The following is a 57,671-nucleotide window of genomic DNA, read 5'->3' as shown; positions in this document are numbered from 1 at the left end:
TTTGAATCACATAATCCACGCGTTCGATTAAAGGGGCATCGTCAGCCACTTTACGCATTTTGGCGTTAGGGGCTTTCAAGGTTAATTGTGTGCCTAATTCTTCAGTCACATAATCAATTTCGGCATCTTCCAAAAATGGCAAACTCACTTCATCCACAAAGGCAGAAAAACCGTTATATTTCATTTCACTATCACGATCTTCCACCGCGTTAGCCGGGCAATAGGAAACCCCACATTCTGCGTGCGGTGTGCCGGGATTCACCACGAAAATACGAATATTGGTGCCATCTTCTTGGCTTTCTAATAACTTACGAAAATGCGCTTGCGCGGCATCTGAAATTTTAATTTGTTCCACAACTTGACTCCATTGTTCCTAAATAAGCTGAGTTTTGCGGTCAGATAATACGCTGATATGAACGTTTATGCAAATTTTCAATGGTGATATAATCCCAAAACTGAAATCTTTTTGACCGCACTTTAAGAAAAAATGGCAAAATCCAATTACATCACACGCCAAGGCTGGAACGCCTTAGACCAAGAATTGAAATATTTATGGAAAGAAGAACGCCCCAAAGTGACTCAAGCGGTTTCTGATGCGGCTGCATTAGGGGATCGTAGCGAAAATGCGGAATATATTTACGGCAAACGCCGTTTGCGCGAAATTGACCGCCGTGTACGCTTTCTAATGAAACGATTGGAAGTCTTGCAAATTGTGGATTACCACGCGCGCCAAGAAGGCAAGGTCTTTTTTGGTGCTTGGGTCGAGTTGGAAACAGAAGAGGGGGAATTGAAACAATATCGCATTGTGGGCTGCGATGAATTTGATCCTGCCAAAAACTGGATTTCCGTGGATTCCCCCGTGGCACGTGCTCTGATTGGCAAAAGTTTGGATGACGAAGTCCGTGTTGACACGCCATCGGGGAAAGTCACGTTTTATATCAATCGAATTTGGTATGAAAAATAAAGGTGTAATAGGCAAAATAAACGGCATTATGCAGCACTTGCGCAAAACTGAAATGGCGGTTGGTGAGCTTGTCGAACCATAAGACATTTCAGTGGTGACTGCACAAGACTTACGTTTCGACAGGCTCAACGATCGTCTTGTGCAACTACCATTACAAACCATAAGGCAATGCTAACATTTCCAACGCCGTGTGCGTTTCTGTCAGTCTAAATGCTTGGTGTTCTTCAAGTTGATTACTCAAAACAACCTGTAACCATAAAACACCATCAACATTCACCGCACTTAGAATCGTACCCGTTTTACGCCAACCACTTTCCAATTGCATTTCAATTTCGCCCCCGATTTCTGGAACCGTCTCTGTTTCCGCTTTAAACGCAAACATCGCTCGTTTATTGGCACCACGATATTTTGCGCGTGCGACAGTTTCTTGCCCAATATAACAGCCCTTGGCAAAAGAAATGGCTTGTTCAATGGCTTGCAAATTTAACGCTTGCGGAATAAATTTCCCTTGAGCTTTAGCCGTCAAAATTGGGTAGCCTTGCTGAATATCGGCAACATCCCAGCACATAAAATCTTCGCTCATATTCACCGCGCTTTCAGGGTTGATCAGAATTTTCCGATTACCGAATTCAACACAAACCTGCGCTGAAATCTTGCTACTGTCGTCAATTATGCCGACAATTTGGGATTCTACCGGCGTGAAGGTGACTTTTGAAAATACCGCATATTTCTTTAACTGATCCAGTGCGGTCGGTAATAACTCCGTTCTCACCAACAAATAAAATTGCTCAGTAGAAAGGCGGATTAAGCGGAAAAGCCCCGTCATTTTACCTTTAGGATCGCAATGGGCAGTTAAGGTTGATGCACCGATTGTCAGTTTTGTCACATCCGCGGTGATTTGTCCTTGCAAATATTTTTCCGCATCAACGCCTGTAATCTCAATCAATTGATATTGGCTAAGATGAATGAGTGCCATGATCTACTCCAAGTTCTGAATTTGTTCACGCATTTGTTCAATCAATACTTTTAATTCAACCGCAGAAGCCGTGACATCAGCATTGATCGATTTTGAGGCTAAGGTATTTGATTCGCGGTTAAGTTCTTGCATCATAAAGTCCAATTTACGTCCCACTGCACCGCCTTTGTTCAAAATAGACGTGGTTTCTTTGACGTGCATTTGCAAGCGATCCAATTCTTCTGCCACATCCACACGTTGTGCCAGCAGGATCATTTCTTGTTCTAAACGTGTAGGATCAGGGGAAACTTGCACTTCTTCAAAGCGTTGCAATAAGCGATCGCGCTGCCATTGTAAAATCTCCGGCATTTTTGACCGCACTTTATTGGCTTCCACCGAAATGGCATCCAAACGTTGCTGAATAATGGCTTGCAATTTCTCGCCTTCGCGCCCACGCATAGCAATGAACTCTTGTAGCAAGGTATCAAAGGCGGCTAACAAATCTTGGCTAATGACATCCAAATCTTGCTCCGGGGTTTCTACGACACCGGGATAACGCAAAACATCCGTTAAATTAATTTCCCCTTCGCCTGCTTGCGCTTTAATCCATTTTAGCGATTGAATCACTTGATTGGCTAGGTCTTGATTCAGATGTAACTCTGTCGCGGCAACTTTTTTGCTATCAATGCGCAAGCTACATTCAATTTTACCGCGCGTTAGATTTTGGCGCAGTTTTTCGCGCAAGCTATTTTCTAACCCACGGAATTGTTCGGGTAAACGGAAAAAATTTTCTAAATAACGTTGGTTAACAGAACGAATTTCCCATACGGCATCGCCCCAATCTTTTTTGATTTCGTGGCGTGCAAAAGCGGTCATACTGTAAATCATATCTTTCTCCTGGATTTATATATCAATTTACCGCGGTTATTGTACTGGGAAATTTCACGGATGTCATTTTGCGTGTTAGAATAGCGCGATTTTTACAGAGAATAAGGAATTAACCATGCGCCCAAATGAACGAGCTAATCACCAACCCCGTCCCATTAAAATTACCCGAAATTACACCAAACATGCCGAAGGATCTGTCTTAGTAGAGTTTGGTGATACGAAAGTGCTTTGTACTGCGTCTGTGGATGAAACCGTTCCGCGCTTTTTAAAAGGACAGGGGCAAGGTTGGGTCACGGCAGAATACGGTATGTTGCCGCGTTCAACTCATAGTCGTATGCAACGTGAAGCGGCAAAAGGTAAACAAGGCGGGCGTACCATGGAAATCCAACGTTTAATCGCGCGTTCATTACGTGCTATGGTGGACTTAGAAGCCTTGGGCGAACGTTCAATTACCTTAGACTGCGATGTTATCCAAGCTGACGGCGGTACGCGCACCGCGTCTATCACTGGGGCTTGCGTAGCATTAATCGATGCGATTAATGGTTTAAGGGCAAATGGCACATTAAAAACGAACCCTATTAAAGGCTTAGTGGCGGCCATTTCTGTGGGTATCGTAGAGGGTACCCCTGTATGCGATTTAGAATATGTGGAAGACAGCGCGGCGGAAACCGATATGAACGTGGTGATGATGGAAGACGGTCGTATGATTGAAGTACAAGGTACGGCGGAAGGCGAACCCTTTTCTCATGAAGAATTATTACAATTACTCGATTTAGCTAAACAAGGTTGCGAACAAATTTTTGTGGCACAACGTGCCGCATTAGCACATTAATCATCATAGGGCAGAGCTATTTCTGTCCTTTTTTCTATTTGTTAAAAATAAAAGGATCATTGCAATATGCAAAACTACAAATCGGAATTTATCAAATTTGCTTTAAGTCGAAATGTATTACGCTTTGGGGAATTCACCTTAAAATCCGGTCGCATTAGCCCTTATTTTTTTAATGCCGGATTATTTAACACCGGGGCAGATTTAGCCCGTTTAGGCGAATTTTACGCCGCTGCGATTCAAGCCAGCGGTTTAACTTACGATGTTATTTTTGGCCCGGCTTACAAAGGCATTCCGATTGGAACAACGGTTTCGGTGGCGTTATTCAATCAATTTGGTTTAGACAAACCGGTATGCTTCAACCGTAAAGAAGCCAAAGATCATGGGGAAGGTGGCAATCTTATTGGTTCGCCATTACAAGGCAAGGTGTTATTGGTGGATGATGTGATTACCGCAGGAACGGCAATTCGTGAAGCGATGGATATTATTGCGGCAAACGGCGCTACATTAAGTGCGGTGGTTATTGCCTTAAATCGTAAAGAACGCGGCAAAGGCGATTTATCTGCCATTCAAGAAGTAGAACGCGATTATCAATGTAACGTGTTATCTATTGTAGATTTAGATGACTTAATGCAATTCATTGAAAATGACAGTCAATACAGCCAATATCTTCCTGCCATGAAAGCCTATCGTGCAGAATTTGGCGTTTAAGCCTAGAAAAGGCTGAACCCGGTTCAGCCTTTCATTCTCTTTAAAGCACGCTATTCCCGCATTTTCCTGTCTGTTCAATTTCTAAAATGTTAGAAAGTGTCACATCGGAGATATTATTTAACGCTTCTTCGGTCAAAAATGCTTGGTGTCCGGTAAAAAGCACATTATGGCAAGAAGATAAACGGCGGAAAACATCATCGGTAATCACATCGTTCGATTTATCTTCAAAGAACAGTTCACGTTCATTTTCATACACATCCATACCTAAGGCACCGATTTTTTGGCGTTTCAATGCTTCAATGGCGGCTTGGCTGTCAATTAACGCACCACGGCTGGTGTTGATGATCATCACGCCATCACGCATTTTATTAAATGCGGTTTCGTTGAGTAAGTGATAATTCTCAGGCGTAGCCGGGCAATGAAGGCTGATAATGTGCGAACGCGCGTAAAGTTCATCTAAGCTCACATACTGACCGCCTAATTCCTCCACTTGTGGATTTTTAAACGGGTCGTATGCCAATAATTCCATGCCAAAGCCCTTTAAAATACGCATCGTGGCGATACCGATTTTACCCGTCCCGATAATCCCGGCGGTTTTACCGTGCATATTAAAGCCGGTTAAACCTTCGAGCGAGAAATTGGCATCACGCGTACGTTGGTAGGCTTTATGAATACGGCGGTTAAGCGTGAGCATTAAACCCACGGCGTGTTCTGCTACCGCTTCAGGCGAATAAGCCGGCACACGAACGACATTTAACCCCAATTCTTTAGCAGCGTCTAAATCCACATTATTGAACCCGGCGCAACGTAAAGCGATAGTTTTTACGCCAATTTTTGCCAGTTTTTCTAAGACTGCTCGGCTACCGTCATCATTAACAAAAATACAAACCGCCTCGGCACCTTCTGCCATTTTGACGGTTTTTTCACTTAATAAGAAATCGAAGAATTCGAGTTCGAAACCAAATTTTTGGTTCGCGATTTCAAGGTGTTTGCGGTCGTAGTTTTTCGTGCTATATACAGCGACTTTCATAGTACAGCTCCATTTCCTAGTAAAATAATAAGGCATATTGTACGCCTTTAAGCTAAAAAATATAGCAGGCTTTGGCTATCGTATTGATACCAATAACAATAAGATCTGTTAGAAAAAAGACAAAAAAATAACCGCACTTTATTGCGTGAATAAAGTGCGGTTAAATTTTACTGAGTTTTAGTGATTATTGATTTTCACCATAATAAGCTTTACGCATGATTTCTTCCATATCTTCAACCATTGCCAAACGTGGGTTTGCAGGCGTGCATTGGTCTTCAAATGAAAGTAATGCGACTTCGTGAAGTGAGCCGATAAATTCTTGTTCATCTAACCCTTGTTCACGGAAGCTCATTTTCACGCCACAGCGTACTGCTAAATCGTGGAATGCTTTTGCAAATGATTCAACGCCTTCTGCTGGTGTTGATGCAGGCAAACCAAGAGCGCGAGCAATATCTTGATAGCGTTTATCTGCCACATAGCTATTATATTTCGGCCATGTTGCCAATTTCGTTGGGCGAGTACCGTTGTAACGAATAACATGCGGCATAAGAATGGCGTTTGCGCGACCATGTACCACGTGGAATTTACCACCGATTTTGTGTGCCATTGAGTGACAAATCCCCAAGAATGCATTGGCAAATGCCATACCCGCCATGGTTGAGGCGTTATGCATTTTTTCACGTGATTCCGGTGTAGCTTTTTTCACGGATTCTTCAAGGTTCTCAAACACTAATTTAATCGCTTGTAGTGCAAGACCATCGGTAAAGTCATTTGCCAATACAGACACATAAGCTTCTGTGGCGTGAGTTAATACGTCTAAACCGGTATCCGCTGCGATATGGCTTGGTACTGACATGACTAATGCCGGGTCAACAATGGCGATTGTTGGGGTTAATGAATAGTCTGCCAATGGGTATTTTTTGTCACCGTCAGTGATTACCGCAAATGGGGTTACTTCAGAACCTGTACCTGATGTGGTTGGGATACCGATAAATTTCGCTTTACGACCTAATTGTGGGAATTTGAACGCACGTTTACGGATATCCATGAATTTTTGGACTAAGTCACGGAAATCTACTTCAGGTTGTTCATAGAATAACCACATAACTTTTGCCGCATCCATTGGCGAACCACCACCTAATGCAATAATCGTATCAGGTTGGAAGCTACGCATTAATGCTGTACCACGTTGAACCGTTTGGATACTTGGATTTGGCTCAACATCCGCAAATAATTGGTAAGTAATACCTTGGTGATTTAAACGCAATTGTTCTGCGATTTTTTCCACAAAACCTAAATCTACCATAGAACGGTCAGTCACGATCATTACGCGATTAACACCTTTCATGGTTTGTAAATACTGAATTGAATCGCGTTCAAAGTAGATTTTTGAAGGCACTTTAAACCATTGCATATTATTTCTCCGTCTTCCCAAGCGTTTGATATTGATTAAGTTCAAGGCACTTACGTTGTTGCCTACGGAGTTTTTACCGTATGAACCACAACCCAGTGTTAACGATGGTAAGAAAGAGTTATACACATCACCAATACCGCCAAAGGTTGAAGGTGAATTCCAAATAACACGAATGGCTTTCACACGTTCACCAAATGAACGAGCTAATTCAGCATCTTTGGTATGAATGGCTGCAGAGTGACCTAAACCGTGGAATTCCACCATCGCTTCAGCCATATCCAAACCTTGTTCACGAGAATGTGATTTTAATAAGGCAAGTACCGGGGAAAGTTTTTCACGAGTTAACGGCTCTTTTTCACCCACTTCTTCACATTCTGCCACTAAAATATTGGTTTTAGCAGGGACAGTAAAGCCCGCTTGTTCTGCGATCCAAGCCGCCGGTTTACCTACCACATTGGCATTTAATTTTGCACCTGCACAGTTTTTACTGTTCGCTTTGACACCAAACATAAATTCTTCAAGCAAGGCTTTCTCTTTTTTGTTCACGAAATATACACCATAAGATTTAATTTCGTTCACAAATTCATCATAGATTTCTTCATCCACAATCGCCGCTTGTTCTGACGCGCACACCATACCGTTATCAAATGATTTCGACATCACAATATCATGTACAGCTTGTTTTACATTGGCAGATTTTTCCACGTAAGCCGGCACGTTACCTGCCCCAACGCCTAATGCAGGTTTACCGCAAGAATAAGCGGCTTCCACCATCGCGTTACCGCCTGTTGCTAAAATAGTCGCAATACCCGGGTGTTTCATTAATGCAGAAGTCCCTTCCATTGATGGTGTTTCGATCCATTGGATACAATTTTCAGGCGCACCGGCTGCAATCGCGGCATCACGAACAATTTGCGCGGCATGTGCAGAAGATTTTTGTGCCGAAGGATGGAAAGCGAAAACAATTGGGTTACGTGTTTTTAACGCAATTAATGATTTAAAAATCGCGGTTGAAGTTGGGTTAGTGGTTGGTGTTACCCCGCAAATCACCCCTACAGGATCCGCGATTTCAGTAATACCGGTAACATCATCATGACTGATTACCCCTGCAGTTTTTAAGTGGCGCATATTATTCACCACATATTCACAGGCAAAAAGATTTTTAGTGGCTTTATCTTCAAACACACCACGACCTGTTTCTTCCACTGCGTGTAACGCTAATGTACCATGCTGATCCAAAGCCGCTACCGATGCTTTTGCCACAATATAATCCACTTGCTCTTGATTAAGCTGACGGAATTGTTCTAAAGCAACCAAGCCCTTTTCAACCAGTGCATTCACTTCTGCCTGAGCCGGACTTACCGCGTTGTTTACTTCATTACTCATAATGAATCTCCTAAAGTTGTTAAAAATTGAAAAATTTAGCTACGCGCAATTATACGCCTTTAGGGTTATACCAAAAGCAAAATCTAACTGAATAAAACTAAAGTGTGATCTAGATCATAAAATCTGATTAATGACAGAAAAACATCGCTGAAACCTTTCGCTAAATCGATTGCAATTTTGTTTTTCTAACGCAAAATTTTTCTTTATTTCGGTGCCAAAATCCGCCATACTAGCGCCCTTTTTTACACCCTTATCAATTTCATTTTAAAAGGAAAATTTATGTCAGCAGCAAAAGACGGTTTGGCAAATCCGGCACCACTGGGTTTATGTGGCTTCGCATTAACCACGTGGTTATTAAGTTTAATTAACAACGGCACCTACACGGGCGAAAACGTAGGTTTAGTGCTTGCAATGGGAATCGCATTTGGCGGTACCGCACAAATGATCGCGGGCATGTTTGAATACAAAAAAGGGAATACCTTTGGCTTCACCGCGTTTACGAGCTACGGTGCATTCTGGTGGTCATTTGTTTTACTCAAAGTATTCTTCGCCGAAGGCGTAACAGCCCCATTTGTAGGTTGGTATTTAGTAGCTTGGGGCACATTCACGTTAATGATGTTCTTCGGCACATTGGCGAAAGCACGTGCGTTACAAGCGATTTTCTTAAGCTTAACCATCACGTTCTATTTGTTAGCCGCAGGTGACTTCGCAGGCGATCATTCAATCACCCATATCGGTGGTAATTTCGGTTTATTAACGGCATTATTAGCTTTCTACTTAGCAGCCGCAGATATTATCAACGAAAGCTTCGGACGCACCATTTTACCAATCGGTGAACCAAAATAAGAACGCATTTCCTATAACAAAAAAGCGCGGTGAGAAAACCACTTGTTTTTCCACCGCACTTTTTTACCAAGACTACCGTCATCACGGCACATTTAACCAAAAGGTCACCGGCCCGTCATTGACTAACGAAACTTGCATATCTGCCGCAAAACGCCCAGTCGAAACACCAATTTTTTCACCGCACTTTTGCACAAAATAGTCATAAAGCGCATTGGCAAGTTCTGGTGCAGCCCCCTTAGAAAAGCTCGGGCGCAAGCCTTTTTGCGTATCCGCTGCCAGCGTAAATTGAGAAACAATTAATAGTTCACCACCGGCTTGTTGTACGTTCAAATTCATTTTGTCATTTTCATCACTAAAAACGCGATAATTCAGCACTTTCTCTGCCAATTTATCTGCTTTTTCCCGCGTATCCTCTTTTTCAACGCCAAGTAAAACTAACAATCCTTTATCAATTTTGCCTACCCGTTCCCCATGTACATCCACATGAGCCTGCGACACACGTTGAATTAATGCGATCATTCTTGATACTCCTTAACTTGTTGTAAATCCAATTTGCCTTGTTTGAACAGGCGCATATCATCCAATACCGCGGTCAGTTGCGCCCCCAATAAAATAAAGAGCCAACTTAATTGCAACCACAATAACATTAATGGCAAGGTTGCCATCGCGCCATAAATCACTTGATAAGACGGAAAGGTTAAAATATACCAAGCAAAGGCTTTTTTGCCGAGCGTAAAGAAAGTTGCCGCAATTAAAGCACCGCAAGCCGCATACCCTATATTCACCTTTTGATTAGGCACAACGGTATAAATAAAGGTAAAGCTCAACCAAGTGAGTAAAAAAGGGACAAAACTCAGTAGCTTCACCCCAAATGGCAATGCCAATTCATGATTGAATACGCTGATTTTTGCCACATAACTACTCACCGCAAAACTTGCCCCCATTAAAATAGGACCAAGGGTTAAAATTGCCCAATAAATGGTAAATGAAAAAATCTTACTGCGTGCCGGCGCCTTCCAAATGGCGTTTAATGTGGTATCAATAGAATGAATAAGCAAAAGTGCCACAGCGATTAAACTCACAATCCCAACCGCGCTCATTTGCTTTGAGTTATGCACAAATTCATCAATATATTGCCCCACCACATCACTTGCCGAAGGTGCAAAGTTAGTAAAAATAAATTCTTTCAGCATCCCCGTCACTTCATTAAACATAGGAAAAGCCGTAAAAATCGAAAATACCACCATCACCAACGGAACAATGGCAAGCATGGTGCTATAGGTCAGCGACCCCGCAGCTTGGGTCAGTTTATTTTGATTAAACCGCCACCAAAATACTTGGCTGAAACGCCAAAGTGCGGTTAAATGTGGATGTGTTTTGTTGTTCATAAGCCAGCCCTATGATAAGTGCAAACGTTTTTGAGCCAGCCTAAACCATTCTTTGTCTTGTTCACAGCCAATAAACTCCCGTCCCAATGCTAGGGCGGCAACACCTGTGGAACCTACTCCCATAAACGGATCAAAAATAACATCACCTGTCCCAGTATGAATTTCAATAATATCTTTCATTAATGCAATCGGCTTTTGAGTGGGATGTGCTGTTCGCTCTTTGCCCAATAAAGTCGGTGTTTGAAAGAAGGCTCGTTGATAAGCCACATCATGTGATTTGTTAAAAACCCATTTGCTTTTTTTACTTTTCACAGCCCAAATTGCGAATTCCATATCTTGAACATAGCGGCGATGGATATTGCGAGGCATAGGATTCGCTTTTTGCCACACTAAAACATCTTTTACCACCCCATTCAACTGTTCAATTTTATTACAGATATGAGAAATAAATTTATAAGAACAGAATATGATCAGTGACCCATCCTTATCCAATAAAGGAAATGCCAAATCTAGCCATTCAGCCGGATCAAAATGCCAATCCCATTGCCCAAAATCAATCCCTTTTCTCGGATTCCGCATCGTATGAAATTGATTCTCTGTCGAAATGGAATAAGGCGGATCAGTAATAATGTGATCTACTTTTATCCCTTGGCTCTGCATTTCTTGCATTTTTACAAAACAATCAGCATGGAAAATTTGGGCGGTTTCATAAAACTGAGAAAATAATGTCATTATTACAAATACTCTTTTAATTCATTGGCGATCGCTTCAGCTAAACGCGGAGGAACCGCATTACCAATTTGTTTGCAAATTTCCGTTTTCTTACCATAAAAAATAAAATGATCTGGGAAGCTTTGTAAGCGAGCCGCTTCTCTTGGTGTAATAGCACGATGTAATTCAGGATGGGAATTACACCCATTACTTGGCGTATCAAAGCGCGTATCAATAGTCGGTGACGGCTCAGCCCATTTTAAACGAGACCACGTAGTACCAAATTTTTGTTTACCATGTAATTCTACTGGCAAGCTACTTTTATCCCCTTCAGGAGGAATCATTTTCAATTTATCTAGCGCAACTTGGTTATGATTGGTCGCCTGGTGATTAAATAATTGGATAGATTTAACACGCAATTCTTGTTGATACGTTGATTTGGGTTGATTTGAGTAATCTTGCTTAAATGCTCCTTCTGCGCTATTTAAGTAGGCAAGATCACTAATTGCATCTTTTACCGTTAAAACTCGTGGGTTTTTGACCGCACTTCTTCCAAGCAATGCATCAAAATTAAATATCCCCTTGCGTAATCCCACAATAAATACACGTTCTCGACTTTGAGGTACACCAAAATATTTTGCATTTAACACTTGAACAGAAACATCCAATCCCAGTTTCTTTAATGCAGATTTAATCTCATTTAAAAAATAACCATTTGCGGTACTCACTAAAGCCTTTACATTCTCCATCACAATAAAATCAGGTTGAATAGCTTCTACTAATTTTAAATATTCTAAGAATAAAAAGTTACGTGGATCCGCAAGCCCTAATTTTTTTCCTTTCATCGAAAAACCTTGGCAAGGTGGTCCACCTAAAATACCCTTAATATTATTTTCTTTTGCAAATTCAATAATATGTGTTTTTAACTGTTCATTAGTTAAATCACCACATAAGGTATGACTGTTTTTGTGGTTTCTTTTGAAGGTTTCTAAGGCAGCAGCGTTTATATCAACGCCGAGAGCAATATCAAAACCAGCTTGTTCAAAGCCGTAAGATAATCCACCCGCTCCGCAAAATAAATCCAATACTTTCATGTTAACGTAATCGGTCATAAACAAAGTTTATACAGTCTTCTTCAGATACAAAATTCAAGCAAAACTCTTTTGCCTTTGGTGCATTTTTAAAAATATTTGAAATCAATAATTTTTGATATTCTTCATCGGCTCGCCCCTTTGTTAAAGCACGATGACAAGCCGGACAAAGTTTCACTAAATTATCTATTTGGTCACAATTTCTGTCTGCTGAAAAAGAAATACAATGATGTACTTCAAGATAATAACGTTCGGAATTTCGATATTTAAAAGTGCGGTCAGAAATCGGATAGATTTGCTTACAAGCTGCACATTCATCATCAAAATAAGCTCTTACATATTGCACAATACTTTGATCTCGTTGTGTTTTTTCATCAATCTGCGTATTGTAAATAAAACCCAGCTCTTTACGTAATTGCTCAATTTCGTTTTCAGTTTTAAATTTACCTAGCACTTTTTCTTGATAAAACATAATGCGATATACAAATGCTTTATCTTTTTGAGCAACCTTTTTAGTAAGAATAAGTGGTTTATTATTTTTCAATGTATCAGACTTATAACTATTAACATCTTCAAGATAACCACCCACTTTATTATAAAAATAACGCAAGTTAATTCGAAATTGTGTATTACGTAATTTTTTCCCAGTGACATATTCTTCTTGTAATTCACGGAAATTGAAATTTAATTGACGCATATCACTTAAATTGGTGACTAAATTAAACAGCATATTTAGGTATTCAACACTGACAACACTGCTTAATAAATCTAAAGTATAAAAATTTCCTTTAAGATCAATGCTACCTCGCATCCCCCAAAATGCTAATAATATTTTTCGCTCAAATTCATCATTTGTAATATTTTCTTCAAAACGCTTTTGCTGAATACGTCGATAAACTTGTTGGAAAAATGAATCAAGAGATTCTGATATAGAGATAATAAAATGGTGTTTACATTGCTTCCTACTGCAAACTAAAGTAAAAGGTAAACCAAAATAACGTATTAATTTATCATTTTCTCTTTGATAAATACTTTCAGTTAGTTCGTAAGGTGCATGAATGCTACTGCTATAAGATGATTCAATCACAACGCCATTTTTAAAAGGCTTGGCATTAGCAAATGCCGCTAATAACGCATCAAGGCTTGCTGTTTGTAAGAACTCGTGCTCAGTCATAGTGCTTTATATTTATTCAGTGTTTTGAGTGTTATTGTATGCTAAAAGCAAGTAAAAAACGAGAAATTTCAGGTGGAAAAACTACAAAAATCCCCCACAACAATGTTTAAATTTTTTTCCTGAACCACATAAACAAGGTTGTTTTTGCGTGGGTAAATCTACGGTGGGATCCACAAAATACCAACGTGCGTTGATTTTTACAAAAAGTGATGTTTCATGATGCACCTGTTCGCCATTTTCGGTGGCAAAAAAGGCGTTAAATTCTACGGTACTGTGGATTTTAGACACCGATGGAACGTGCGAGACAATTTCTAACCCTGTCCATGTTGTGGTTTCTGCCCAATCGAGCAATGCCTTTTTATCGAGTAATGCCTGTTGGCTTGGCGCAGTGGTTGCCAAGATATAATCAATATTTTTCATAACATAAGCACAATAACGAGAACGCATCAATTGTTCCGCTGTTTGTGGTATGGCATGGTTTTGATGAAAGGGTTCACAGCAATCAGCGTAATGATGTCCTGATTGGCAAGGGCAAAGTGCGGTCATAAATTCTCCTTTTTTCTGTGTCTAGGATAGCATAGAATACACTCAAAGCGATGCACTATCACCATGACATGACGGTGTTAGTGATTAAAACCTTTTTATTTTTGACCGCACTTACAAGGACATTTTATGAGTATTTATGAAATTGCACGCAATACAAATGGGGACGTATTTGGGATTAACAAAAAAATGGCTAACCGCCATGGTTTAATCGCCGGTGCAACAGGCACAGGGAAAACCGTGACGTTGCGAAAATTAGCCGAAGCCTTTAGTGATGACGGCGTACCGGTTTTTTTAGTGGACGTTAAAGGCGATTTATCAGGATTAAGCCAAAAAGGGGCACTACAAGGTAAAATCGCTGAACGCGTAGAACAATTTGGTTTAGGTGGCGAAGCCTATTTGAGTGGATACCCTGTGTCATTTTGGGATGTATTTGGCGAAACAGGGATTCCATTGCGTACCACCATTTCAGAGATGGGGCCGATGTTATTATCTCGTTTATTAAATTTAAATGACACCCAAGAAGGCTTGTTGAATATTTTGTTCCGCGTAGCCGATGATAAAGGTTTGTTGCTGATTGATCTGAAAGATTTGCGCGCGATGTTGAAATTCTTAGCAGACAACGCCAAAACATTCCAACTGCAATACGGCAATATTTCTGCTGCCAGCGTTGGTGCCATTCAACGAGCCTTGCTAGCCCTTGAAAATCAAGGCGCAGATAAATTATTTGGCGAGCCTGCCTTAAACTTAGAAGATTGGATGCAAACGCGCGATGGTCGTGGCGTGATCAATATCTTGAATTCAGAGAAATTGATCAATTCACCGAAGATGTACGGTGCCTTTTTATTGTGGTTAATGGCGGAATTATTTGAGCAGTTACCCGAAGTAGGCGACCCTGAAAAACCTAAATTTGTGATGTTCTTCGATGAAGCGCATTTATTATTTGATGGCGCGCCGGCGGTATTAGTGGATAAAGTGGAACAAGTTGTGCGCTTAATTCGTTCAAAAGGGGTTGGGATTTATTTTGTGACGCAAAATCCATTGGATTTGCCTGAAACGGTGTTAGGGCAATTGGGTAACCGAGTGCAACACGCCTTACGGGCATTTACACCGCGCGATCAGAAAGCCGTCAAAACCGCGGCAGAAACCTTCCGTGCGAATAAAGGTGTGAATGTGGTTGAAGCGATTACTACTCTTGGGGTCGGTGAGGTGTTAGTGTCTTTCTTAGATGCAAAAGGCATGCCAACGCCGGTAGAAATGGCGACCATTTTCCCACCGAAAAGCCAACTTACCCCATTAACGGCGGAGCAACGCCAAGCTTGGGTTAAAGAAGATGATTTGTTCCCCTATTACAACGAATATGTGGATAATCAGTCGGCATTTGAAGTGTTACAAGAACAAGCCAATCTTGAAGCTGTAGCTCAACAACAGGCACAACAAGCTCAAGATGAAGAAGAAAATGGCATTGTAGGTAGTTTAAGCCGTATGTTGTTTGGCACCAAAAAACGTGGTGAGAAATTAACGGTCACAGAAGAGATCGTTAGTGGTGTAGTGAAATCCGTAGGTCGCAGTATGCGTAGCCAAATTACAAAACAAATTATGCGTGGGCTGTTAGGGGCGTTGAAAAAGTAAAGGATAAAACACAAAAGAATAAACCGCACTATTCAAAATCAAGTGCGGTTATTTTTTTACGATATTTTATTTAATGGTTACGCAAAGTATTTTTCCAAATCTTCGCTGCCACCGATATATTGACCGCCGATAAATACTTGCGGTACCGATGTTTTGCCTGTGATAGCACGAACAGAAATGGTTGATGCATCACGACCTAATACGATTTCTTCAAAAGCATAGCCTTTTGCTTTTAATAAGGCTTTCGCTTTCGCGCAGTATGGACAACCCGGTTTGGTGATGATAGACACCGATGGTTTTGGTTGCCAATCCGGTTTTAAATATTTAATCATGGTATCCGCATCAGACACTTTGAACGGGTCGCCCGGTTCGTTTGGTTCGATAAACATTTTTTCGACCACACCGTTTTTCACCAACATGGAATAACGCCATGAACGTTTACCAAAACCTAAATCTTCTTTGCCCACAAGCATACCCATGCCTTCGGTAAATTCACCGTTACCGTCCGGAATAACGGTAATATTTTCTGATTCTTGATCCGCTTTCCACGCATTCATGACAAAGGTATCGTTAACGGACATACAAATAATGTCATCCACACCTAATGCTTTGAATTCGCACGCTAATTCGTTGTAGCGTGGTAAGTGTGTGGATGAGCAAGTTGGGGTAAATGCGCCCGGTAATGAAAATAAGACAACGGTTTTGTTGTCGAATAATTCAGCTGATGTCACATCAACCCAAGCATCGCCTTGACGCGTGTGGAATGTCACTTGTGGGACTTTTTTTCCTTCCATATTAGACATAATATTTCTCCTTAATAATGTGAGATAAAGTAAATGATTGTGTAATACGGGGTGAATTATAGTTTTGTTTATGTTATCGTTACAAACAATTAATAGCTATTCATTTAATCGTTTTTTTCTATTCAAAAAAGGCAGGTTTTCTGATGAACATTCGCGATCTTGAATATCTTGTGGCTCTCGCCGAACATAAACATTTCCGCCGCGCCGCGGATGCTTGTAATGTGAGCCAACCCACTTTAAGCGGTCAAATCCGCAAACTTGAAGATGAGCTTGGTATTGTGTTGTTGGAACGAACCAGCCGAAAAGTGTTGTTTACTCAATCCGGTTTGTTGTTAGTCGAACAAGCGAAACAAGTTTTGTATGAAGTCAAAATTCTCAAAGAAATGGCGAGTAATCAAGGGAAGGATATGACAGGTCCGCTTCATATTGGCGTCATTCCTACCGTAGGGCCGTATCTGTTGCCTTATATTATGCCGGCGTTAAAAGCGGAATTCCCTGAACTGGAATTATTTTTATACGAAGCCCAAACGACCCAATTACTGAATAAATTAGAAACAGGTCAATTGGATTGCGCCATTTTAGCCAGCGTACCTGCCACAGAACATTTTATTGAAGTGCCGTTATTTAACGAAAAAATGATGTTGGCAGTATCGGAAAAGCATGAACTTGCCAACGCGAAATCCGTGCCTGTGGCGGATTTAAAAGGGCGCGAAGTGCTGATGTTAGACGATGGGCATTGTTTGCGTGATCAAGCCTTAGGTTATTGTTTCACCGCCGGGGCAAGCGAAAACCCGCACTTTAAAGCTACCAGCCTTGAAATGTTGCGCAATATGATCGCGGCAAATATGGGCGTAACATTAATGCCTGAACTGGCGGTGGTCAATGAAGGCGCGCGTAAAGGGGTGAAATATATTCCTTGCACCTCCCCTGAACCGAAACGCACCATTGCCCTAATCTATCGCCCGGGTTCGCCATTGCGCGCGCGTTATGAACGCATTGCAAGTGCGGTCAAAGATGCGGTCAAACCGATTTTAGGGAGACGATAATATGGCCGGGGTGCGTGCTATTCAAAAAGAAAAAACGCGCCGCGCCTTAGTGGATGCGGCATTTAACCAGCTGACCGCTGAAAAGAGTTTTTCCAATCTTAGCCTGCGTGAAGTGGCGCGAGAAGCCGGTATTGCCCCTACTTCTTTCTATCGTCATTTTAAAGATATGGATGAACTGGGGTTGGTGATGGTGGATGAAGCCGGGTTAACCTTGCGCCAACTCATGCGCCAAGCCCGTAAACGTATTGAAAATGGCGGCAGCGTGATTGTGATTTCAGTCGAGACTTTTTTTGAGTTTATCAACAATAGCCCAAACGTTTTCCGTTTATTGTTGCGCGAAAGCTCAGGGACATCCAGCGCATTCCGCACGGCATCGGCGCGAGAAATTAAACACTTTGTGGACGAACTGGCGGAATATCTTGCCTATACCCATCATTACAGCCAATATATCGCCTATGTTCAAGCGGAAGGCATGGTGACTTTGGTGTTTACCGCCGGTGCGAATGCGTTGGATATGAGCTTACGCGAACGCGAACAGCTTAAAGAACGCCTGATTATGCAATTACGTATGTTAGCCAAAGGAGCGGCACATGCGCCGAATAATCGGGATTAGTATTTTCTGATCTTCCGTATTTTCCACCGCACTTTTAAGGAACTGACGTGAACGCCAAACAATCTGTTTCCACCAAAATTGCCCATTATTTGGTTGCCATTATCATTTTTGCGGGCATTATTACCACCTTTGCCCTTGGGATCATTGCGAGCAGCCGCTCTGATGCGGAACAAATCAATATTTCCGGTTCCTTGCGCTTCCAAACCTACCGCATTTGGTACGGTTTAAAGCAAGAGCCGAATCAAATTGATCTGTATTTACGGGAATACCGCCGTAGCTTACATTCCCCTGCCTTGATGAAAATTGATGAGCAATTTCTTGCCCCCAAAACCGTTAAACATGCCTATCATGATTTAATTAGTGCTTGGCGCGAAATGGAACAACTGGCATTGCGTGCGGATGAAAAAACCTATCGAGAAAATCTGCCGCAATATGTTGGGCAAGTGGATAAATTTGTCCATTCATTACAAGAAGTCGCGGAATATAAAGTGGCGATTACCACCGCGGTGATTTTATCTGCGATGCTATTAATTATTGGGATGGTGGGCTATGTCATTTGGTACACGCGCAGAAAAGTGGTGAGCCCGTTACAACTTCTCACACGGGCGAGCGTACAAGTTCAAATGCGTCAATTTAAGCATATCCCACTAGATACCCAGCGTAATGACGAATTAGGCAGTTTGGCGAAAGCCTTTACCCAAATGTCCGGCGATTTGTACAAATTATATGCCCATCTCGAAGAGCGGATTAATGAAAAAACGCAAAAACTCACCCAAATTAACCGCACTTTAGCGATGCTTTACCATTGTTCGCAAACCCTAACGGCTTCGGATATCGATCGCAATCGGTTATTGTTGGTGATGCAAAATGTGATGGCAATCGAACATCTTATCGCCTTTAAATTAACCTTATTAGGCAGTGAAGATTGGAATATTGAATTAGGCAATCCATCTAAAAATCGTACCTGGCAAGAGATTGCCCTTGGCGATGAAAAAAATCCCTTGGGGGTATTAAGCTGGCAGGCAGGCTTGCCTTGCCCTGATCCGCGGACAATGGATAGCATAGCCCAGTTATTAAGCCGTTCACTTTACTTTGATCAAAGCCAACGTCAGCAACAACAATTGCTATTGATGGAAGAACGTTCAATTATTGCACGAGAACTACACGACTCGCTGGCGCAAGTCTTGTCTTATTTGCAAATTCAGCTAACCTTACTCAAACATCATCTGCACAAGGACGATGAAGAGACGAAATCTAAAAGCTTGGCGATTATCAACGATTTTGAACAGGCGCTCAGTGATGGCTACACCCAATTACGTGAATTATTAGCCACCTTCCGTTTAACGGTGCAAGAAGCTAATTTGAAATTAGCCTTGGAACAGGTGATTGAAAGCTTGCGCACGCAAACGGATATTCCGCTTTGCGTAGATTGCACCTTGCCGTCACAGATTTTTAACGCCCAGCAATTGGTGCACGTGCTGCAAATTGTACGCGAAGCCACGCTCAATGCCATTAAACACTCACAAGGCAGTTTGATTGAAATTGTGGCGCGAACTAATGACGAGGGTGAGCGTGAAATTGTGATCAGCGATAACGGCGTGGGTATCCCGAGTTTAGATGAACCGGAAGGACATTACGGCTTACGTATTATGGAAGAACGTAGTCGCCAATTAAATGCCCAATTAACCATAAAAAATCGCCCAACAGGCGGTACAGAAGTACGGATATTGTTATAGAACATGAAGATGAGAAAAGCGATAGAACAAGATTTTCCGCAAATTATTGCCATTTATAATCAAGCCATCCCTTGCCGCCGTATTACCGCGGATTTGGAACCTGTTACCGAAAACGGCCGCCGTGCATGGTTTGATGCCCATTTAAATCATGACCGCCATCCCATTTGGGTGTTAGAAAGTGCGGTGGAAATCGGACGTATTTTGGGGTGGTGCAGTTTTTCGCCGTTCTACCAACGTGCCGCCTTTGCGCAAACCGTTGAAATTAGTATTTACTTGGATGAACAAGCCAAAGGGAAAGGCTATGGCTCGCAAGCCCTGCAATTTTTGCAAGCGCAAATGCAGGATTGTGGCGTGAACACCTTAATGGCGTATGTGATTGAAGAAAATCAAGTCAGCCGAAAAATGTTTGAAAAGCAAGGTTTTGAACAATGGGGGCGTTACCCCAATATCGCCAATATGGGCGACAGCTTGCAGACATTTTTAATATACGGTTATCAAAAACACCCATAACATTTTGTAAAATAATTCCTTTCCTGTGCTCTCAATTACGCCGGAAATGGCGTTTTTACTGGTCATATGCGTATTTTTCTGTTAGATTGGGGGCTTCCTTGTTTTAGAAAGTTCCTTTCTATTGCTTTATTTTCAAACTATTGCTCTATTTTCAAACCCAAAAGGACAATTATGACATTTGATACTTATGAAACAGTGGCACTTGCCTGTTTGGTTTTATTACTCGGTTATTTTCTCGTTAAACGTATTCGCGTTTTAAGTGATTTCAATATTCCGGAACCTGTCGTTGGCGGTTTTATTGTCGCTATCTTATTAACGGTTGTGCATCAAGTTTGGGATGTCAGCTTTACCTTTGATAAAAGCATCCAAACCACAATGATGTTAGCGTTCTTTAGCTCTATCGGTTTAAGTGCAAACTTTGCACGTTTAATTAAAGGCGGCAAACCGTTGATCGTCTTTTTAGTTATCGCCGCAGCATTAATTTGTCTCCAAAACTCGGTGGGGATTTTGGGCTCAATGGCAATGGGCTTAGATCCTGCTTATGGTTTAATCGCAGGTTCTGTTACTTTAACCGGTGGTCATGGAACAGGTGCTGCTTGGGCGGCAGACTTAACCCGTGAATTTGGGATTTCCGGTGCAATGGAATTAGCGATGGCTTGTGCAACTTTCGGCTTAGTGTTCGGCGGGATTATCGGCGGCCCTGTGGCGCGTTTTCTGTTAAAACGTATGCATAGAGCGGAAATTCCGGAAGATGAAGAAGTGAATGACGTTGAAGAAGCCTTTGAAAAGCCGGTTTATCGCCGTAAAGTAAATACACGCACTATTATCGAAACGATTACGATGATGTCTATTTGTTTATTTGTGGGTCAACATTTAGATGCCGCGACAAAAGGAACCGCACTTCAATTGCCGACTTTCGTATGGTGTTTATTTACCGGTGTCATTATCCGCAACAGCCTTGCACATATTTTTAAATTTAAGGTGGCAGATGATGCAATTGACGTATTAGGGACAGTGGGCTTATCCATTTTCCTTGCGATTGCCTTAATGTCATTGAAATTATGGGAATTAGCCGGCTTAGCCTTACCGGTCTTCGTTGTCCTTGCGGTACAGGTTTTGGTGATGATTTTATTCGCCATTTTTGTGACTTATCGTTTTATGGGCAAAGACTATGACGCTGTCGTTTTAAGCGCAGGACATTGCGGTTTTGGCTTAGGTGCGACACCAACTGCGGTAGCCAATATGCAAGCGGTCACTTCTCACTTTGGGCCATCACACAAAGCCTTCTTAATCGTACCCATGGTGGGGGCATTCTTCATCGACTTGTTAAATGCTAGCCTGTTAAAAATATTTTTAGCGGTTGTTCAAGCATTGCATTAATAAACAGCGTCCCCAAAAAATACCGCATACAAGTGCGGTGTTTTTTTATATAGAATTTGCGTTCCGGCCTAATGAACGTTAGACTAAAGGTGATTTAGTTGAGAGGGATTTTTTATGCAAAGCCTTGTTTCATTTCATACTTTTGGCACACCGGCACAAGCCAATGCCATTATCGAATTTACTACCCTTGAGGAATTACAACAAGCGTGGCAGCAAGCGAAACAAAACCGGCAACCGGTCTTGTTTTTGGGGCAAGGCAGTAATGTGTTATTTGTACGTGATTTTAAGGGAACGGTGCTGATTAACCGTCTGATGGGGATTGAACATAAACAAGATAAGGATTTCCATTATTTGCATGTAAATGCAGGGGAAAATTGGCATCACTTAGTAGAATGGTCATTAGCCCAAGGCATCGGTGGCTTAGAAAACTTAGCGCTTATCCCGGGCTGTGCCGGCTCTGCCCCTGTGCAAAATATTGGTGCTTATGGCGTAGAATTTAAAGATGTTTGCGACTATGTGGATGTCTTAGATTTAACCAAAGGTGAACAATTCCGTTTAAGCAACGCAGAATGTCATTTTGGTTATCGCGAAAGTATTTTTAAAACAAAATATAAAGGGGATTTTATCGTTACCGCCGTGGGGCTAAAATTAGCCAAAAACTGGCAACCTGTGCTTAAATACGGCTCATTGAGCGATTGGGATCCAAGTGCGGTCAATGCAAAACAAGTTTTTGACGAAGTCTGTGCGGTACGCCGTGCGAAATTACCTGATCCCGCAGAATTTGGTAATGCCGGTAGTTTCTTCAAAAACCCTGTGGTGACGGCTCGTCAATTTCAGGATTTAGTCGCGGAATACCCAACCATTCCCCACTATCCGCAATCCGAAGGGTTTGTGAAACTGGCTGCAGGTTGGCTTATCGACCAATGTCAGTTGAAAGGCTATCAAATCGGCGGTGCGGCGGTACACGAAAAACAAGCCTTGGTATTAATCAATAAAGGCAATGCCACAGGTTCTGATGTAGTCGAACTGGCACACCATGTGCGCCAAGCCGTGGCGGCAAAATTTGATATTTATCTCGCGCCGGAAGTGCGCTTTATTGGCGAAAATGGCGAAATTAACGCGGAAAATGCAATTAGTTAAAAGGAACAAAAATGGACTTCAAAACAATTTTAGAGACGTTACCTACCATTGACCATTTAACAGGGTTAAATGTTTTAGATGGCGAAACAGTTATTCACCATATTCCCGCAGTAGCAGGCAAATTGGGATCCTTACGCGTTTATAATGCGTTGACACAACAATTTAACGGCAAACTTGACCGCACTTCGGCAGAAAAAGGATTGGAAATTTTTGCTGAACATACGGCGGATGCCAAAGTGAACCCAGGTAAGCACCCGAATATTGATTTGCTGTTAGCGGTGGTTGATGAAAATAAAAACTATCAATTAGTGCCGATTTTCGCATAATTTTTTACGAAAATAGCGAACTATTTTTCTAAAAGTGCGGTCTAATTTAACATAATTTTGAAAGTCATTTGATCTTTCAAATTTTTATGTTATAAAAGATGAAATGGTTCATCGGAACTAAGAAGGAAGATAATGAATAAAGAAGCGCAAATGATGTTAGTCCCACAAGGTAATCTTGAAGGTTATATTCGAGCAGCCAATGAGTACCCAATGCTCACTGCTGACGAAGAAAAGGATTTAGCAGAGCGTTTATATTACCAGCAAGACCTTGAAGCGGCAAAAGCGTTAATCTTATCCCATTTACGTTTTGTCATTCATGTCGCGCGCGGTTATTCAGGCTATGGATTGCCGCAAGCTGATTTAATCCAAGAAGGTAATATCGGTTTAATGAAAGCCGTTAAACGCTTCAACCCTGAAGTTGGCGTGCGTTTAGTATCTTTTGCCGTGCATTGGATCAAAGCGGAAATTCATGAATATGTATTGCGCAACTGGCGTATTGTTAAAGTGGCCACCACCAAAGCACAACGTAAATTATTCTTTAATTTGCGTAAAACAAAACAACGTTTAGGTTGGTTCAATGAAAACGAAGTGGATTTAGTGGCAAATGAGCTGGGCGTTTCCAAAGAAGATGTGATCGAAATGGAAAGCCGAATGACAGGCGCAGACGTTGGCTTTGATTTATCAAACGATGACGAAGAAGATGCTTATGTGCCGTCTATGTATCTTGAAGACAAAAGCTCAAACTTTGCGGCGGAGTTAGAAAATACGAACTACGAAGACCAAGCGGTTGAGCAATTAAGCCAAGCGATGGATGCCTTAGATGCCCGTAGCCAAGATATTATCAAAACCCGTTGGTTAGACGAGAATAAAGCCACATTACACGATTTGGCGGCAAAATATAACATCTCAGCAGAACGCGTTCGTCAACTTGAAACCAACGCCTTGAAAAAATTAAAAAGCGCGGTGAGTTTCTAATCATAAGAATAGTAAAGGCATAATGGACAATCTTCGTTCATTATGCCTTTTATTTTTCTCATTGCCTTGTCAACAACACCAACACTTCATAATGGCCGGTATGTGGGAACATATCAAAAAGCTGAATTTTTTGCAGTTGGTAATGGGTCAATTCCTGCAAATCTTTCCCCATGGTCACCGCATTACAACTTGAATAAAGAATAAAGTGCGGTTGCATTTGGTTGAGAAATTGCGCCAAGGATTTTCCGATCCCACGTCTTGGGGGGTTAACAATCACCAAATCCGGTTTTTGTTCATTTTGGTTCAAAGCAAAATTAGCGGCATCAAGAGACTGAAAACGCACGTTTTTCAGACCGCACTTTTGGCTGGAAAGGGTGGCGGAATAAATGGCAGATGGGGAAATTTCAATCCCTGTGAGCTGTACATCAGGATTATTCTTTGCCAATGCCGTGGCGCAATGCAAACCAAAACCACCCACGCCGCAGAATAAATCCCATAATTGGTTAATCCGCAAGGATTGAACCCACTGCTGCGCCGTGCCATATAAGGCTTGCGCCACGGTGGGATTGGTTTGAAAAAAGCCTTGTGGTCGAATAAATAAAGGAATACGGTTAAACTGCTCTTCCAACACCTGTTGTTCCGTCAAAAAAATTTCTTTTTCCCCTTCCAAAATGGCGGCGTGTTGCGGTTGAATATTGGCGGTAACCACCTTAAGTTGCGGCAATTTTGCCAGTAATCCTGCTAATTCCCGTTGCATTAAGGGCAATTTATTTTCTGAACGCAACACAAAGCGCACCATCAATGTTTGGTTATAACGGCTTTCTGTGAGCAAAATATATTTGAGTTCCCCTTTCTGTTTGGCGATGTTATAAGGCACCAAACCGGCGCGCCCGATAAAATCTTTTAATATCTCAAAAATTGCCTCAAAGTGCGGTGGATAAAGGGGGCAATTGGTGAGAGAAACAGGCTGATGCTGCTCGTTAACAATGCCCAAAATAGGACGTTCCACCGCGCCGGACACCACCATTTTGGCTTTATTGCGAAAAGCGGTTAGGGGCGAAGCATAAGACGGAAGCCATTGGGCGCAAGATAAATCCAGCCCTTGTAATTGGGCTTTCAAATGGGTTTCTTTTTCTGTCAGTTGGTCGCCATAAGGCTTGGCTAACCATTGGCAAGAACGACATTGTTGGGTTTGGAAATGAGAACAAGAAATCATAAAAAGATAGAAAGATAAAAAGACAGAAGGGCAAGTTTGACTTGCCCTAATAGTTAACACATTAAGCGGATTGTTTCGCCAGTTGTTTTTGTAACTTCACTAATTTTTCTTTCATTCGGTTACGTTTTAATGGCGACAAATGATCGGCAAACACGATACCGTTAAGGTGATCCATTTCATGTTGAATACAAATGGCCAATAATCCGTCCGCACTTAAAGTAAATTCTTCACCCTGGCGATTTAACGCTTTAACCGTTACTTTTTCTTTACGTGGCACAAAACCGCGTAAACCCGGCAAGGACAGACAACCTTCCTCGATGCCTGTTTCACCTTCGCTTTCAATCAATTCAGGGTTAATTAAAACCAATTGATCCGTTTTTTCGCCCGTAATATCAATGGTGATGACACGTTTATGCACATCCACTTGCGTAGCCGCCAAGCCAATGCCTTCTTCTTGATACATGGTTTCAAACATATCATCAATAAAGGTTTGAAGCTCATCATTAAATTCCGTCACCGGCGTTGCCACGGTTTTTAAACGTTCATCGGGATAAATTAATACATTCAGTAATGCCATAAAATCTTTCCTAAAATAATAAATATCCGCGCTATTTTACCCTAATTTCAGGGAAATCGCTCTTTTTTCTTCGAAATTCTGAATCATCCCTGTTGATATAAGCGATAGCTCACTTGTCCTGTGGTTTTCTCTTTTAACAAAAACCAATTTTCCGGCACGTTTAAAGGTTTATCGCGTTCCGTTTCCACATAAACTAAGGCGTCCGGAGCAAGCCATTGATGCTCAGACAGCAACGAAATAGCTTGTTCAGCTAAACCAAAATGGAAAGGGGGATCCAAAAAAACCACATCAAAGCGCGGTTGATTTTGCGGCTGTTTTAGATAATCCAAACTGCTTTGGTTAATCACTTGTGCTTGATTTTCACCGCACTTTAACGTCTGTAAATTTTGACGCAGTTGCGTAGCCACCGCTTTATCTAATTCCAAAAAGGTCACCGATTTTGCCTGACGGGAAAGGGCTTCAAAGCCCAGAGAACCGCTGCCCGCAAAGGCATCCAAACAACGGGCATCCACAATATAAGGCATTAACCAGTTAAATAAGGTTTCTTTCACGCGATCCCCGGTGGGACGCAAGCCTTGTGCATTTAATACGGGCAATTTTCGCCCACGCCAAAGACCTGCAATTATGCGCACTTCGCCTTTTGGCGCGGCAACTTGCGCTTTTGTGTGTTTTTTCATATGGATAAATGATAAACTTAAAAACATTTTGTAATGTTCAATATTTTAACAGACTTTGAGAGATTTTATGGCAGAAGAAAAGAAAAAAGGTGGTTTTTGGTCTTGGTTGGGTTTGGGTAAAAAGGAATCTCAAGCCACGGTAGAAGAAAAAAATGATAATCTCACAGATAAAACCGAAGACAGCGTTGGGAATATCAGCGAGCAAATCGAGCAAAAATTAGATGAAATTACTGAAAAACTTGATGAAACGCTGGATCAAGAAACGAAAGAAATCATCGAAAACTTCGCTCAATCAGAAGCCACGTTAACTTCGTTTGATAATCAAACTGCCCTTGAGCCAACACAGCCGGAGCAGTTTATTACGCCACAGCCTGAAAGGGTAGAGACACTTGAAGCCCTAACGGAATCAGAAAAAACAGCAGCAACCGCAACAGAAACGGAAAGTGCGGTTGAAATATCAGATGTTTTAGAAGAACAATTGCCTGAGATTTCGGATGGTTTAGCCGAAGACAATACAAAAACAGCTATTTCAGACAATGCCATTACACAAGAAAAACCTAGTGAAGGTGGTTTTTTCAGTCGTTTATTAAAAGGCTTGGTTAAAACTAAACAAAACATTGGCGCAGGTTTCCGTTCATTCTTTTTAGGCAAAAAAATTGATGATGAACTGTTTGAAGAATTAGAAGAACAGCTTTTAGTGGCAGATATTGGCGTGCCAACCACCATGAAAATTATCAAAAATTTAGAACAGCACGCCTCTCGTCAACAGTTAAAAGACGCTGATTTGCTTTATCAACAGTTAAAGCACGAAATGGCGGAAATCTTAAAACCGGTGGAACAACCCCTTGAAATTGATACCAGCAAAAAGCCTTATGTCATTTTAATGGTGGGGGTGAATGGTGTGGGCAAAACGACCACTATTGGTAAACTCGCGCGCCAATTCCAACAGCAAGGTAAGTCTGTCATGCTTGCCGCCGGCGATACTTTCCGTGCCGCAGCGGTAGAACAGTTACAAGTTTGGGGCGAACGTAACCACATTCCTGTGATTGCACAAAGTACAGGCTCTGATTCTGCTTCGGTAATTTTTGATGCGATGCAATCTGCAGCCGCACGCAATATTGATATTTTGATTGCAGATACTGCAGGGCGTTTGCAAAATAAAAATAACCTGATGGATGAGCTGAAAAAAATCGTACGCGTTATGAAGAAATACGATGAAACCGCACCTCATGAAATTATGCTGACACTTGATGCTGGCACAGGGCAAAATGCCATTAGCCAAGCCAAATTATTTAATGAAGCAGTGGGCTTAACAGGCATCAGCTTAACCAAACTTGACGGCACAGCTAAAGGCGGCGTGATTTTTGCTATTGCCGACCAATTCAACTTGCCTATTCGTTATATCGGTGTGGGGGAGAAAATTGAAGACTTACGCACTTTCAATGCGAATGAGTTTATTGATGCGTTGTTTAGCCATGAAGATGAATAACTATGCGAATTCCAAGAATTTATCACCCTGAAAATCTCGAAAGTCAAACTCATTGCCAATTGAGCGATGACGCGGCAAATCATGTGGGGCGCGTGTTGCGGATGCAGGCAGGTGAGCTAATTGAACTATTTGATGGCACAAACTATATTTATCCGGCAAGGATTACTCAGGCAAGCAAAAAAACAGTAGAAGTTGAAATTTTAGAACGTGAATTTGCGGATCGAGAAAGTCCATTACCTATTCATTTAGGGCAAGTCATTTCGCGTGGGGATCGCATGGAATTTACTATTCAAAAATCCGTGGAACTGGGGGTTAATGTGATTACGCCATTATGGTCTGAACGTTGTGGCGTAAAACTGGATGGTGAACGTTTGGACAAAAAAATTCAACAATGGCAGAAAATTGCTATTGCCGCTTGCGAACAGTGTGGGCGTAATGTGGTTCCTGAAATTCGCCCAATGATGAAATTGCAAGATTGGTGTGCAGAAAATGATGACGCATTAAAGCTTAATTTGCATCCAAGAGCGAAATATTCCATTAAAACCCTGCCTAATATCCCTGCGGCAGGGGTGCGTTTACTTATTGGTTCTGAAGGGGGATTATCACCACAAGAAATCGCCCAAACCGAACAACAGGGTTTTACTGAAATTTTATTAGGTCCACGGGTTTTACGTACTGAAACTGCTGCTCTAACTGCGATTACCGCATTACAGGTTTGTTTTGGTGATTTGTGATTAGTGCAGAAAATAAAGGGGGAATTGTTCATCTTAGACTGCTGACGACCCTATACGAGCTGAGCTGCCCCCCCCAAAAAAAAAAGTTGCACTTGCACAAGACGGTCGTTGAGCCTGTCGAAACGTAAGTCTTGTGCAACGCACTGAAATGGCTTATGGTTCGACAAGCTCACCAACCGCCATTCCAGCCTTGAGTAAATTTATACAATTTTATTAAGCCCAAATCACCACATCCTCTTGTGATTTACGGGCTTTTTGTGCGATTTCTTGGGTGCGATAGCCGAATGTAACGGCAACGGACACGCCCCATTCATTGGCATCAAATAAACCGGCTTCAGCTAATACACGGTTCATTTTGTCATAATTAAACCCTTCAATTGGGCAAGAATCAATGCCAACCATCGCCGCGCCCGTCATCATATTGGCAAGGGCAATATAGGTCTGTTTGCTACACCAATCGAATAATGCACGTTCATTATCTAAGGTTTTCATTTCATTTGTTTGGAAATCTTTATATTTTGCGATGGTTTTTTCAATGGCTTCAGGCTCAGTTACACCACGGCGTTTCATGCCTTCGAGCATAAACTCGCTGTCATAGCGTGCATTTTTTTTTCGCTAAGATGACTACAATATGGCTTGCGTCATCTAAGGCAGTTGCCATTCCCCAGGAGAAGGGTTTAATCGCTTCGCGCAATTTAGGATCTTGTAGCACAATAAATTTCCAAGGTTCAGAACCCACAGAGCTGGGTGATAAGCGTCCTAATTCTAGAATAAAGTGAAAATCCTGTTCGCTGATTTTGCGTGTCGGATCGTAATAACGGCAAGATTTTCGATTTTTGAAAGCGGATAAAACCTGTTCTGTAGTTAAAATTGTCATAGCCTTTCCTTTTTAAATGCTTTAAAAAATAACCGCACTTCCTCTTGCGAATAAGTGCGGTTGAATTTTATTGCGTTTTAATCACTCAATTACATTGATTCTGTGAATGTACGAGTAATTACGTCTTGTTGTTGTTCACGTGTCAATGAGTTGAAACGTACTGCGTAACCAGACACACGAATGGTTAATTGTGGGTATTTGTCTGGGTTTTCAACCGCATCTAATAATGTATCACGGTTTAATACGTTTACGTTCAAGTGTTGACCACCTTCCACAGTTGCTTCGTGGTGGAAGTAACCATCCATTAAGCCGGCAAGGTTGCGGCGTTGTGATTCCGGATCTTTACCTAATGCGTTTGGTACGATTGAGAAAGTATATGAAATACCATCTTTCGCGTATTCAAACGGAAGTTTAGCAACTGATGTTAATGATGCAACCGCACCTTTTTGGTCACGACCGTGCATTGGGTTAGCACCTGGACCAAATGGTGCACCGGCACGGCGACCATCAGGTGTGTTACCTGTTTTCTTACCATAAACCACGTTAGAAGTAATAGTAAGAATTGATTGTGTTGGAGTCGCGTTACGGTAAGTTTTGTGCGTTTGAATTTTTTTCATGAAACGTTCAACTAAGTCAACAGCGATATCATCAACACGTGGGTCGTTGTTACCGAATTGTGGATATTCACCTTCAATTTCAAAGTCTAAAGCTAAGTTTTTCGCTACACCTGTTACTTCGCCTGCTTTATTTTTGATTTCGATGTCGCCACGAATTGGTTTCACTTTCGCGTATTTAATTGCTGATAATGAGTCAGCCGCCACTGAAAGACCTGCGATACCACATGCCATTGTACGGATAACATCACGATCGTGTAACGCCATTAATGCCGCTTCGTATGAATATTTATCGTGCATGAAGTGGATGATATTTAATGCGGTCACATATTGTGTTGCTAACCAATCCATGAAACCGTCCATACGTGTCATCACCGTATCGAAGTCTAATACTTCATCCATCATTGGCTCAGTTTTTGGACCTACTTGCATACCGTTTTTCTCGTCCACACCGCCGTTGATTGCGTATAACAATGTTTTCGCAAGGTTAGCACGTGCACCGAAGAATTGCATTTGTTTACCAACGATCATTGGTGATACACAACATGCGATAGCGTAGTCATCGTTATTAAAGTCCGGACGCATTAAGTCATCGTTTTCATATTGAACAGATGAAGTATCAATAGACACTTTTGCACAATAACGTTTGAATGCTTCCGGTAATTGCTCAGACCAAAGAATGGTTAAGTTTGGTTCTGGCGATGTACCCATGTTGTATAGGGTGTGTAAAATACGGAATGTATTTTTAGTAACTAATGTACGACCGTCTAAGCCCATACCTGCAATAGTTTCAGTCGCCCACATTGGGTCACCAGAGAATAATTGATCGTATTCAGGTGTACGTAAGAAACGAACCATACGTAATTTCATTACTAAGTGGTCCATTAATTCTTGCGCTTCAGTTTCATTGATTACGCCGTTTTGTAAATCACGTTCGATATAAATATCTAAGAATGTTGCTGTACGACCAAATGACATCGCCGCACCATTTTGTGATTTAATCGCTGCAAGGTAAGCGAAGTAAGTCCATTGGATGGCTTCTTGTGCGTTTGTCGCAGGACCTGAAATATCGAAACCGTATGACGCAGCCATTTGTTTCATTTGACCTAAAGCACGATGTTGTTCTGCGATTTCTTCACGTAATTGGATAGTCGCTTGTAAATCTTCGCCCGCTTCTAAACGTGGTTGTAAAGAATCGAATTGTGCTTTTTTGTCTTTCATTAAGAAATCAACACCGTATAACGCAACGCGGCGGTAGTCACCGATAATACGGCCACGACCGTATGCATCCGGTAAACCTGTTAATACGCCTGATTTACGGCAACGTAAGATATCCGGTGTGTAAACATCGAATACACCTTGGTTATGTGTTTTACGGTATTCAGTAAAGATTTTTTCTACTTGTGGATCTAAAGTACGACCATAAACTTGGCAAGAACCTTTAACCATATTGATACCACCAAACGGCATAATGGCACGTTTTAATGGAGCATCAGTTTGAAGACCTACAATTTTTTCTAAATCTTTTTGGATATAACCCGGTGCGTGAGCCGTGATTGTTGACGGTGTATGCTCATCAAAATCTAATGGTGCGTGAGTTTTATTCTCAATTTTGATGCCTTCCATCACTTGCGCCCATAATGTTGTGGTCGCTTCAGTTGGGCCGGCTAAGAATGATTCATCACCTTCATACGGTGTATAGTTTGTTTGAATGAAGTCACGTAAGTTAACTTCAGTTTGCCATGCACCTGGTTTAAAACCGGCCCAGGCTTTTTGTTGAGCTTCTGTTAATTGAGCCATTTAATACTTCCTTCTGTTAGTATTGATATAGTTGAAACCTTGTAAGTGCGGTGATAAAAAACAGCAAAATTTTTACCGCACTTACGCCAAATTACACTTAAATCTTAATGATGGGCGTGTGGTTTGTTGGTGTACCACTGCATTAATGCCACACAAACGCCACCGCCAACAATGTTACCCAAGGTAACAGGAATTAAATTTTTCACTACAAAATGATAGACATCTAAATCAGCATATTGTTCAGGATTTAATCCGATAGATTGCCAAAATTCAGGACTGCTGAAATGTGCTGTAATCATTCCCATTGGAATCATAAACATATTGGCTACGCTATGTTCAAAGCCTGATGACACGAATAAAGCAATCGGTAAAATTTGAATAAACGCTTTATCTGTTAAGGTTTTACCCGCATAAGTCATCCACACCGCCAAGCAAACCATAATGTTACACAACATCCCCAAAGCAAAGGCTTCTGTCCAAGTATGATGAATTTTATGTTGCGCCGTATTTAAAATGGTTAAACCCCACTGTCCATTCGCTGCCATGGTTTGCCCACCAAACCAAATCAACGCCACAATAAATAAACCACCAATAAAGTTGCCAAAATACACCACAACCCAGTTACGTAACATTTGCCAAGTTGAAATACGGTTATTAACACGCGCTACCATAGTCATGGTCGATGAAGTAAAGAGTTCGCAGCCACAAACCACTACCATAATCACGCCCAAAGAGAACACTAAACCGCCCACCAGTTTGGTTAAGCCCCAAGGCGCACCGGCATTGCCTGTTTGAGTCGTTGTATAGAAAACAAAGGCTAACGCGATAAACGCACCTGCGGAAATTGCAGAAAGGAAAGAATAGAATTGATTTTTACTGGCTTTATATGCTCCTGCATCTTCACCAATTTGCGCCATTTGAGTTGGATTTGCTGCCACTGTGGACATCTTTTCTTCAGTTGCCATTTGGGTTTAATACCTTATAAGAGTTAAATGCGCGTATTTTATGGGGAAATACGAAAAACTTCAAACTAAAATATTTTTGAAATTTTATAAATTTTTTTAATTATAGGTGAGAACATACCCAAAGTAAAAAGGATTTCAGAGAAAGACACGGAAACTTGCGCTAGATCAAACTCTACACCACTAAAATTGCCTTTTTATGCATTATCTGTTAAAAAGTGCGGTGAGAATTGACAGTATTTTACGATATTATGTCGCAACTGCACAAAGCTGAAATGGTGGTTGGTGAGCCTGTCGAACCATAAGGCATTTCAGCGATTTTCCGCACAAGACTTACGTTTCGACAAGCTCAACGAACGTCTTGTGTAGCGACTACATAATCCCACTACTTTATAAGGAATTGAACCATGGCAACAGAAACCATTTTCAGCAAAATCATTCGCAAAGAAATCCCGGCCAATATCGTTTATCAAGATGAGTTAGTGACCGCTTTCCGCGATATTGCCCCACAAGCACCAACCCATATTTTAATCATCCCTAACAAACTAATCCCAACGGTGAACGATGTGACAACAGAAGACGAAGCTACATTAGGACGTTTATTCACCGTTGCCGCGAAAATCGCTCAGCAAGAAGGCATTGCCGAAGACGGTTATCGTTTGATTATGAACTGCAACAAACATGGCGGACAAGAAGTGTTCCATATTCATATGCATCTTCTTGGTGGCGAGCATTTAGGCCCAATGCGCGCGAAATAATCCTTTTGTGATCCTTTATGAGTCAATCAATGAAAAAAATATCGGTCATTTTCACCGCACTTTTTTTGGCGGCCTGTTCCACCACGCCAAACTTAGTCAAAACCCACAGCCCTATTTTGAATATTGATGCGGCAATCAACCCGTTTATTGATGCTGCCGCCCAATCTCACGAAGCTTGGGTAAAAAACACCGGTCAGCAACCGCTTCAGCTACATTACGATCTATTTTGGTACAGTGAGAATGGCGTAACCCAACCTGCGAGCCAAACACATGATGCTTTTAGCGGCTCATTGTTATTGCAACCGCAACAAAAGCAAGCGATTGAGCTGACAAAACCCACCCCTGAAAGCGTGAATTATCGTCTTTATTTAAGAAAATAACAGATTATGTCAACCTTACTCATCGACCTAAAAGGTCAAACATTACAACAAGAAGAAGTGGAGTTGCTTGAGCATCCACTTGTGGCAGGGCTTATTTTATTTACGCGTAATTTTTATGATCGCGAGCAAATTCAAGCTTTGATTAAAGATGTGCGTCAACGTGTGAAAAAACCGCTTTTGATTACCGTTGACCAAGAAGGCGGGCGTGTACAACGTTTCCGTGAGGGTTTTACCCAACTTCCCGCCATGCAATCTTTTGCGGCGTTGGAAAAAGATGTGAATGAACAATTACGTCTTGCCCAAGAAACCGGTTGGCAAATGGCGGCGGAAATGACCGCGCTTGATATTGATCTGAGCTTTGCGCCGGTGTTGGATCTTGGGCACGAATGTAAGGCGATTGGCGACCGCAGTTTTGGTGGCGATGTGGAATCTGCCGTTCGCTTAGCCGGCGCTTATATCAATGGGATGAAACAAGCGGGGATGGCAACCACAGGCAAGCATTTCCCGGGGCATGGTCACGTCATTGCGGATAGTCATTTGGAAACGCCCGTTGATGAACGCCCAAGTGCGGTGATTTTTGAGCGAGATATTCAGCCTTTTAAGCAATTGATTGCGCAAAATCAACTGGATGCCGTGATGCCTGCCCATGTGATTTTTAGCCAATGTGACAGTCAACCCGCCAGCGGTTCCCGTTATTGGTTGCAACAGATTTTGCGCCAACAACTGGGCTTTACCGGTGCGATTTTCTCGGATGATTTGGGCATGAAAGGCGCTGGCTTTATGGGGGATTTTGTAGCGCGTAGCGAAAAAGCACTTGCGGCAGGTTGTGATTTGCTGTTACTGTGCAACGAACCTGACGGCGTGGTGCAAGTGTTGGATAACTTAAAACTTAATGAAAATCCACCGCACTTTGCCGCGCGTCAACGCCGTTTGCAGTCTCTGTTTAAGAAAAAAGCCTTCAGTTGGAATGAATTAACCAAAACTGAACGCTGGTTGAAAAATCACAAAACATTGAGCGCATTTCAGCAGCGATGGTTAGAAACCAAAGCGCAGTGAGCGTAGAAATAAATATTTTCTTTTTAACTTTTAACGTAGCACTTTATGATGAAAAAACTGAACATTATTTTTGCCGGCACACCTGATTTTGCCGCGCAACATCTTCAAGCCTTATTAAACTCCCAACACAATGTCATTGCGGTTTATACCCAACCTGATAAACCGGCCGGGCGTGGTAAAAAATTGCAAGCCAGCCCGGTGAAGCAGTTGGCAGAGCAAAATGGTTTACCTGTATATCAACCAAAATCCTTGCGCAAAGAAGAAGCGCAAGCGGAATTAAACGCACTCAACGCCGATGTAATGGTGGTGGTGGCTTATGGCTTAATTTTGCCGAAAGCCGTTTTAGACGCGCCGCGTTTAGGTTGTTTAAATGTGCATGGTTCCATTTTGCCACGCTGGCGTGGCGCGGCGCCAATTCAGCGGGCAATTTGGGCAGGCGACAAGCAAACGGGCGTGACCATTATGCAGATGAACGAAGGTTTAGACACCGGCGATATGTTGCATAAAGTGTATTGTGACATTGACGCCACAGAAACCTCAGCCAGCCTTTATCATAAATTGGCAGAGCTTGCGCCACCTGCGTTGATTGATGTGTTAGATCATTTGGAAACAGACAAATTTTCCCCTGAGCAACAAGACGACAACCAAAGCAATTACGCGGACAAATTGAGCAAAGAAGAAGCCAAATTGGATTGGTCGCTTTCCGCAAGCCAGCTTGAACGCAATATTCGCGCCTTTAATCCTGCGCCGGTGGCGTATTTAACGGTCAACGTAAACGGCACGGAAGAGCGTATTAAAGTGTATCAAGCAGAGGTTTTGCCGCACCAAGATAAGCCAATTGGGACGGTACTTGCCTTTGATAAAAAAGGCTTACAAATTGCCACCGCGGACGGCGTGTTGAACATTAAACAATTACAGCCATCAGGCAAAAAGCCGATGATGATCCAAGATTTCTTAAACGGTCGTGGGGATTGGTTTACTTTGGGTGAGCAACTATGAAAAGCAACCAAAAGCCTGTTAAACGCGTAAAAACATCGCCAAAAAACACCGCACTTTCCGCGAAAAATCAGGCCGTACGAACCACGCAAAATGTGCGTGCCGTAGCCGCGCAAATTATTTTGCAAGTGTTGGATCAAGGCAAATCCTTATCCGCCTTAATCCCTGAAATGCAACAACAGGTAAAACCTCAAGATTTGCCTTTATTGCAAGAAATCTGTTTTGGCGTTTGCCGCGTCTTGGTACGTTTGGAATGGATTATTCGTTTGCTTGTGGATAAACCATTGAAGGGCAAAACACGCATTGTGCATTGCTTACTGCTTGTTGGCTTGTATCAACTGCTCTATATGCGCGTGCCTGAACACGCGGCATTAAACGAAACCGTTAACGCCATTAAGGATTTAAAATCAGAAAATTTCCGTGCATTGACTAATGGTGTGCTGCGCCGTTTTCTACGCGAGCAAGAAAATGTGCTTGCCGTTGTGGATAAACATTGGCAAACCAACCATCCGGACTGGTTTGTTAATAAGCTGAAAAAAGCTTACCCCAATTGGCGTGACATTATTGATGCCAATAATCAAAAACCGCCTATGTGGATTCGCGTAAATCAGCAACATTGCACCACAGAAAACTATCGTCAGTTATTATTGGCGGAAAGTGAAATCAACGCGTTTAGCGCGGAAAATCCCCATGCCTTGCGGTTAGAAAACCCAAGTGCGGTGCAAAATTTGCCTCATTTTGCGGAAGGCTGGGTAACGGTGCAAGATGTTCACGCGCAATGGTCGGGATTGTTGCTTGAACCCCAAAACGGCGAATTGATTTTAGACGCCTGCGCCGCCCCCGGAGGCAAAACCACTCATATTTTAGAACAAGCCCCGGCGGCTAAAGTGGTGGCGTTAGATGTGGAAGAAAGTCGGTTGAAACGCGTGCATGAAAACTTGGCGCGATTAAAGCAAAAAGCCGTGGTGATTTGTGGCGATGCCACGCAACCTGACAGCTGGTTGCCACAGGCGGCAGAGCAAATTGTAGGGCGAAAAAGTGCGGTGCAATTTGATCGCATTTTACTGGACGCCCCTTGTTCCGCTACCGGCGTTATCCGCCGTCATCCTGATATTAAGTGGTTACGCCAAGAAAGCGATATTGAACAACTGGTGGCATTACAACGTCAAATTTTAACCGCACTTTGGACAACCTTAAAACCGAATGGTGTGTTGTTATATGCCACCTGCTCTGTTTTACCCGAAGAAAACAGCCGGCAAATCGCCCAATTCTTGCAAGATCATCCTGACGCGAAATTAGAACCCTTGCCTTTTAGCCAAGATAAAAGCGCGGTGGGTTTTCAGTTTCTTCCGCAAGAAAACGGTGGTGACGGATTTTATTATGCGAAATTGAGAAAATTGGCATAATGTTGTTTTTGATAAATATTGTAGGGCTTCCCTTTGCCCTATAATGCGATATATCCCGATATTATGTCGCCATTGCACAAGATGTTCGTTGAGCTTGTCGAAACGTGAGTCTTGTGCAGTCACTGAAATGGCTTATGGTTCGACAGGCTCACCAACCGCCATTTCAGTTTTCTACAATGACTACATGATCTCGCTCTTTTCTATTTAACATAATTTTTTCATTTTTCCCTTGAAATCTAATTTTTTTCCCTTATTTACTATTCCGTGAACGAAAAATGTTCAACGGATTTAAGGAGAAACAGAATATGAATATTGAAAAATTTACCACCAAATTTCAACAAGCCTTAGCAGAAGCGCAGTCTTTGGCATTAGGAAAAGATAACCAATTTATTGAACCGGCTCACGTTTTGACCGCACTTTTAAACCAACAAGACGGTTCTGTTGCGCCGATTTTAACGGCAAGCGGTATGAATGTGGCGTTATTGCGTAATGAATTAAATACGGAATTAAGCAAGTTACCGCAAGTGTCGGGCAATGGTGGCGATGTGCAGATTTCGCGCCAGTTGCTTAACCTTTTAAATTTGTGCGACAAAATCGCGCAACGTCAACATGACAAATTTATTTCGAGCGAATTATTTTTATTAGCTGCTTTGGAAGAAAAAGGCGCGTTAGCACAAATTTTAACGAAGTGCGGTGCGAATAAAGCGCGTTTAGAACAAGCGATTCAACAGGTGCGTGGAGGACAAACCGTGGACGATCAAAATGCAGAAGAAAGCCGTCAGGCGTTAGAAAAATATACCATTGATTTAACGGCGCGTGCGGAAAGCGGCAAATTAGATCCTGTGATTGGGCGTGATGAAGAAATTCGCCGTGCCATTCAAGTGTTACAACGCCGTACCAAAAATAACCCGGTGTTAATTGGTGAACCCGGGGTAGGTAAAACGGCTATTGTGGAAGGCTTAGCCCAACGTATTGTGAACGGCGAAGTGCCTGAAGGGTTAAAAGGCAAACGCGTTTTATCCCTTGATATGGGCGCGTTAATCGCAGGGGCGAAATACCGCGGTGAATTTGAAGAGCGTTTAAAAGCGGTGTTGAAAGAATTGGCGCAAGAAGAAGGCAAAGTGATTTTATTTATCGATGAAATTCATACCATGGTAGGCGCAGGCAAAACCGATGGCGCGATGGATGCCGGTAATCTTCTCAAACCAAGCCTTGCGCGCGGTGAATTGCATTGCGTAGGCGCAACAACCTTAGACGAATATCGTCAATATATTGAGAAAGACGCCGCGTTGGAACGCCGTTTCCAAAAAGTGTTTGTGGGCGAACCAAGCGTGGAAGACACCATTGCGATTTTGCGCGGTTTGCAAGAACGTTATGAGTTGCATCACCATGTGGAAATTACCGACCCGGCTATTGTGGCGGCGGCAACCCTTTCTCATCGTTATATCAGCGACCGTCAGTTACCGGACAAAGCCATTGATTTAATTGATGAAGCCGCGTCAAGTATTCGTATGGAAATCGACAGCAAACCATTGCCGTTAGATCGTTTGGAACGCCGTATTATTCAGTTGAAACTGGAACAACAAGCGTTGAAAAAAGAAGAAGACGAAGCGAGCCATAAACGTTTAGACATTCTTGAAGCAGAGCTAGCGGAAAAAGAACGGGAATATGCGGAGCTTGAAGAAGTGTGGAAAAGCGAAAAAGCCGCCCTTTCAGGTTCGCAACATATTAAAGAAGAATTGGAAAAAGCGCGGACACAAATGGAACAAGCGCGCCGTGCGGGCGATTTAAGCAAAATGTCCGAATTGCAATATGGCACCATTCCAGCCCTTGAAAAACAATTGGCAGAAGCGGATCACGCGGAAGGCAAAGAGATGAAACTCTTGCGTTATCGTGTGACAGATGAAGAAATTGCGGAAGTGCTTTCTCGTGCTACCGGTATTCCTGTCTCTCGTATGATGGAAGGGGAAAAAGAGAAATTGTTGCGTATGGAACAAGAGTTGCATAAACGCGTTGTAGGGCAAACGGAAGCAGTAGAAGCGGTAGCGAACGCCATTCGCCGTAGTCGAGCTGGGTTGTCTGATCCTAATCGCCCGATTGGCTCGTTCTTGTTCTTAGGCCCGACCGGCGTGGGCAAAACCGAGCTTTGCAAAACCTTGGCGAACTTTATGTTTGACGATGAAAGCGCCATGGTGCGCATTGATATGTCTGAATTTATGGAAAAACACAGCGTCTCTCGTTTAGTGGGCGCGCCTCCGGGTTATGTGGGCTATGAAGAAGGTGGTTACTTAACGGAAGCAGTGCGCCGCCGTCCATATAGCGTGATTTTGTTGGATGAAGTGGAAAAAGCGCATCATGATGTGTTTAATATCCTGCTTCAAGTATTAGACGATGGTCGCTTGACGGATGGACAAGGCAGAACCGTGGATTTCCGTAATACGGTGGTGATTATGACCTCGAACTTAGGGTCTGATTTAATTCAAGGCAATCAAGAATTGGATTATGCCGGAATGAAAGAAGTGGTGATGTCGGTGGTCAGCCAACATTTCCGCCCTGAGTTTATCAACCGTATTGATGAAACCGTGGTGTTCCATCCGCTTGCAAAAGAAAACATTAAAGCCATTGCGCAAATTCAGTTAGAACGTTTAACCAAACGTCTTGCTGAACATGGTTATCAAGTAAGCTTTACGGAAGCCGCTTTGGACTTCATCAGCGAAGTGGGTTACGACCCGATTTATGGTGCGCGTCCATTGAAACGGGCTATCCAGCAAGAAATCGAAAATCCGCTTTCACGGGAGATTTTGTCGGGCAAATTATTACCCGGAAAACCGGTGACCGTTGATTTTGAAAATGATCAAATTGTCGCGAAACAATAGATTTATCGCGTAAAATTCTGTTAAAATCCTGACCGCACTTATGATCCCATAAGTGCGGTTATTTTTATTCGTGGTTCGCAATCCATCCCACGCAAAAAAACTAGGAAGATTATGAAAATACTAAATCCCAACAACAACCGAAAAGTGGTTGTTATTCATTCAGGTGGACAAGATTCCACAACCTGTTTATTGCTCGCCATTCAAGAATATGGCGTTGAAAATGTTCACGCGATGACCTTTCAATACGGTCAACGTCATCATATTGAATTAGAAAAAGCCAAATGGATTTGCCAAGATTTAGGGGTAAAACACCATATTTTGGATATGTCTGCTATGCAGGTGTTTGCGCCTAATGCGATGATGAACGAAACGGAAATCAAAACAGGGGACAATGGCGTGCCTAATACCTTAGTGGACGGACGCAATGCCTTGTTTTTACTTTATGCTGCCATCTATGCCAAAAGCCAAGGGATGACGGATATTATGACCGGCGTGTGCGAAACGGATTTCAGCGGTTATCCTGATTGCCGTGATGTGTTTATTAAATCCATGAACGTCACCTTAAATCTTGCCATGGATTATAACTTCAATATTCGCACGCCATTGATGTATTTAACCAAAGCGCAAACCTGGCAATTAGCAGATAAATTAGGCGCGTTAGATTATGTTCGTGAACATACGCATACTTGCTATATGGGCGTAGAAGGCGGCTGTGGCGAATGTCCAAGTTGTATTTTGCGCGAAAAAGGGTTGGCAGAATATTTAGAACAAAAAAGTGCGGTGAAAAATGTTTAAGGTTTCAAAAGAATTTAGCTTTGATATGGCGCATATTTTGGATGGTCACGATGGGAAATGCCAAAACTTGCACGGACATACTTACAAACTTCAAGTAGAAGTGAGTGGTGATTTAGTGGCAGATGGCGCAAAAAAAGGGATGGTAGTGGATTTTACGGATGTCAAACGCATCGTCAAAGCCGCCATTCTAGATCCCATGGATCACGCGTTTATCTACGACACCACCAGCGAACGCGAATGTAAAATCGCGGCATTGTTGAATGAACTCAACTCAAAAACCTTTGGTATTCCCGTACGTACTACAGCGGAAGAAATGGCGCGTTTTATGTTTAACCGCTTAAAAGATCAATTACCGATTTCGGCGATTCGTTTGTGGGAAACGCCAACATCATTTTGTGAGTACCGCGAATGAGTTCGTTAATTCAAGAACCGAGCTTCCCCATTGTAGAAATTTTTGAAAGCCTACAAGGGGAAGGCGCCAACACAGGCATGCCAAGCATTTTTGTGCGTTTCGGCAAATGCAATTTGGCTTGCCCTTGGTGCGACACCCCTTACAACGAATTTCAGTCTTGGACCCTAAGCCAAATTCTGGCAAAAGTGCGGTCATTTTCCGCCAAGAATGTGATCATCACCGGCGGTGAACCCACCCTTCATCCCAAAATCGTATTGTTGTTGGAAATTCTCAAACAAGACGGCTATTTTCTTGCCATTGAAACCAATGGACTGAAAGACGTTCCGCCACAAATTGATTATATCGCCACCAGCCCCAAAGCCATGTACGCCAACAAATACCAACGCCGTTGTATCTCAAAAGCCAACGAAGTGCGTATCGTGATGGATGCCCAAGCCAAAGAATTTTGTGAATTTATTGAACAAAAAATCCAAGCGGATTATTATTTCCTCAGTCCTTGCGAAATTGACGGCAAAATGAATTTACACGAAACCATCGCTTTGCTTGGACAACTTAATAGTCGTATCCATAAGCCTAAGTGGTTACTTAGCATTCAAACCCATAAGTTGATTGGTATTGAATAGACTATTCAACAGGCTTGCCAAGGGTTAGTTCAGCTTGTATTCGGGCTAACTAATATCTCTCGTTTATAACAAGGACATGTCATTATGAACAATCCACTCACAATGAAAGAGCTGACATTCCGCGGAATGTTTCTCGGTGCGTTGATTACGGTAGTTTTTACCGCATCAAACGTTTACTTAGGGCTGAAAGTGGGGTTAACCTTCGCTTCATCCATTCCTGCCGCTGTGATTTCGATGGCAGTACTGAAATTCTTCAGTGGCTCCAATATTCTTGAAAATAATATGGTGCAAACCCAAGCATCATCCGCCGGTACGCAATCTTCTGTGATTTTCGTGTTACCTGCCATGTTAATGATGGGCTATTGGCAAGGTTTCCCATTCTGGCAAACGTTGCTCGTTTGTATGGCGGGCGGTATTTTAGGGGTCATTTTCACCGTGCCATTACGTCACGTGATGGTCGTCAAAAGCGATTTACCTTACCCTGAAGGGGTCGCTGCCGCTGAAATTCTCAAAGCCGGACATGACGACAGTCAAAACGGCGAGAGCGGCATTAAAGAAATTGCGGCAGGCGGTGTGCTAGCGGCTATTGTCAGCTTTTTAACCAACGGTTTACGCGTTATCGCTGACGGTGCAAGCCTTTGGTTCAAAGGCGGCAACGCCATTTTCCAAGTGCCGATGGGCTTTTCCTTTGCCTTATTGGGTGCCGGCTACTTAATTGGTTTAGTGGGCGGTATCGCCATTTTAATTGGCATTACCTTAGCTTGGGGCGTTGCCGTACCTTACTTTACCGCCGCCTCCCCAATGCCTGCTGACGCAGATATGATTGGTTACGCCATGAGTATTTGGAAAACCAAAGTGCGTTTTATTGGCGTAGGAACTATCGGTATCGCCGCAATTTGGACACTCATCACCTTATTAAAGCCGATGTTCGAAGGAATGTCACAATCCTTGCGTCAACTTAACGAGAAAAACACCGAAAAATCTCACCGCACTTCTCAAGATTTATCGCCAAAAGCCTTAGGTTTAATTCTATTAGGCAGTATCGTGCTCATCGTCTTAGCCTTATACGAATTCCTTCAACCTATCACGCTCGCACCGGAAGCGGCTATGCTATTAATTGCTGTTTGTACCTTACTTGCTGTCGTTATCGGTTTCTTAGTCGCCGCCGCTTGCGGTTATATGGCAGGTCTGGTGGGATCATCTTCTAGCCCAATTTCAGGCATCGGCATTATTTCAGTCGTGGTCACATCATTGGTCTTAATGGGTATTGGTCACAGTTTTGGTTTAATGGAAACCGCCGAAGGACAAAAATTCTTAACCGCGTTAACTATTTTTACCTGTTCGATTGTGATTACCACCGCTGCCATTTCCAATGACAACTTACAAGATTTAAAAACCGGTCAATTAGTGGAAGCCACCCCTTGGCGTCAACAAGTGGCGTTAATTATTGGTTGTATCGTGGGTGCCTTTGTCATTTCGCCGGTGCTTGAACTATTATTTAACGCCTACGGCTTTACAGGTGCTATGCCACGTGAAGGCATGGATGCGTCACAAGCACTCTCTGCGCCACAAGCGACCTTAATGATGACCATTTCTAACGGTATTTTCTCAAGCAATTTAGAATGGTCTTACATTTTCACCGGAATTGCCCTAGGCGCGATATTGATTGTCATTGATCTTATTTTGAAAAAATCCAGCAACGGCAAATACGCCTTACCGGTTTTAGCTGTAGGTATGGGGATTTATCTTCCACCGGTCGTCAACGCACCATTATTTGTCGGCGCATTATTAGCTTGGTTCATCAACCGCCATATCGAAAATTACGCCCGTCAATCAGGCAAAGACGCTGAAGCCATGAAGAAAAAAGCCGACCGCTACGGCACACTTTTCGCCGCAGGTTTAATTGTGGGCGAAAGCCTAATCGGCGTATTACTCGCCTTTATTATCGCCGGCTCTGTCACATCAGGCGGCTCAGACGCCCCACTCGCTCTCGAACTCGACAACTGGGGCGACAAAGCCGAAATCCTAGGCTTAATTGTGTTTGTGGTAGGTATGCTGATTTACACCAAACGCGTGTTGAAGGCAAAGGGGTGATTTAATATCCCAGCATGGCAAAGCCATACTGGGTTACGCATAAATCAGCCCCTTTGGGGCTGAGAATGAGTTGTAGGATGGGCTTTAGCCCATCATTAGAGCAATGACACCCCCTATACGAGCCGTATAGGGTTACATAATCTGAGCCGCTCTGCTGCTCTTCCTTTCAGCCCCAGCGGGGCTGGGTTTAACGAACCTAGCACGGCTCGTGCTAGGTTATTTTCAGAGATGAGCGTTTGTCATCAATCATAACCCCTGCAACTTACCCCACCAACGCCACAACTTCTCTCACCAAGCGTCCAATTTCCTCCCAGTTCTTCGCCTTAATCAAAGCTTTATCCACAAACCAAGAGCCACCGCAAGCTACGACATTGGGAATGGCTAAATAGTCTTTGATATTCGCAGGGGAAATGCCGCCTGTTGGCATAATTTGTAAGTTGCTGTAAGGACCCAGTAAAGCTTTAATCATTTTCACGCCGCCACTGGCTTCCGCAGGGAAAAATTTCACGGCATGAATCCCGAGTTCCAATGCAGCCTCTATCGCCATGGGGTTGTTTACCCCCGGGGTAATAGGCAGCTCAAGTTCTTGGCATAGTTTCACAATATTTGGGTTAAATCCCGGGGTGACAATACAATCCGCGCCCGCATTTTTAGCTGCGACCACTTGCGCCGGGGTTAATACAGTCCCTGCCGCAATCAACACATCAGGAAAATGTTGGCGGGCTAAACAGATAGCTTCTTCCCCTGCCGCCGAGCGAAAAGTAATTTCCGCCACAGGCAAACCGTTGTCGGATAAGGTTTTCACAAGGGGTAAAATATCTTGAGCATCATCTACCGCAATAACGGGGACGACTTTCAGTTGACGAAGTTTTTCGATAATTTGTTCTGTGCTATAAGCCATAATTTATCCTTTCGTTTTCATCTTTTATTAAATAACGCACGTAAATGCGCGGTGGCGGATTTTTCGATAATCGCGCCTTTGTGTTGAATCACAATACCCGCCAATTGATTGCCTTGTTGACAGCAAATCTCCAGCGGTTTGTTTTGCAAGTAGCCCGCTAAAAAACCGGCGTTAAAGGAATCCCCTGCGGAAGTGGTATCGACTACATGGGTTACAGGGACCGTTGGGACAAAATGTTGTGTTCCCTTTTCACAAATCGTGGCCCCAAGGCTACCTTGTTTCACAATCATCTTCGGAATATGGAATGCCGATAAACGCGCTATCGTTGCTTGCTCATCCACATCGCCCCAAAGCAGGCTTTCATCATCAAAGGTGACTAAAGCAACATCCACCAACGGCAACAAGGCTTGATAACATTGCTGAGCCGTTTCAATGCTCTCCCAAAGTTTTGGACGGAAATTACTGTCAAAGGCAATTTCTCCCCCTGATTTTTTCCACTCACGTAATTGCTCAAGCAACAAAGTGCGGTCAGTTTCAGGCAAGATTGCCAGACTAATACCACTTAAATAAATCATATCGACATTTTTCAATGCCGACAGAACCTTAGGGTAATCAGCATGTTGCAACAAATAACGCGCCGCCGATTGATTACGCCAATAAAGAAATGTCCGCTCACCTTGTTTATCAAGTTGAATGAGATACAACCCTGCTGAACGCTCCGCATCACGCAAAACCCAATCTGTATTAATCCCATCCGCTTGCCAATGCGCAATCATCCCTTCACTCAGCTTATCCATCCCTAACGCAGAGACATAACTGACTTCAATATCATCAGGCGAACTCACCCGAGCCACATAGGTTGCCGTATTGAGCGTATCGCCACCATAGGTTTGACGCATATTCCCAAATGGCTCACCATTGAGCTCGATCATACATTCACCGATTAGGGCGAGTTTTTTCATCATCCCACCTTACTTAAAATAGCCTTTTGCATTGTTATAGCAGATATTTTTAATCATATTGCCGAGTAGGTTTAGATCATTTGGTGCTTCACCATTTACCACCCATTTCCCAACCATCTCACACAAAATTCGGCGGAAATATTCATGGCGTGTATAAGACAAGAAGCTACGAGAATCCGTCAGCATCCCTACAAATTGGCTTAGTAAACCAAGTTGAGAGAGTTGCTGTAATTGGCGTTCCATACCGTCTTTTTGATCATTGAACCACCAACCTGAACCAAATTGAATTTTGCCTGCGACACCACCTGTCTGGAAATTGCCGATCATTGTGGCGATCATTTCGTTATCACGTGGGTTTAGACAATATAAAATCGTTTTGGGAAGTTCATCGTTTTGATCCATAGCATCTAACAAACGAGAGAGCGGTTCTGCAAAAGTGCGGTCAGCAATCGAATCAAATCCTGAATCAGCGCCTAACAATTTAAACATTCGTGTATTATTGTTACGCAATGCGCCAATATGCATTTGCATTACCCAGTTACGTTTAACATATTCTTGCGCAAACCATACGAAAAGTGCGGTGGAATATTGTGCAATTTGTAACTCAGTTAATGGTTGATTATTGCGGCGTAATTGTAAAATTTGATCCAATTCTTTCTCATCAGGAATTTTGGCAAAACGTACAATTTCCATACCATGATCAGCGGATTTGCAACCGTGGGCATCAAAATGTTCTAAACGTTTGAAAAGGGCTTTTTTCAACGAGTCAAAACTATTAATTTCCGTATCAGCAACCTGCTCAAGTTGTTGGATATAATCATTAAATTGGTCTAATTCAATTTTGACGACTTTATCCGGACGCCAACTTGGCGCTACTTCAATATCAAAACTCTCATCAGCCGCAATAATTTTGTGATATTCCAAGCTATCAATAGGATCATCCGTTGTACCTGAAAATTTCACATTCATTTGCTGCATAATACCGCGAGCTGAAAATTCTGGTTGTTGCAACATTTCGTTACATTCATACCAAATTTTATCCGCACTTTGCGCATTGAATAGCTGATTGGTAATACCAAATGGACGGCGTAATTCTAGGTGCGTCCAATGATAAATTGGGTTACCAATACAAAGCGGAACAGTTTTAGCCCAAGCCTGATATTTTTCATAGTTTGTTGCATTACCAGTAATTAATCGTTCATCTATCCCGGCAGAACGCATTGCACGCCATTTGTAATGATCGCCCGCCAACCAAATTTCAGCTAAATCACTAAATTGATGATTCTCCGCAATATCTTTCGGCGGAAGATGGCAGTGGTAATCAAAAATAGGCTGATCTTTGGCATAATCATGATAGAGTGTGCGTGCAATATCATTTGATAGCAAAAAATCTTCGCACATGAATTGTTTCATTTATTGCTCCTTACACACCACTATAAGCAGAGAACCCACCATCAATCGGAAGCACGACGCCATTAATAAAACTTGCATATTCTTCATCCATTAGGAATAGAATACCCCCCAATAATTCGCTGGCTTCGCCAAAGCGTCCCATTGGGGTATTGGTTAAGATTTTGTGCGCACGCGGCGTAGGGTTGCCTTCAGCATCAAATAATAACGCACGGTTTTGGTTACTGACCAAGAAACCCGGTGCGATAGCATTACAACGAATACCAACATGAGAAAAATGTACGGCAAGCCATTGAGTAAAGTTGCTTATTGCTGCTTTTGCACCTGAATAAGCAGGGATTTTGGTTAATGGGGTGTACGCGTTCATACTTGAAATATTAATGATGTTCGCCCCTTTTTTGCCCACCATATCTTTGGCAAAAACTTGTGTTGGCAATAAAGTTCCTAGGTAATTTAAGTTGAACACAAATTCAATCCCTGATTTTTCTAAATCAAAGAAGGACTTGGTTGCGGGGGGTAAATCAAATTCATGAAATTCATTGTCTGTGGTTGCTTTCGGGTTATTACCCCCTGCACCGTTAATTAAAATATCGCAAGTGCCAAAATCTGCAGCAATGGCTTCTCGTGTTTCTTTGATACTTTCTAGTTCCAGCACATTAGTTTTATATGCTTTTGCAATATAACCTTCAGTCGTAATTTCATCGGCAAATTTTTGTGCGGCTTCAAGGTTAATATCCAGTAGCGCCACTTTCGCGCCTGTTTTAGCAATTTCTTTTGCAAAGTAGGCGCAAAGTACACCGCCCGCTCCGGTTATCACAACGACTTTGTCTTTGAAATTGTGTTTTTTTGTTAATGTCATTTTTATTTCTCCAACAATATGAGAAGTAAAGGACATTGCACATTATGTCCTTTACATAGATTAATTATCGTGCAGCATCGATTTTTTTCACAAGATCGCCAATGACTGGATCTGCTAATGCTTTATCATGCATTGGTTTTACGGCATCAACGAATGGTTGTTTGTCAACTTTTACGAATTCAACGCCCATCGTTTCTTTAGCCTTTTTCACTTCTTCTTCCGTTGCTTTAGCCCAAAGATCTTTATGTGTCATCATTGAATGATCTGCAGCCGCTTTTACAATTTTTTGTTGTTCAGGTGTTAGTTTCGCCCAAGATTTTTCGCTGATAAGTAATACATCAGGAATAATGGTATGTTCATCTTCGCTATAGAATTTAGCGACTTCACCATGACGCATTAATGTCAATGCGGTTGGATTGTTCTCCGCTGCATCTACAACACCTTGCTGAAGTGCGGTGTAAAGTTCACCAAATGCTAACGGTGTTGCTGAAGCTCCCATTAATTTCATCATTTCTAATGCACTTGGACTTGGTTGAACACGAACTTTCAAGCCTTTTAAGTCTGCCGGTGTTTTAATTGGTTTTTGAGCGTAAAAACTACGAGAGCCAGCATCGTAATAAGTTAACCCAATGAATCCTTTACCTTCTGTTGACGCTAAAATCTTGCCACCAATTTCAGGATCTCGTAGTACTTTGTAGTAATGTTCACTATCTTTAAATAAGTACGGCACATTGAAAGCTCCGTAAAGCGGTTGAAATGCTTCTAGCTCGCTTGCATTTGATTTTGCCATATCTAAAGAACCAGACTGAATTAACTCCATTGATTCTCGTTGGTTTCCTAATTGGCTATTTGGATAAATACGAATAACAACTTCACCATTCGTTTCTTTTTTCACTTCATCTGCCATATTTTGCATTGAAATATGAACAGGGTGAGTTTTGTCATTGTTATGACTGAGTTTTAACGTTGTTTTTGCTGCAACAGAAAAAGACATTGATGCAGCTAAGATGCCACTAATTGCTAGTGTAATTGCTTTTTTCTTGGTAAGCATAAATACGTTCTCCATAGTAGTGAAATTTAATTGAATAATTGATGAACAATTTCATCAGTCGTCAAGATATTAGACCAAAATAAAAAGTGGTTCTATTTCTTTTGTTTAAATTTGTGATAAAGATCACAAAATAAACAAAAACTTTTGAAATTGATAGTTTTTTGTATAAAAAAGCGTATATTTGGTTTACCAATTAAGAATATTCTGATATTGACGATTAATAAAGTAAGTTCATTAAAGGAGATAATAATGAATAAACTCATAACATTATTAGAGCGAGTACTAGCAGCTTTCTGTGTTGTTCTTTGTGTCGGTCTCGTCATTTCTGTAGTATGGCAAGTTTTTTCTCGCTACGTTCTTAACGCACCAAGCGCATTTACAGATGAAACTGCACGTTTTCTATTTATCTGGGTCGGACTTGTTGGTGCAGCCTATGGTTTAGGTAAAAAGAAACACCTAGCAATTGATCTACTTCTAATGAAGTTGGAAACCGCTCCTAAAAAACAAGCATTACTTCAGCTAGTTATTAATATTATTAGCATTTTCTTTATTGTAGTAATAATGTGCTATGGTGGAACAAGATTGGTTTTGGACACTATTGCCGCAGGTCAAATATCGCCTGTATTAGGTATTCAAATGGGATTGGTCTATTTAGCTCTTCCTGTGAGCGGTTTCTTTATGCTGATTTTCTTAGCCAGAGACGTCATCACTGACATTCGTCAACTTTCAACTCAAAATTAAGGAGCTTCTCTATGGAATGGACAACAATTATTACATTAGCAGGTAGCTTTTTTCTTTTACTTGCAATTGGTGTACCAATTTCTTTTGCGATTGGAGTATCTTCTTTGTTAACTATTATGTTAGCAATTCCATTTGATGCTGCAATTGCTGTCATCTCACAAAAAATGGCATCGGGTTTAGACAGTTTTTCATTACTGGCAATTCCATTCTTTATTTTAGCTGGCAATATCATGAATCGTGGCGGTATTGCATTACGATTAATTGAATTTGCAAAAGTATTAGGCGGTCGCTTACCGGGTTCACTTGCACACGTTAACGTACTAGCAAATATGATGTTTGGCTCAATTTCAGGTTCTGCCGTGGCAGCTGCAGCCGCTGTAGGTGGCACAATGGCACCACTTCAAAAGAAAGAAGGTTATGATCCCGCATTTTCTGCCGCAGTTAATATTACATCATCCCCTACAGGCTTATTAATTCCACCAAGTAACACATTTATCGTTTATTCATTAATTTCAGGTGGTACATCAATTGGTGCATTATTCCTTGCTGGTTATATCCCTGGAATTTTAATGGGCTTAGGAATTATGCTGATCGCTTATTTTATTGCGAAGAAAAACAAATACCCTGTTTCACCAAAACCAACGCTTAAAGAAGTCACAACGAAAACGCTTGACGCATTACCTAGCTTGGGTTTAGTAGTCGTGATTATAGGCGGTATTATTGGCGGTATTTTTACAGCAACAGAAGCTTCTGCTATTGCCGTGGTATATACACTCATCCTTTCCGTATGTATTTATCGTGAAATCAGCCTTAAAGAATTACCTTCTGTCATTTTAGATGCAATGATAACAACTTCTATCGTTTTGTTACTAATTGGTGCATCAATGGGGATGTCTTGGGCAATGGCAAATGCTGATATTCCTTATACTATCAGCGATGCGTTGCTTGGTGTGTCTGATAACCCAATTGTTATCCTACTGATTATTAATGTCATTTTATTAATTGTAGGTACATTTATGGATATGACACCTGCATTGTTAATATTCACCCCCATTTTATTACCTATCGTGACTGAATTGGGGATGGATCCTGTGCATTTCGGTATTTTAATGGCATTTAACCTATCAATTGGTATTTGCACGCCACCTGTTGGTTCAACATTATTTGTCGGTTGCTCAGTAGCAGGAGTCAAAATTGATAAGGTAATCAAACCATTATTACCATTCTATGCCGTATTGATTGTGACATTATTTATTGTGACATTTGTGCCAGAGTTAAGTTTGTGGTTACCAAAAACACTACTTGGTTACTAATTAGAGGACTGGATTAAATGAAAACCTTAAAACAAGCAAGATTTTTAAAACAAGAAGGCAATCGCGTAGATATTCAGTGCGAACGTGATTATGTGATGCATATTTATGTCTTAGAACAAGATATTATTCGAGTTGCCTTTACTCAAAAAAATACCTTTAAATTAGACCGCACTTGGGCAATTACACCCAATCAAGATGATGTTCCTTTTGAAGGTCGTCCGCGTATTTCAACAGAAGGATTTTCATTACCTGCTTATCAACTTAAATTAGATAACGAAAGTATTGAAATAGCAACAGAACAACTGAAAGTACGCGTTCATCAACCTCTCGCGCTTGAATGGGAATATAATAAAAATGGTCAATGGTTACCACTAATTCAAGAACGTAAAACCGGGGCTTATCAGTTCGGAATAAGTAACAATAAAATTGCTCATTTTATTACTCGCACTCTTGATGAAAACTGTTATGGTTTAGGGGAAAAAGCAGGAGATCTAAATCGAAAAGGTCGCCGTTTTGAAATGCGTAATTTGGATGCAATGGGATATAATGCTGAAAAGACAGATCCACTTTATAAGCATATTCCATTCTATATTACTCGAAAAAATGATGTGAGTTATGGCATTTATTACGATAATTTAGCTCAATGTTGGTTTGATTTGGGCAATGAACTAGATAATTATCATATTGCTTATAAGAGCTACCGCGCAGAAGATGGTGATATGGACTACTATGTTATTCTAGGACCAAGTACATTAGAAGTTACCAAAAAATACACCGCACTTACAGGTGGTACAATCTTTGGTCCACGTTGGGGATTAGGATACAGTGGCTCTACAATGAGTTATACGGATGCGGATGATGCTCAAGAACAGCTCAAAAAATTTGTGGATTTATGTCAGCAACATGATATTCCATGTGATTCATTCCAATTATCTTCGGGTTATACTTCAATTAAAAATAAACGTTATGTATTCAATTGGAATTACGACAAAATTCCTGAACCCTTGAAAATGACGGAGTATTTTCACAAGGCTGGTATGAATCTTGCTGCAAATATTAAACCATGTATGTTGCAAGATCATCCACGCTATAAAGAAGTTCAGGACTTAGGTTTATTTATCAAAGATAGTGAAACTGGTTTACCAGAGCGTTCGGTATTTTGGGATGATGAAGGCTCTCATTTAGATTTTACCAACCCAGCAACGGTAAAATGGTGGAAAGATAATGTTAAAGAGCAATTATTGGAACGTGGTATTTGTTCTACATGGAATGATAACAATGAATATGAAATTTGGGATGAACAAGCCAAATGCGTAGGCTTTGGGAAAGCTATTCCAATAAATTTAATTCGAGCATTACATCCACTCTTAATGATGCGTTCATCTTACGAAGCACAAAAAGAATTTGCGCCTAATGAACGTCCGTATCTCATTTCTCGTTCAGGTTGTGCGGGAATGAATCGTTATGTACAAACTTGGTCTGGTGATAATCGTACTAACTGGAATACTTTACGCTATAACATTCGTATGGGCTTGGGTATGAGTTTATCAGGTTTGTACAATGTAGGGCATGATGTAGGTGGTTTCTCAGGCGATAAACCTGAACCTGAATTATTTGTACGTTGGGTTCAAAATGGTATTTTTCATCCACGTTTTACTATCCATTCTTGGAATGACGATAAAACCGTTAACGAACCTTGGATGTATCCTGAAGTGACGAATATCATTCGTGATACGATCAAACTTCGTTATAAATTGATGCCTTATATTTACAATATTTTTTGGCAATCACATAAAGATCTTGAGCCAATGTTACGCCCTACATTTTTAGATCATGAGAATGACCTAAATACTTATGTCGAAACAGATGATTATTTATTTGGTCAAGATTTGCTTGTTGCTTCCGTTGTTGAAAAAGGTCAGCGAGAACGTCAAGTTTATCTGCCACAAAATAACTTAGGATGGTATGATTTTTATGCTCAAACGTTCTATGCTGGAGGTCAAACAATTAATGTCGGCGCACCGTTAGAACGTATTCCACTATTTGTTAAGGCTGGATCAGTCATTCCTATGTCTGAACGCATGGCGTATACAAAACCTGAAGCAGATACAACAAGAGAATTTGCTATTTATCCACTAATACAAGATGGTGAAGTAAAAGTATCCATTTTCGATGATGATGGATTAACCTACCAATATCAACAGGGAGAGTATTTACAATTAGATATTACATTACGTAGTACTCAAGATTCAGTTTATATGGATATTCAAAAACAGGGTAACTGGATACCTGCTTACAAAGCAATTAAATTTACCTTACCTGCCAATGAAACAAGAAAATTTGTGGTGAATGGTAAAATATTTAAGTGCGGAGATTTATTCAACTTAACGGATATATAAAAAGAGAGTCCAATATGGTCAATTCAGGCGATTTACGTTCATATAAAAAAATTGGTTCAATTTTAAAAGAAGAACTCAGTAAAGGAACTTACTCGATTGGTGATCGACTGCCACCTGAACGAGATCTTGCTGAAAAAATGAATGTAAGCCGTACTGTCGTACGTGAAGCTATTATTATGCTTGAGTTGGAAAATCTTGTTGAAGTCCGTAAGGGATCGGGTGTTTATGTTATTAATTTACCTGGCAACAATACTCAAGTAAATGATAAATTGGTTTATGAAGATGTAGGCCCCTTTGAATTATTACAAGCTCGTCAGCTTTTTGAAAGCAGCATTGCAGAATTCGCAGCAATTCAAGCAACACGTAATGATATTTTATATTTAAAAGAAATATTAAACCGTGAAAAAGCTGCTCTTGAACAAGGTGATAAAGATTATCACGAAGATGAAGAATTTCATCAAGCAATTGCCGAAATCACTCAAAATGAGGTATTGGTTCAAATGCAACGTGATTTATGGAAATATCGTAATAACCCCATGTGGAAAGGTCTACATTCGCATATTGGTAATCAAGAATATCGGCATAATTGGTTGAAAGATCACGAACAAATTTTAATGAGTATTCAACGAAAAGATCCAGCATTAGCTAAAAAAGCAATGTGGCAACATTTGGAAAATGTAAAACAAAAGTTATTTGAATTATCAGATATTGAAGATCCTAATTTTGATGGCTTTTTATTTAACGTTAATCCGGTTGCTGTTGGGTTATAACACAATATATTTAATAAGGAGATATTACTATGGAACAAACATGGCGTTGGTATGGACCGAATGATCCTGTCTCGTTAGCGGATATTCGTCAGGCGGGGGCGACAGGTATTGTTAATGCGCTTCATCATATTCCGAATGGGCAAATTTGGAGTATTGAAGAAATTAATAAACGTAAAGCGATTATTGAAGCAGCGGGTTTGACTTGGTCTGTGGTTGAGAGTGTGCCTGTTCATGAAGAAATTAAGACTCAAACGGGGAACTATAAAACTTGGATCGAGAACTATAAACAAACCTTACGGAACCTTGCGCAATGTGGTATTGATACGGTTTGTTATAATTTTATGCCGGTTTTAGATTGGACGCGTACCGATTTGGCGTACGAATTGCCTGATGGTTCAAAAGCATTACGTTTCGACCAAATTGCATTTGCGGCATTTGAGTTGTATATTTTGAAACGCCCTGGTGCAGAAGCTATTTATACTGCTGATGAACAAGCGCAAGCTAAAGCGTATTATGAAAATATGTCTGAAGCCGATATTAAGCAATTAACCAATAATATTATTGCGGGTTTACCTGGTGCTGAAGAGGGGTATACGTTAGAAGAATTCCAAGGGCAACTTGATCGTTATAAAGATATTACCCCTGAAAAATTCCGTACACACTTGGCTTATTTTTTAAATGAAATTATTCCTGTAGCGCAAGAAGTCGGGATTAAGATGGCGGTTCATCCTGATGATCCACCGCGTCCAATTTTAGGCTTGCCGCGGATTGTTTCAACTATTGAAGATATGCAATGGTATGTGGATGCTTGCAATTTACCTGCGAATGGTTTTACGATGTGTACGGGTTCTTATGGTGTTCGAGCGGACAATGATTTGGTGAAAATGACGGAAAAATTTGGTGATCGTATTTACTTCGCCCATTTACGTTCAACTTGTCGCGAAGATAATCCATTAACATTCCATGAAGCCGCGCATTTAGAAGGTGATGTGGATATGTTTAATGTAGTGAAAGCCTTATTAACCGAAGAATATCGCCGTAAAGCGAATGGTGATACACGTTTAATTCCAATGCGTCCGGATCATGGGCATCAAATGCTTGATGACTTGAAGAAAAAAACAAATCCAGGGTATTCTGCTATTGGTCGTTTGAAAGGATTGGCGGAATTTCGCGGTTTAGAAATGGGTCTTAAAAAAGTCTTTTTTGAGAAATAATGTTGATAAGATAAATGTTAAGAAAACGCTTATCATCTTGACCGCACAAAAGTGCGGTCAATTTTTTAGCAGATCAGGAGAGAAGAATGAGACAAAAATATTTTGGGGAAGGGATTCTCTTTTTAGTGTCAATTATGGCAGCTTCAGGTTGGTTTTTTTCCAAATTTGCTATGGCTGAGTTTCCTCCTATTGGGTTTATGGGAGCAAGATTTGCACTTGGTTTCTGCATTTTTCTGCCATTTGCCTATTCTCAATTAAAGCAACTTTCAAACACGCAAATCATACAGGCCTGTTTGGTTGGGATTTGTTATGCTGTTTATATTAGTTTATGGACATTAGGGTTAATTCATAGCCAACATTTAGGGGAGGGGGCGTTTTTAGTCAGTTTATCGATGTTGATTGCGCCGTTGGTGTCTTGGCTGTTTTTTAAAGATAAGCCGCAAAAAATTTTTTGGATTTCATTGCCTATCGCACTTCTTGGGTTAACCTTACTGGCATTTGGGCGTGGGCAACTTTATTTTTCGTTGGGTAGCTTAATCTTTTTATTTTCGTCTATTACTGCTGCCATTTATTTTGTTTTGAATAATCATTTTGCACAAAATATTCCGGTGCTGTCATTAACAACCTTGCAAGTTGGCGTTGTTGGAATTTGTTGTTCGTTTTATTCTTACTTTTTTGAAAGTTATCCGCCAAGCTTTAGTCCGTCTATATGGTGGTGGTTTTTAGCCAGTTTATTGATTGCAACAAATGGGCGAATGTTGTTACAAACCTTGGGGCAGAAACATTGTCAAGTGAGCACGGCGGCGTTGATTATGGTGTTGGAGCCTGTGTGGACGTGTCTTCTCAGTATTCTTATTTTTAACGAAACTATGAGCTGGATAAAAGGAATGGGCTGTTTTTGTATTTTAATGGCATTGTTGATTTATCGGTTACCGCGGTTGAGAAGTTCAAAATAGTGAGATGTGATATTTAGGGTATGTTTGTCGTTTGGTTAGAAAATGGATTTATAAGATGATTGTAACTCTTTGAAGTTTAGGGCTTTTTATGGCAGGGGCGGAGAGGCTCGAACTCCCAACACCCGGTTTTGGAGACCGGTGCTCTACCAATTGAACTACGCCCCTATTGGTATGAATTGGCGGAATGGACGGGACTCGAACCCGCGACCCCCTGCGTGACAGGCAGGTATTCTAACCAGCTGAACTACCACTCCGCAAAATGTGGTAATTGGCAGTGACCTACTCTCACATGGGGAATCCCCACACTACCATCGGCGTTACAGCATTTCACTTCTGAGTTCGGCATGGGATCAGGTGGAGCTACTGCACTATTGCTGCCAAAAAAATTTATTTCTTAAACTTACTCTTTGAATAAGTTTAAGAAATAAAAGACCTGGCGGTGACCTACTCTCACATGGGAAAGTCCCACACTACCATCGGCGTTACGGCGTTTCACTTCTGAGTTCGGCATGGGGTCAGGTGGGACCACCGCACTATCGCCGCCAAGATTATTCTTTTGATGACTTTATCTTAACCTTAATTTATCTATTCTCGTCATTCTTTAAAATCAAAAACAAGCTGTGACTGATTTATCTCTTCTTTATTTTTTCGTCTAGTTCTTT

Annotated in this window: 53 protein-coding genes, 2 tRNA genes, 2 rRNA genes, 1 pseudogene and 1 riboswitch (1 of these 59 only partly in view); of the genes and pseudogenes, 31 read left to right on the top strand and 27 right to left on the bottom strand. The window is 41.7% G+C overall.

Annotated features, from left to right (window positions below):
- Positions 1 to 355, bottom strand: partial view of a Fe-S biogenesis protein NfuA gene (nfuA, locus tag E7T07_RS09355; protein ID WP_135710885.1) — the 5' portion only. 230 nt of this gene lie to the left of the window's left edge; 355 of the gene's 585 nt are visible here — the first part of the coding sequence; the start codon lies at positions 353 to 355; the stop codon falls past the left edge of the window.
- Positions 356 to 487: 132 nt separating this feature from the next.
- Between nfuA and greB the strand changes: the two genes are divergently transcribed.
- Positions 488 to 964: a transcription elongation factor GreB gene (greB, locus tag E7T07_RS09350; protein ID WP_135710884.1), complete on the top strand. Its 477-nt coding sequence runs from the start codon at positions 488 to 490 to the stop codon at positions 962 to 964.
- 151 nt (positions 965 to 1,115) lie between these two features.
- Here the strand turns inward: greB and ygfZ are convergent, their stop codons facing one another.
- Positions 1,116 to 1,943, bottom strand: coding sequence for a CAF17-like 4Fe-4S cluster assembly/insertion protein YgfZ (gene ygfZ / locus E7T07_RS09345; RefSeq protein ID WP_135710883.1), 828 nt, complete (start codon positions 1,941 to 1,943; stop codon positions 1,116 to 1,118).
- Entirely contained in the window at positions 1,944 to 2,807 is an 864-nt protein-coding gene (locus E7T07_RS09340) for a YicC/YloC family endoribonuclease (RefSeq protein WP_135710882.1), read from the bottom strand. It abuts the gene before it with no gap.
- A gap of 115 nt (positions 2,808 to 2,922) precedes the next feature.
- Between E7T07_RS09340 and rph the strand changes: the two genes are divergently transcribed.
- Together rph and pyrE are read left to right on the top strand one after the other, a co-directional pair.
- Entirely contained in the window at positions 2,923 to 3,639 is a 717-nt protein-coding gene (rph, locus tag E7T07_RS09335; RefSeq protein WP_135710881.1) for a ribonuclease PH, read from the top strand.
- A 66-nt stretch (positions 3,640 to 3,705) separates the two neighbouring features.
- Complete coding sequence (pyrE, locus tag E7T07_RS09330) at positions 3,706 to 4,347, top strand: orotate phosphoribosyltransferase (RefSeq protein WP_135710880.1); 642 nt, start codon at positions 3,706 to 3,708, stop codon at positions 4,345 to 4,347.
- A 40-nt stretch (positions 4,348 to 4,387) separates the two neighbouring features.
- Here the strand turns inward: pyrE and E7T07_RS09325 are convergent, their stop codons facing one another.
- Complete coding sequence (locus tag E7T07_RS09325) at positions 4,388 to 5,377, bottom strand: 2-hydroxyacid dehydrogenase (protein ID WP_135710879.1); 990 nt, start codon at positions 5,375 to 5,377, stop codon at positions 4,388 to 4,390.
- Positions 5,378 to 5,561: 184 nt separating this feature from the next.
- Positions 5,562 to 8,177: a bifunctional acetaldehyde-CoA/alcohol dehydrogenase gene (gene adhE, locus E7T07_RS09320; protein WP_135710878.1), complete on the bottom strand. Its 2,616-nt coding sequence runs from the start codon at positions 8,175 to 8,177 to the stop codon at positions 5,562 to 5,564.
- A 279-nt stretch (positions 8,178 to 8,456) separates the two neighbouring features.
- Between adhE and E7T07_RS09315 the strand changes: the two genes are divergently transcribed.
- Positions 8,457 to 9,023 (top strand): acetate uptake transporter, encoded by a 567-nt coding sequence (locus tag E7T07_RS09315; RefSeq protein WP_135710877.1) that lies wholly within the window; start codon positions 8,457 to 8,459, stop codon positions 9,021 to 9,023.
- Positions 9,024 to 9,104: 81 nt separating this feature from the next.
- Here E7T07_RS09315 and dtd read toward each other — a convergent pair whose 3' ends face one another.
- The 6 genes from dtd to E7T07_RS09285 form a co-directional block, all read right to left on the bottom strand.
- Positions 9,105 to 9,542, bottom strand: coding sequence for a D-aminoacyl-tRNA deacylase (gene dtd, locus E7T07_RS09310; protein ID WP_135710876.1), 438 nt, complete (start codon positions 9,540 to 9,542; stop codon positions 9,105 to 9,107).
- A complete protein-coding gene (locus E7T07_RS09305; RefSeq protein ID WP_135710875.1) occupies positions 9,539 to 10,411 on the bottom strand; it encodes a virulence factor BrkB family protein in 873 nt (290 codons plus the stop codon). Before E7T07_RS09305 ends, dtd begins: the two co-directional genes overlap by 4 nt.
- Positions 10,412 to 10,420: 9 nt before the next feature.
- Complete coding sequence (locus E7T07_RS09300) at positions 10,421 to 11,143, bottom strand: DNA-methyltransferase (protein WP_135710874.1); 723 nt, start codon at positions 11,141 to 11,143, stop codon at positions 10,421 to 10,423.
- A gap of 2 nt (positions 11,144 to 11,145) precedes the next feature.
- Positions 11,146 to 12,234 carry a DNA cytosine methyltransferase gene (locus E7T07_RS09295; RefSeq protein WP_135710873.1) on the bottom strand — a complete coding sequence of 363 codons (1,089 nt, stop codon included), beginning with the start codon at positions 12,232 to 12,234 and terminating at the stop codon, positions 11,146 to 11,148.
- Positions 12,218 to 13,387: an HNH endonuclease signature motif containing protein gene (locus tag E7T07_RS09290; RefSeq protein WP_135710872.1), complete on the bottom strand. Its 1,170-nt coding sequence runs from the start codon at positions 13,385 to 13,387 to the stop codon at positions 12,218 to 12,220. Before E7T07_RS09290 ends, E7T07_RS09295 begins: the two co-directional genes overlap by 17 nt.
- An 81-nt stretch (positions 13,388 to 13,468) precedes the next feature.
- Positions 13,469 to 13,933, bottom strand: a complete 465-nt coding sequence (locus E7T07_RS09285) for a YchJ family protein (RefSeq protein WP_135710871.1) — start codon at positions 13,931 to 13,933, stop codon at positions 13,469 to 13,471.
- 126 nt (positions 13,934 to 14,059) lie between these two features.
- Here E7T07_RS09285 and E7T07_RS09280 point away from each other — a divergent pair, with 126 nt between their 5' ends.
- Positions 14,060 to 15,562 (top strand): helicase HerA-like C-terminal domain-containing protein, encoded by a 1,503-nt coding sequence (locus E7T07_RS09280; RefSeq protein WP_135710870.1) that lies wholly within the window; start codon positions 14,060 to 14,062, stop codon positions 15,560 to 15,562.
- Between the two features lie 77 nt (positions 15,563 to 15,639).
- On the opposite strand, the gene E7T07_RS09275 is transcribed toward E7T07_RS09280, so the two are convergent.
- Positions 15,640 to 16,365 carry a glutathione peroxidase gene (locus E7T07_RS09275; RefSeq protein WP_135710869.1) on the bottom strand — a complete coding sequence of 242 codons (726 nt, stop codon included), beginning with the start codon at positions 16,363 to 16,365 and terminating at the stop codon, positions 15,640 to 15,642.
- A gap of 143 nt (positions 16,366 to 16,508) precedes the next feature.
- On the opposite strand from E7T07_RS09275, the gene oxyR reads away from it, so the two are divergent.
- From oxyR to rpoH, 8 genes are all read left to right on the top strand, one after another.
- On the top strand, positions 16,509 to 17,411 hold the full coding sequence (gene oxyR / locus E7T07_RS09270; protein WP_135710868.1) for a DNA-binding transcriptional regulator OxyR: 903 nt from the start codon (positions 16,509 to 16,511) through the stop codon (positions 17,409 to 17,411).
- 1 nt (position 17,412) lies between these two features.
- Complete coding sequence (gene fabR / locus E7T07_RS09265; RefSeq protein ID WP_135710867.1) at positions 17,413 to 18,024, top strand: HTH-type transcriptional repressor FabR; 612 nt, start codon at positions 17,413 to 17,415, stop codon at positions 18,022 to 18,024.
- 47 nt (positions 18,025 to 18,071) lie between these two features.
- Positions 18,072 to 19,760, top strand: coding sequence for a nitrate/nitrite two-component system sensor histidine kinase NarQ (gene narQ, locus E7T07_RS09260; protein ID WP_135710866.1), 1,689 nt, complete (start codon positions 18,072 to 18,074; stop codon positions 19,758 to 19,760).
- A 3-nt stretch (positions 19,761 to 19,763) separates the two neighbouring features.
- Complete coding sequence (locus tag E7T07_RS09255; protein WP_135710865.1) at positions 19,764 to 20,270, top strand: GNAT family N-acetyltransferase; 507 nt, start codon at positions 19,764 to 19,766, stop codon at positions 20,268 to 20,270.
- Positions 20,271 to 20,441: 171 nt separating this feature from the next.
- The gene (gltS, locus tag E7T07_RS09250; protein ID WP_135710864.1) at positions 20,442 to 21,650 is read left to right on the top strand and encodes a sodium/glutamate symporter; all 1,209 of its coding nucleotides are present in this window, start codon (positions 20,442 to 20,444) and stop codon (positions 21,648 to 21,650) included.
- Positions 21,651 to 21,764: 114 nt separating this feature from the next.
- A complete protein-coding gene (gene murB / locus E7T07_RS09245; RefSeq protein ID WP_135710863.1) occupies positions 21,765 to 22,790 on the top strand; it encodes a UDP-N-acetylmuramate dehydrogenase in 1,026 nt (341 codons plus the stop codon).
- A gap of 11 nt (positions 22,791 to 22,801) precedes the next feature.
- Positions 22,802 to 23,116 carry a DUF2322 family protein gene (locus tag E7T07_RS09240; RefSeq protein ID WP_135710862.1) on the top strand — a complete coding sequence of 105 codons (315 nt, stop codon included), beginning with the start codon at positions 22,802 to 22,804 and terminating at the stop codon, positions 23,114 to 23,116.
- 132 nt (positions 23,117 to 23,248) lie between these two features.
- A complete protein-coding gene (gene rpoH / locus E7T07_RS09235) occupies positions 23,249 to 24,091 on the top strand; it encodes an RNA polymerase sigma factor RpoH (RefSeq protein ID WP_135710861.1) in 843 nt (280 codons plus the stop codon).
- Positions 24,092 to 24,149: 58 nt separating this feature from the next.
- Here the strand turns inward: rpoH and rlmC are convergent, their stop codons facing one another.
- The 3 genes from rlmC to rsmD form a co-directional block, all read right to left on the bottom strand.
- The gene (rlmC, locus tag E7T07_RS09230; RefSeq protein ID WP_135710860.1) at positions 24,150 to 25,307 is read right to left on the bottom strand and encodes a 23S rRNA (uracil(747)-C(5))-methyltransferase RlmC; all 1,158 of its coding nucleotides are present in this window, start codon (positions 25,305 to 25,307) and stop codon (positions 24,150 to 24,152) included.
- 61 nt (positions 25,308 to 25,368) lie between these two features.
- Entirely contained in the window at positions 25,369 to 25,884 is a 516-nt protein-coding gene (def, locus tag E7T07_RS09225; RefSeq protein ID WP_135710859.1) for a peptide deformylase, read from the bottom strand.
- Positions 25,885 to 25,967: 83 nt separating this feature from the next.
- A complete protein-coding gene (rsmD, locus tag E7T07_RS09220) occupies positions 25,968 to 26,561 on the bottom strand; it encodes a 16S rRNA (guanine(966)-N(2))-methyltransferase RsmD (RefSeq protein ID WP_135710858.1) in 594 nt (197 codons plus the stop codon).
- Positions 26,562 to 26,628: 67 nt separating this feature from the next.
- Here rsmD and ftsY point away from each other — a divergent pair, with 67 nt between their 5' ends.
- Complete coding sequence (gene ftsY / locus E7T07_RS09215) at positions 26,629 to 28,050, top strand: signal recognition particle-docking protein FtsY (protein ID WP_135710857.1); 1,422 nt, start codon at positions 26,629 to 26,631, stop codon at positions 28,048 to 28,050.
- A 2-nt stretch (positions 28,051 to 28,052) separates the two neighbouring features.
- Complete coding sequence (rsmE, locus tag E7T07_RS09210) at positions 28,053 to 28,784, top strand: 16S rRNA (uracil(1498)-N(3))-methyltransferase (protein WP_135710856.1); 732 nt, start codon at positions 28,053 to 28,055, stop codon at positions 28,782 to 28,784.
- A 213-nt stretch (positions 28,785 to 28,997) separates the two neighbouring features.
- Here the strand turns inward: rsmE and E7T07_RS09205 are convergent.
- The 3 genes and pseudogenes from E7T07_RS09205 to focA all read right to left on the bottom strand — a co-directional run bounded on the left by E7T07_RS09205 (position 28,998) and on the right by focA (position 33,040).
- Positions 28,998 to 29,661 (bottom strand): annotated as a pseudogene (locus E7T07_RS09205) (NAD(P)H-dependent oxidoreductase).
- An 89-nt stretch (positions 29,662 to 29,750) separates the two neighbouring features.
- Positions 29,751 to 32,075: a formate C-acetyltransferase gene (gene pflB / locus E7T07_RS09200; protein WP_135710855.1), complete on the bottom strand. Its 2,325-nt coding sequence runs from the start codon at positions 32,073 to 32,075 to the stop codon at positions 29,751 to 29,753.
- A gap of 104 nt (positions 32,076 to 32,179) precedes the next feature.
- A complete protein-coding gene (focA, locus tag E7T07_RS09195; RefSeq protein WP_135710854.1) occupies positions 32,180 to 33,040 on the bottom strand; it encodes a formate transporter FocA in 861 nt (286 codons plus the stop codon).
- Positions 33,041 to 33,444: 404 nt separating this feature from the next.
- Between focA and hinT the strand changes: the two genes are divergently transcribed.
- From hinT to E7T07_RS09145, 10 genes are all read left to right on the top strand, one after another.
- On the top strand, positions 33,445 to 33,795 hold the full coding sequence (gene hinT, locus E7T07_RS09190) for a purine nucleoside phosphoramidase (RefSeq protein ID WP_135710853.1): 351 nt from the start codon (positions 33,445 to 33,447) through the stop codon (positions 33,793 to 33,795).
- A 29-nt stretch (positions 33,796 to 33,824) separates the two neighbouring features.
- The gene (locus E7T07_RS09185) at positions 33,825 to 34,175 is read left to right on the top strand and encodes a YcfL family putative periplasmic lipoprotein (RefSeq protein WP_135710852.1); all 351 of its coding nucleotides are present in this window, start codon (positions 33,825 to 33,827) and stop codon (positions 34,173 to 34,175) included.
- Between the two features lie 6 nt (positions 34,176 to 34,181).
- On the top strand, positions 34,182 to 35,231 hold the full coding sequence (nagZ, locus tag E7T07_RS09180) for a beta-N-acetylhexosaminidase (protein WP_135710851.1): 1,050 nt from the start codon (positions 34,182 to 34,184) through the stop codon (positions 35,229 to 35,231).
- A 48-nt stretch (positions 35,232 to 35,279) separates the two neighbouring features.
- Positions 35,280 to 36,230 carry a methionyl-tRNA formyltransferase gene (gene fmt, locus E7T07_RS09175; protein ID WP_135710850.1) on the top strand — a complete coding sequence of 317 codons (951 nt, stop codon included), beginning with the start codon at positions 35,280 to 35,282 and terminating at the stop codon, positions 36,228 to 36,230.
- On the top strand, positions 36,227 to 37,633 hold the full coding sequence (gene rsmB / locus E7T07_RS09170) for a 16S rRNA (cytosine(967)-C(5))-methyltransferase RsmB (RefSeq protein WP_135710849.1): 1,407 nt from the start codon (positions 36,227 to 36,229) through the stop codon (positions 37,631 to 37,633). The genes fmt and rsmB overlap by 4 nt, the downstream gene beginning before the upstream one ends.
- A 305-nt stretch (positions 37,634 to 37,938) precedes the next feature.
- A complete protein-coding gene (clpB, locus tag E7T07_RS09165; protein ID WP_135710848.1) occupies positions 37,939 to 40,509 on the top strand; it encodes an ATP-dependent chaperone ClpB in 2,571 nt (856 codons plus the stop codon).
- A 64-nt stretch (positions 40,510 to 40,573) separates the two neighbouring features.
- A riboswitch (PreQ1 riboswitch) is annotated at positions 40,574 to 40,619 on the top strand.
- A gap of 1 nt (position 40,620) precedes the next feature.
- A complete protein-coding gene (queC, locus tag E7T07_RS09160) occupies positions 40,621 to 41,304 on the top strand; it encodes a 7-cyano-7-deazaguanine synthase QueC (RefSeq protein WP_135710847.1) in 684 nt (227 codons plus the stop codon).
- Positions 41,297 to 41,716: a 6-carboxytetrahydropterin synthase QueD gene (gene queD / locus E7T07_RS09155; RefSeq protein WP_135710846.1), complete on the top strand. Its 420-nt coding sequence runs from the start codon at positions 41,297 to 41,299 to the stop codon at positions 41,714 to 41,716. Before queC ends, queD begins: the two co-directional genes overlap by 8 nt.
- Positions 41,713 to 42,339, top strand: coding sequence for a 7-carboxy-7-deazaguanine synthase QueE (locus tag E7T07_RS09150; RefSeq protein ID WP_135710845.1), 627 nt, complete (start codon positions 41,713 to 41,715; stop codon positions 42,337 to 42,339). Before queD ends, E7T07_RS09150 begins: the two co-directional genes overlap by 4 nt.
- Positions 42,340 to 42,423: 84 nt before the next feature.
- Entirely contained in the window at positions 42,424 to 44,433 is a 2,010-nt protein-coding gene (locus tag E7T07_RS09145; RefSeq protein WP_135710844.1) for an OPT family oligopeptide transporter, read from the top strand.
- Between the two features lie 262 nt (positions 44,434 to 44,695).
- On the opposite strand, the gene E7T07_RS09140 is transcribed toward E7T07_RS09145, so the two are convergent.
- The 5 genes from E7T07_RS09140 to E7T07_RS09120 form a co-directional block, all read right to left on the bottom strand.
- Positions 44,696 to 45,334: a bifunctional 4-hydroxy-2-oxoglutarate aldolase/2-dehydro-3-deoxy-phosphogluconate aldolase gene (locus E7T07_RS09140; protein ID WP_135710843.1), complete on the bottom strand. Its 639-nt coding sequence runs from the start codon at positions 45,332 to 45,334 to the stop codon at positions 44,696 to 44,698.
- A gap of 17 nt (positions 45,335 to 45,351) precedes the next feature.
- On the bottom strand, positions 45,352 to 46,296 hold the full coding sequence (locus tag E7T07_RS09135) for a sugar kinase (protein ID WP_135710842.1): 945 nt from the start codon (positions 46,294 to 46,296) through the stop codon (positions 45,352 to 45,354).
- A gap of 9 nt (positions 46,297 to 46,305) precedes the next feature.
- A complete protein-coding gene (gene uxaC, locus E7T07_RS09130) occupies positions 46,306 to 47,709 on the bottom strand; it encodes a glucuronate isomerase (protein ID WP_135710841.1) in 1,404 nt (467 codons plus the stop codon).
- Between the two features lie 10 nt (positions 47,710 to 47,719).
- Positions 47,720 to 48,565 carry an SDR family oxidoreductase gene (locus E7T07_RS09125; RefSeq protein ID WP_135710840.1) on the bottom strand — a complete coding sequence of 282 codons (846 nt, stop codon included), beginning with the start codon at positions 48,563 to 48,565 and terminating at the stop codon, positions 47,720 to 47,722.
- 64 nt (positions 48,566 to 48,629) lie between these two features.
- The gene (locus tag E7T07_RS09120; RefSeq protein ID WP_135710839.1) at positions 48,630 to 49,616 is read right to left on the bottom strand and encodes a TRAP transporter substrate-binding protein; all 987 of its coding nucleotides are present in this window, start codon (positions 49,614 to 49,616) and stop codon (positions 48,630 to 48,632) included.
- Between the two features lie 249 nt (positions 49,617 to 49,865).
- Between E7T07_RS09120 and E7T07_RS09115 the strand changes: the two genes are divergently transcribed.
- The 6 genes from E7T07_RS09115 to E7T07_RS09090 all read left to right on the top strand — a co-directional run bounded on the left by E7T07_RS09115 (position 49,866) and on the right by E7T07_RS09090 (position 57,009).
- On the top strand, positions 49,866 to 50,357 hold the full coding sequence (locus E7T07_RS09115; RefSeq protein ID WP_135710838.1) for a TRAP transporter small permease: 492 nt from the start codon (positions 49,866 to 49,868) through the stop codon (positions 50,355 to 50,357).
- An 11-nt stretch (positions 50,358 to 50,368) separates the two neighbouring features.
- The gene (locus tag E7T07_RS09110; protein ID WP_135710837.1) at positions 50,369 to 51,670 is read left to right on the top strand and encodes a TRAP transporter large permease; all 1,302 of its coding nucleotides are present in this window, start codon (positions 50,369 to 50,371) and stop codon (positions 51,668 to 51,670) included.
- Positions 51,671 to 51,687: 17 nt separating this feature from the next.
- Positions 51,688 to 54,069: a glycoside hydrolase family 31 protein gene (locus tag E7T07_RS09105; protein WP_135710836.1), complete on the top strand. Its 2,382-nt coding sequence runs from the start codon at positions 51,688 to 51,690 to the stop codon at positions 54,067 to 54,069.
- Positions 54,070 to 54,083: 14 nt separating this feature from the next.
- Entirely contained in the window at positions 54,084 to 54,839 is a 756-nt protein-coding gene (locus E7T07_RS09100; protein ID WP_135710835.1) for an FCD domain-containing protein, read from the top strand.
- 29 nt (positions 54,840 to 54,868) lie between these two features.
- Entirely contained in the window at positions 54,869 to 56,053 is a 1,185-nt protein-coding gene (uxuA, locus tag E7T07_RS09095; protein WP_135710834.1) for a mannonate dehydratase, read from the top strand.
- 86 nt (positions 56,054 to 56,139) lie between these two features.
- Entirely contained in the window at positions 56,140 to 57,009 is an 870-nt protein-coding gene (locus tag E7T07_RS09090; RefSeq protein WP_135710833.1) for a DMT family transporter, read from the top strand.
- Positions 57,010 to 57,098: 89 nt separating this feature from the next.
- On the opposite strand, the gene E7T07_RS09085 is transcribed toward E7T07_RS09090, so the two are convergent.
- From E7T07_RS09085 to rrf (E7T07_RS09070), 4 genes are all read right to left on the bottom strand, one after another.
- Positions 57,099 to 57,174, bottom strand: a tRNA-Trp gene (locus E7T07_RS09085).
- A 12-nt stretch (positions 57,175 to 57,186) separates the two neighbouring features.
- Positions 57,187 to 57,263, bottom strand: a tRNA-Asp gene (locus E7T07_RS09080).
- Between the two features lie 12 nt (positions 57,264 to 57,275).
- Positions 57,276 to 57,391, bottom strand: a 5S ribosomal RNA gene (gene rrf / locus E7T07_RS09075).
- A 49-nt stretch (positions 57,392 to 57,440) separates the two neighbouring features.
- Positions 57,441 to 57,556, bottom strand: a 5S ribosomal RNA gene (gene rrf / locus E7T07_RS09070).
- Positions 57,557 to 57,671: the final 115 nt, after the last annotated feature.

The sequence above is a fragment of the Actinobacillus porcinus genome, assembly GCF_901764995.1.
Classification (GTDB): Bacteria; Pseudomonadota; Gammaproteobacteria; order Enterobacterales; family Pasteurellaceae; genus Exercitatus; species Exercitatus porcinus.
The sequence above is the reverse complement of the archived record's forward strand: the minus strand, read 5'-3'. Positions and strand labels throughout refer to the sequence as shown.

What these genes read in the sequence shown, in the direction of transcription:
- greB (WP_135710884.1), top strand. Translation starts at nt 488, where the DNA reads ATGGCAAAATCCAATTACATCACACGCCAAGGCTGGAACGCCTTAGAC.
- E7T07_RS09340 (WP_135710882.1), bottom strand. Translation starts at nt 2,807, where the DNA reads ATGATTTACAGTATGACCGCTTTTGCACGCCACGAAATCAAAAAAGAT.
- rph (WP_135710881.1), top strand. Translation starts at nt 2,923, where the DNA reads ATGCGCCCAAATGAACGAGCTAATCACCAACCCCGTCCCATTAAAATT.
- pyrE (WP_135710880.1), top strand. Translation starts at nt 3,706, where the DNA reads ATGCAAAACTACAAATCGGAATTTATCAAATTTGCTTTAAGTCGAAAT.
- E7T07_RS09325 (WP_135710879.1), bottom strand. Translation starts at nt 5,377, where the DNA reads ATGAAAGTCGCTGTATATAGCACGAAAAACTACGACCGCAAACACCTT.
- adhE (WP_135710878.1), bottom strand. Translation starts at nt 8,177, where the DNA reads ATGAGTAATGAAGTAAACAACGCGGTAAGTCCGGCTCAGGCAGAAGTG.
- E7T07_RS09315 (WP_135710877.1), top strand. Translation starts at nt 8,457, where the DNA reads ATGTCAGCAGCAAAAGACGGTTTGGCAAATCCGGCACCACTGGGTTTA.
- dtd (WP_135710876.1), bottom strand. Translation starts at nt 9,542, where the DNA reads ATGATCGCATTAATTCAACGTGTGTCGCAGGCTCATGTGGATGTACAT.
- E7T07_RS09305 (WP_135710875.1), bottom strand. Translation starts at nt 10,411, where the DNA reads ATGAACAACAAAACACATCCACATTTAACCGCACTTTGGCGTTTCAGC.
- E7T07_RS09300 (WP_135710874.1), bottom strand. Translation starts at nt 11,143, where the DNA reads ATGACATTATTTTCTCAGTTTTATGAAACCGCCCAAATTTTCCATGCT.
- E7T07_RS09295 (WP_135710873.1), bottom strand. Translation starts at nt 12,234, where the DNA reads ATGACCGATTACGTTAACATGAAAGTATTGGATTTATTTTGCGGAGCG.
- E7T07_RS09290 (WP_135710872.1), bottom strand. Translation starts at nt 13,387, where the DNA reads ATGACTGAGCACGAGTTCTTACAAACAGCAAGCCTTGATGCGTTATTA.
- E7T07_RS09285 (WP_135710871.1), bottom strand. Translation starts at nt 13,933, where the DNA reads ATGACCGCACTTTGCCCTTGCCAATCAGGACATCATTACGCTGATTGC.
- E7T07_RS09280 (WP_135710870.1), top strand. Translation starts at nt 14,060, where the DNA reads ATGAGTATTTATGAAATTGCACGCAATACAAATGGGGACGTATTTGGG.
- E7T07_RS09275 (WP_135710869.1), bottom strand. Translation starts at nt 16,365, where the DNA reads ATGTCTAATATGGAAGGAAAAAAAGTCCCACAAGTGACATTCCACACG.
- oxyR (WP_135710868.1), top strand. Translation starts at nt 16,509, where the DNA reads ATGAACATTCGCGATCTTGAATATCTTGTGGCTCTCGCCGAACATAAA.
- fabR (WP_135710867.1), top strand. Translation starts at nt 17,413, where the DNA reads ATGGCCGGGGTGCGTGCTATTCAAAAAGAAAAAACGCGCCGCGCCTTA.
- E7T07_RS09255 (WP_135710865.1), top strand. Translation starts at nt 19,764, where the DNA reads ATGAAGATGAGAAAAGCGATAGAACAAGATTTTCCGCAAATTATTGCC.
- gltS (WP_135710864.1), top strand. Translation starts at nt 20,442, where the DNA reads ATGACATTTGATACTTATGAAACAGTGGCACTTGCCTGTTTGGTTTTA.
- murB (WP_135710863.1), top strand. Translation starts at nt 21,765, where the DNA reads ATGCAAAGCCTTGTTTCATTTCATACTTTTGGCACACCGGCACAAGCC.
- E7T07_RS09240 (WP_135710862.1), top strand. Translation starts at nt 22,802, where the DNA reads ATGGACTTCAAAACAATTTTAGAGACGTTACCTACCATTGACCATTTA.
- rpoH (WP_135710861.1), top strand. Translation starts at nt 23,249, where the DNA reads ATGAATAAAGAAGCGCAAATGATGTTAGTCCCACAAGGTAATCTTGAA.
- rlmC (WP_135710860.1), bottom strand. Translation starts at nt 25,307, where the DNA reads ATGATTTCTTGTTCTCATTTCCAAACCCAACAATGTCGTTCTTGCCAA.
- def (WP_135710859.1), bottom strand. Translation starts at nt 25,884, where the DNA reads ATGGCATTACTGAATGTATTAATTTATCCCGATGAACGTTTAAAAACC.
- rsmD (WP_135710858.1), bottom strand. Translation starts at nt 26,561, where the DNA reads ATGAAAAAACACACAAAAGCGCAAGTTGCCGCGCCAAAAGGCGAAGTG.
- ftsY (WP_135710857.1), top strand. Translation starts at nt 26,629, where the DNA reads ATGGCAGAAGAAAAGAAAAAAGGTGGTTTTTGGTCTTGGTTGGGTTTG.
- rsmE (WP_135710856.1), top strand. Translation starts at nt 28,053, where the DNA reads ATGCGAATTCCAAGAATTTATCACCCTGAAAATCTCGAAAGTCAAACT.
- pflB (WP_135710855.1), bottom strand. Translation starts at nt 32,075, where the DNA reads ATGGCTCAATTAACAGAAGCTCAACAAAAAGCCTGGGCCGGTTTTAAA.
- focA (WP_135710854.1), bottom strand. Translation starts at nt 33,040, where the DNA reads ATGGCAACTGAAGAAAAGATGTCCACAGTGGCAGCAAATCCAACTCAA.
- hinT (WP_135710853.1), top strand. Translation starts at nt 33,445, where the DNA reads ATGGCAACAGAAACCATTTTCAGCAAAATCATTCGCAAAGAAATCCCG.
- E7T07_RS09185 (WP_135710852.1), top strand. Translation starts at nt 33,825, where the DNA reads ATGAAAAAAATATCGGTCATTTTCACCGCACTTTTTTTGGCGGCCTGT.
- nagZ (WP_135710851.1), top strand. Translation starts at nt 34,182, where the DNA reads ATGTCAACCTTACTCATCGACCTAAAAGGTCAAACATTACAACAAGAA.
- fmt (WP_135710850.1), top strand. Translation starts at nt 35,280, where the DNA reads ATGAAAAAACTGAACATTATTTTTGCCGGCACACCTGATTTTGCCGCG.
- rsmB (WP_135710849.1), top strand. Translation starts at nt 36,227, where the DNA reads ATGAAAAGCAACCAAAAGCCTGTTAAACGCGTAAAAACATCGCCAAAA.
- clpB (WP_135710848.1), top strand. Translation starts at nt 37,939, where the DNA reads ATGAATATTGAAAAATTTACCACCAAATTTCAACAAGCCTTAGCAGAA.
- queC (WP_135710847.1), top strand. Translation starts at nt 40,621, where the DNA reads ATGAAAATACTAAATCCCAACAACAACCGAAAAGTGGTTGTTATTCAT.
- queD (WP_135710846.1), top strand. Translation starts at nt 41,297, where the DNA reads ATGTTTAAGGTTTCAAAAGAATTTAGCTTTGATATGGCGCATATTTTG.
- E7T07_RS09150 (WP_135710845.1), top strand. Translation starts at nt 41,713, where the DNA reads ATGAGTTCGTTAATTCAAGAACCGAGCTTCCCCATTGTAGAAATTTTT.
- E7T07_RS09145 (WP_135710844.1), top strand. Translation starts at nt 42,424, where the DNA reads ATGAACAATCCACTCACAATGAAAGAGCTGACATTCCGCGGAATGTTT.
- E7T07_RS09140 (WP_135710843.1), bottom strand. Translation starts at nt 45,334, where the DNA reads ATGGCTTATAGCACAGAACAAATTATCGAAAAACTTCGTCAACTGAAA.
- E7T07_RS09135 (WP_135710842.1), bottom strand. Translation starts at nt 46,296, where the DNA reads ATGAAAAAACTCGCCCTAATCGGTGAATGTATGATCGAGCTCAATGGT.
- uxaC (WP_135710841.1), bottom strand. Translation starts at nt 47,709, where the DNA reads ATGAAACAATTCATGTGCGAAGATTTTTTGCTATCAAATGATATTGCA.
- E7T07_RS09125 (WP_135710840.1), bottom strand. Translation starts at nt 48,565, where the DNA reads ATGACATTAACAAAAAAACACAATTTCAAAGACAAAGTCGTTGTGATA.
- E7T07_RS09120 (WP_135710839.1), bottom strand. Translation starts at nt 49,616, where the DNA reads ATGCTTACCAAGAAAAAAGCAATTACACTAGCAATTAGTGGCATCTTA.
- E7T07_RS09115 (WP_135710838.1), top strand. Translation starts at nt 49,866, where the DNA reads ATGAATAAACTCATAACATTATTAGAGCGAGTACTAGCAGCTTTCTGT.
- E7T07_RS09110 (WP_135710837.1), top strand. Translation starts at nt 50,369, where the DNA reads ATGGAATGGACAACAATTATTACATTAGCAGGTAGCTTTTTTCTTTTA.
- E7T07_RS09105 (WP_135710836.1), top strand. Translation starts at nt 51,688, where the DNA reads ATGAAAACCTTAAAACAAGCAAGATTTTTAAAACAAGAAGGCAATCGC.
- E7T07_RS09100 (WP_135710835.1), top strand. Translation starts at nt 54,084, where the DNA reads ATGGTCAATTCAGGCGATTTACGTTCATATAAAAAAATTGGTTCAATT.
- uxuA (WP_135710834.1), top strand. Translation starts at nt 54,869, where the DNA reads ATGGAACAAACATGGCGTTGGTATGGACCGAATGATCCTGTCTCGTTA.
- E7T07_RS09090 (WP_135710833.1), top strand. Translation starts at nt 56,140, where the DNA reads ATGAGACAAAAATATTTTGGGGAAGGGATTCTCTTTTTAGTGTCAATT.